General features: G+C 65.9%; 41 protein-coding genes and 1 pseudogene (1 of these 42 cut by a window edge). 26 read left to right on the top strand and 16 right to left on the bottom strand.

Going from position 1 to position 53085, the window contains the following annotated elements; translation table 11 throughout:
• The 8 genes and pseudogenes from AABA86_RS23440 to AABA86_RS23405 form a co-directional block, all read left to right on the top strand.
• Positions 1-311 (top strand): annotated as a pseudogene (locus AABA86_RS23440) (hypothetical protein); the annotation flags it as partial.
• A gap of 350 nt (positions 312-661) precedes the next feature.
• Positions 662-2137, top strand: coding sequence for an efflux transporter outer membrane subunit (locus tag AABA86_RS23435; RefSeq protein WP_445083484.1), 1476 nt, complete (start codon positions 662-664; stop codon positions 2135-2137).
• Positions 2134-3369, top strand: a complete 1236-nt coding sequence (locus tag AABA86_RS23430; protein WP_338308591.1) for an efflux RND transporter periplasmic adaptor subunit — start codon at positions 2134-2136, stop codon at positions 3367-3369. Before AABA86_RS23435 ends, AABA86_RS23430 begins: the two co-directional genes overlap by 4 nt.
• A gap of 13 nt (positions 3370-3382) precedes the next feature.
• Positions 3383-5344 (top strand): MacB family efflux pump subunit, encoded by a 1962-nt coding sequence (locus tag AABA86_RS23425; protein WP_445083483.1) that lies wholly within the window; start codon positions 3383-3385, stop codon positions 5342-5344.
• A 90-nt stretch (positions 5345-5434) separates the two neighbouring features.
• Positions 5435-6145 carry a response regulator gene (locus tag AABA86_RS23420; protein ID WP_338308589.1) on the top strand — a complete coding sequence of 237 codons (711 nt, stop codon included), beginning with the start codon at positions 5435-5437 and terminating at the stop codon, positions 6143-6145.
• Positions 6142-7473, top strand: a complete 1332-nt coding sequence (locus AABA86_RS23415) for an ATP-binding protein (RefSeq protein WP_338308588.1) — start codon at positions 6142-6144, stop codon at positions 7471-7473. Before AABA86_RS23420 ends, AABA86_RS23415 begins: the two co-directional genes overlap by 4 nt.
• A 57-nt stretch (positions 7474-7530) precedes the next feature.
• On the top strand, positions 7531-8685 hold the full coding sequence (locus AABA86_RS23410) for an MFS transporter (protein WP_338308587.1): 1155 nt from the start codon (positions 7531-7533) through the stop codon (positions 8683-8685).
• Between the two features lie 158 nt (positions 8686-8843).
• A complete protein-coding gene (locus AABA86_RS23405) occupies positions 8844-11690 on the top strand; it encodes an ATP-binding protein (RefSeq protein WP_338308586.1) in 2847 nt (948 codons plus the stop codon).
• A gap of 16 nt (positions 11691-11706) precedes the next feature.
• Here AABA86_RS23405 and msrA read toward each other — a convergent pair whose 3' ends face one another.
• The 7 genes from msrA to AABA86_RS23370 form a co-directional block, all read right to left on the bottom strand.
• Positions 11707-12222 carry a peptide-methionine (S)-S-oxide reductase MsrA gene (gene msrA, locus AABA86_RS23400; protein WP_338308585.1) on the bottom strand — a complete coding sequence of 172 codons (516 nt, stop codon included), beginning with the start codon at positions 12220-12222 and terminating at the stop codon, positions 11707-11709.
• Between the two features lie 29 nt (positions 12223-12251).
• Positions 12252-12707, bottom strand: coding sequence for a cupin domain-containing protein (locus tag AABA86_RS23395; protein ID WP_338308584.1), 456 nt, complete (start codon positions 12705-12707; stop codon positions 12252-12254).
• Positions 12708-12728: 21 nt separating this feature from the next.
• Positions 12729-13151 carry an OsmC family protein gene (locus AABA86_RS23390; protein WP_028143735.1) on the bottom strand — a complete coding sequence of 141 codons (423 nt, stop codon included), beginning with the start codon at positions 13149-13151 and terminating at the stop codon, positions 12729-12731.
• Between the two features lie 109 nt (positions 13152-13260).
• Positions 13261-14109 carry an enoyl-CoA hydratase/isomerase family protein gene (locus tag AABA86_RS23385; RefSeq protein WP_338308583.1) on the bottom strand — a complete coding sequence of 283 codons (849 nt, stop codon included), beginning with the start codon at positions 14107-14109 and terminating at the stop codon, positions 13261-13263.
• A 26-nt stretch (positions 14110-14135) separates the two neighbouring features.
• On the bottom strand, positions 14136-15449 hold the full coding sequence (locus AABA86_RS23380) for an epoxide hydrolase family protein (protein ID WP_338308582.1): 1314 nt from the start codon (positions 15447-15449) through the stop codon (positions 14136-14138).
• A 244-nt stretch (positions 15450-15693) separates the two neighbouring features.
• On the bottom strand, positions 15694-16383 hold the full coding sequence (locus AABA86_RS23375; protein ID WP_338308581.1) for a VOC family protein: 690 nt from the start codon (positions 16381-16383) through the stop codon (positions 15694-15696).
• Between the two features lie 146 nt (positions 16384-16529).
• Entirely contained in the window at positions 16530-17201 is a 672-nt protein-coding gene (locus AABA86_RS23370) for a sensor histidine kinase (RefSeq protein ID WP_212253744.1), read from the bottom strand.
• A gap of 334 nt (positions 17202-17535) precedes the next feature.
• Between AABA86_RS23370 and AABA86_RS23365 the strand changes: the two genes are divergently transcribed.
• The 4 genes from AABA86_RS23365 (at position 17536) to AABA86_RS23350 (ending at position 23513) form a co-directional block, all read left to right on the top strand.
• The gene (locus tag AABA86_RS23365) at positions 17536-20424 is read left to right on the top strand and encodes a winged helix-turn-helix domain-containing protein (protein WP_338308580.1); all 2889 of its coding nucleotides are present in this window, start codon (positions 17536-17538) and stop codon (positions 20422-20424) included.
• 118 nt (positions 20425-20542) lie between these two features.
• Positions 20543-21250: a hypothetical protein gene (locus tag AABA86_RS23360; RefSeq protein ID WP_338308594.1), complete on the top strand. Its 708-nt coding sequence runs from the start codon at positions 20543-20545 to the stop codon at positions 21248-21250.
• Between the two features lie 192 nt (positions 21251-21442).
• Complete coding sequence (locus tag AABA86_RS23355) at positions 21443-22399, top strand: alpha/beta fold hydrolase (protein WP_338308579.1); 957 nt, start codon at positions 21443-21445, stop codon at positions 22397-22399.
• Positions 22400-22460: 61 nt separating this feature from the next.
• Positions 22461-23513, top strand: a complete 1053-nt coding sequence (locus tag AABA86_RS23350; protein WP_338308578.1) for an alpha/beta fold hydrolase — start codon at positions 22461-22463, stop codon at positions 23511-23513.
• Positions 23514-23654: 141 nt separating this feature from the next.
• Here the strand turns inward: AABA86_RS23350 and AABA86_RS23345 are convergent, their stop codons facing one another.
• A complete protein-coding gene (locus AABA86_RS23345; protein WP_338308577.1) occupies positions 23655-26537 on the bottom strand; it encodes an ATP-binding protein in 2883 nt (960 codons plus the stop codon).
• Positions 26538-26892: 355 nt separating this feature from the next.
• Here AABA86_RS23345 and AABA86_RS23340 point away from each other — a divergent pair, with 355 nt between their 5' ends.
• Positions 26893-27879 carry a helix-turn-helix domain-containing protein gene (locus AABA86_RS23340; protein ID WP_338308576.1) on the top strand — a complete coding sequence of 329 codons (987 nt, stop codon included), beginning with the start codon at positions 26893-26895 and terminating at the stop codon, positions 27877-27879.
• 195 nt (positions 27880-28074) lie between these two features.
• Here AABA86_RS23340 and AABA86_RS23335 read toward each other — a convergent pair whose 3' ends face one another.
• The 6 genes from AABA86_RS23335 to AABA86_RS23310 all read right to left on the bottom strand — a co-directional run bounded on the left by AABA86_RS23335 (position 28075) and on the right by AABA86_RS23310 (position 36854).
• Positions 28075-30396, bottom strand: a complete 2322-nt coding sequence (locus AABA86_RS23335) for a molybdopterin guanine dinucleotide-containing S/N-oxide reductase (protein WP_338308575.1) — start codon at positions 30394-30396, stop codon at positions 28075-28077.
• Between the two features lie 136 nt (positions 30397-30532).
• The gene (locus AABA86_RS23330; protein ID WP_338308574.1) at positions 30533-33412 is read right to left on the bottom strand and encodes an ATP-binding protein; all 2880 of its coding nucleotides are present in this window, start codon (positions 33410-33412) and stop codon (positions 30533-30535) included.
• Between the two features lie 146 nt (positions 33413-33558).
• Positions 33559-33981 carry a putative quinol monooxygenase gene (locus tag AABA86_RS23325; protein ID WP_338308573.1) on the bottom strand — a complete coding sequence of 141 codons (423 nt, stop codon included), beginning with the start codon at positions 33979-33981 and terminating at the stop codon, positions 33559-33561.
• A 93-nt stretch (positions 33982-34074) separates the two neighbouring features.
• A complete protein-coding gene (locus AABA86_RS23320) occupies positions 34075-34929 on the bottom strand; it encodes a VOC family protein (protein ID WP_338308572.1) in 855 nt (284 codons plus the stop codon).
• A gap of 93 nt (positions 34930-35022) precedes the next feature.
• Positions 35023-36036 carry an aldo/keto reductase gene (locus tag AABA86_RS23315; protein ID WP_338308571.1) on the bottom strand — a complete coding sequence of 338 codons (1014 nt, stop codon included), beginning with the start codon at positions 36034-36036 and terminating at the stop codon, positions 35023-35025.
• Between the two features lie 56 nt (positions 36037-36092).
• Positions 36093-36854, bottom strand: a complete 762-nt coding sequence (locus AABA86_RS23310; RefSeq protein WP_212253732.1) for an alpha/beta fold hydrolase — start codon at positions 36852-36854, stop codon at positions 36093-36095.
• 338 nt (positions 36855-37192) lie between these two features.
• On the opposite strand from AABA86_RS23310, the gene AABA86_RS23305 reads away from it, so the two are divergent.
• The 4 genes from AABA86_RS23305 to AABA86_RS23290 all read left to right on the top strand — a co-directional run bounded on the left by AABA86_RS23305 (position 37193) and on the right by AABA86_RS23290 (position 41560).
• The gene (locus AABA86_RS23305; protein ID WP_338308593.1) at positions 37193-38125 is read left to right on the top strand and encodes a helix-turn-helix domain-containing protein; all 933 of its coding nucleotides are present in this window, start codon (positions 37193-37195) and stop codon (positions 38123-38125) included.
• An 81-nt stretch (positions 38126-38206) separates the two neighbouring features.
• Positions 38207-38671 carry a (2Fe-2S)-binding protein gene (locus tag AABA86_RS23300; protein WP_212253731.1) on the top strand — a complete coding sequence of 155 codons (465 nt, stop codon included), beginning with the start codon at positions 38207-38209 and terminating at the stop codon, positions 38669-38671.
• Between the two features lies 1 nt (position 38672).
• Positions 38673-40919 carry a xanthine dehydrogenase family protein molybdopterin-binding subunit gene (locus AABA86_RS23295; RefSeq protein WP_338308570.1) on the top strand — a complete coding sequence of 749 codons (2247 nt, stop codon included), beginning with the start codon at positions 38673-38675 and terminating at the stop codon, positions 40917-40919.
• Positions 40920-40927: 8 nt separating this feature from the next.
• Positions 40928-41560, top strand: coding sequence for a hypothetical protein (locus AABA86_RS23290; RefSeq protein ID WP_338308569.1), 633 nt, complete (start codon positions 40928-40930; stop codon positions 41558-41560).
• A gap of 79 nt (positions 41561-41639) precedes the next feature.
• On the opposite strand, the gene AABA86_RS23285 is transcribed toward AABA86_RS23290, so the two are convergent.
• A complete protein-coding gene (locus tag AABA86_RS23285; protein WP_338308568.1) occupies positions 41640-41813 on the bottom strand; it encodes a hypothetical protein in 174 nt (57 codons plus the stop codon).
• Between the two features lie 135 nt (positions 41814-41948).
• Entirely contained in the window at positions 41949-42143 is a 195-nt protein-coding gene (locus tag AABA86_RS23280; protein ID WP_338308567.1) for a hypothetical protein, read from the bottom strand.
• Positions 42144-42230: 87 nt separating this feature from the next.
• On the opposite strand from AABA86_RS23280, the gene AABA86_RS23275 reads away from it, so the two are divergent.
• The 9 genes from AABA86_RS23275 to AABA86_RS23235 all read left to right on the top strand — a co-directional run.
• A complete protein-coding gene (locus tag AABA86_RS23275) occupies positions 42231-42746 on the top strand; it encodes a YciE/YciF ferroxidase family protein (RefSeq protein ID WP_338308566.1) in 516 nt (171 codons plus the stop codon).
• A gap of 1145 nt (positions 42747-43891) precedes the next feature.
• Positions 43892-45142 (top strand): ABC transporter substrate-binding protein, encoded by a 1251-nt coding sequence (locus tag AABA86_RS23270; RefSeq protein WP_028143758.1) that lies wholly within the window; start codon positions 43892-43894, stop codon positions 45140-45142.
• 125 nt (positions 45143-45267) lie between these two features.
• Positions 45268-46095, top strand: a complete 828-nt coding sequence (locus AABA86_RS23265; protein ID WP_018318060.1) for a helix-turn-helix transcriptional regulator — start codon at positions 45268-45270, stop codon at positions 46093-46095.
• A 195-nt stretch (positions 46096-46290) separates the two neighbouring features.
• On the top strand, positions 46291-47301 hold the full coding sequence (locus AABA86_RS23260; protein ID WP_212253336.1) for a branched-chain amino acid ABC transporter permease: 1011 nt from the start codon (positions 46291-46293) through the stop codon (positions 47299-47301).
• Between the two features lies 1 nt (position 47302).
• Positions 47303-48385: a branched-chain amino acid ABC transporter permease gene (locus AABA86_RS23255; protein WP_212253338.1), complete on the top strand. Its 1083-nt coding sequence runs from the start codon at positions 47303-47305 to the stop codon at positions 48383-48385.
• The gene (locus AABA86_RS23250) at positions 48378-49160 is read left to right on the top strand and encodes an ABC transporter ATP-binding protein (RefSeq protein ID WP_338308565.1); all 783 of its coding nucleotides are present in this window, start codon (positions 48378-48380) and stop codon (positions 49158-49160) included. Before AABA86_RS23255 ends, AABA86_RS23250 begins: the two co-directional genes overlap by 8 nt.
• Positions 49153-51363, top strand: a complete 2211-nt coding sequence (locus AABA86_RS23245) for an ABC transporter permease (protein ID WP_338308564.1) — start codon at positions 49153-49155, stop codon at positions 51361-51363. Before AABA86_RS23250 ends, AABA86_RS23245 begins: the two co-directional genes overlap by 8 nt.
• Positions 51364-51366: 3 nt before the next feature.
• The gene (locus tag AABA86_RS23240; RefSeq protein WP_104463699.1) at positions 51367-52200 is read left to right on the top strand and encodes a phosphoenolpyruvate hydrolase family protein; all 834 of its coding nucleotides are present in this window, start codon (positions 51367-51369) and stop codon (positions 52198-52200) included.
• A gap of 25 nt (positions 52201-52225) precedes the next feature.
• Positions 52226-53085, top strand: partial view of a flotillin family protein gene (locus AABA86_RS23235; RefSeq protein ID WP_338308563.1) — the 5' end (the start) only. 2056 nt of this gene lie beyond the right edge of the window; 860 of the gene's 2916 nt are visible here — the first part of the coding sequence; its start codon is at positions 52226-52228; the stop codon falls past the right edge of the window.

The following is a 53085-nucleotide window of genomic DNA, read 5'->3' as shown; positions in this document are numbered from 1 at the left end:
GGCTCGCTCGCACCTTCGCAGGACTTGACCGTAGCAACGACGGCCAGGACCACACGGTTTTGCCGTACGCGTTCAGCGTCGCTCGTCCGCACGCGGTTTCGGGCTCACAGGGACTACCCGCCCTGCCCGCGCCTCTCGTGCCGACGCTGCCGCGTCCACCGCAAGCCCGGCTCGCGAAACGTGACGACGCGCGATCGCCCCTCAAGGTCAAGCCGGGATGGGCAACACATACGCCGAAACCGAATTTCGGTAAAGTGGAATATTTTCGCACGCGCGGATTGACAGAGGGCGACACAGGCACGGTCCCGTAGCCCGGATGGAGCGCTAGCGTCATCCGGGACGGTGCAAAATGCCGGGCGAGCAGCCCCGGATGACGCGTTCGCTCCATCCGGGCTACGGGGCTACGGGACATCAGCGCTTCGGTCGCGCCGAGACGTCCTGCAATACCTGTTTACATTCAGTAACATTCCGGCTGCCGAAAGGCCACGATCGGCCGGCTAGTGGCGGCTGCCTCGTCCTGCCCCCTGAGGGCCATGAGCTCCCTCCGAGCCGAGGTCAATGGATTTCAGCCGATTTGATGCCGTCGTACTCGTTCGCCGCAAGTCCCCTGCCGACCGCCAAGGAGACGCATCGTCCGAAGCCCGCCCCGTTGCGCAGCCCCATGTCGCGCGCAGGAGCAGCCTGCGTTGCGCTGATGCTGGGCAGCGCCCTGGCCGGCTGCGCGGTCGGCCCGGATTATGCCGGCCCGCCCAAGCTCGCCTTGCCCTCGCACTGGAGCACCAACACCGCCCCGCATCGGGACGCCGGCAAGCTCGACCGCTGGTGGCTGCGCTTGCGCGATCGCCTGCTCAGCCGGCTGATCGAGGAAGCCGTCGAAGCCAACCCTGATGTCGCGAAGGCAAAAGCGGTCGTGCGCGAGGCGCGCGCCACGCTGCAACAGACGGCGGCAGGCCTGTTTCCGTCCGTGAGCGGCACGGCCTCGGTGACCAGCAACAAGACCAGCGCCGGCTCCTCGTCCGTCCTCGTCGACAGTGCGCCCTACTCACTTCACCAGGCAAGCTTCGATTCGAGCTGGGAGCTCGACCTGTTCGGCGGCACGCAGCGGAGCATCGAGGCCGCGGCGCATGGTGCGCAATCCGCCGAGGAGGATCTGCGCGACAGCCTCGTCACGCTGATCGGCGACGTCGCCGCCTATTACGTCGAGGCGCGCGGCTATCAGGCCCGGATCGCGCTGGCGCAGCGGACCGCGGTCTCGCAGCGCGACACCGAAAAGCTCACCCGCAGCAAATACGAGGCCGGCAGCGGCAACGCCGTCGATCTCGCCAAGGCCACCGCGCAGGCCGCGAGCACGGAAGCCAACGTTCCGACCTATCAGGCGGCGCTTGCGGCCGACATTCACCGACTCGGAATCCTGCTCGGGCGGCCGCCCGGCGGCGTCGCCTCGTTGATGGCGCAGTCCGCGCCCGTGCCGGCACCGCGCATGCCCCTCCCCTCTGGACTGCCCGCCGATCTCCTCATGAGCCGTCCCGATATTGCCAGCGCCGAACGCAAGCTGGCCCAGGCGACCGCCAAGATCGGCGCCGCCGAGGCCGATCGCTATCCGGCGGTGTCGTTGACCGGCTCGGTCGGCACCTCGGCGCTGCGCGCCGGCGATCTCGCCAAATATTCGAGCGTCAGCTGGTCGGTCGGACCTTCGATCACCGTACCGGTGTTCGACGCGGGCAAGCGCCTGGCCACGGTCAGGATTGCGGAGGCGCAACGCGACCAGGCCTTCGCCACGTTCCATTCGACCCTGCTCACCGCGCTCGAGGACGTCGAGAATGCCCTGGTCTCGCTGTCGCGCGAACGCGTGCGCGCCACCAAGCTGACGGAAGCGACCAAAAACTACCGCGAAGCCGCACGGCTGTCGCGATCACTGTTCGAGACCGGCAGCGCCAGCTTCATCGACGTGCTGGACGCCGAACGGTCACTGTACTCGGCCGAGGATTCGCTGATCCAGAGCAAGGTGTCGGCAGCCAAGGATTACATCGCGCTGGCAAAGGCGCTCGGCGGCGGCTGGTCCGATCCGGTCGACGTGTCGACGCCAATCATCATGGACAGCAACACGGGACCTCACTTCCGGGAGGCGCAGAAGTGACCGGGATCATCACCGCCAGGCGCCTGAAGATCGCCTCGGCAATCGTTGCCGTCGTGGCGACCGGCGTGGTCGCGGCCACGCGCTTTCCGGGGACGTCGAGCAAGGCGCAGTCCTACATCACGGCGCCGGTCACTGTCAGCGATTTGCGCGAGGAGGTGCTCGCCAGCGGCACGCTGAAGCCGGCGCGGCTGACCGCGGTCGGCGCGCAGGTGTCAGGCCGGATCACCGCCCTCAACGTCCGCGTCGGCGACACGGTGAAGGCCGGCGACGTCATCGCCCAGATCGATCCCGTCACCAGGCAGAACGATCTGCGCAGCTCCGAGGCGTCGCTGAAGAACTACCGGGCGCAGAAGGTCGAGAAGGAGGCCGCCCTGGTGCTGGCCGAGGCCAATCTCGCGCGCCAGCAGGCGACCCTGGCGCAACGCGCGACGTCGCGCAGCGACTTCGACAGCGCGGATTCGACCGTGCGGCAGACCCGCGCCCAGATCGCCGCCCTCGAAGCCCTGATCGTGGGGGCGGAAGCCAGCGTCGAGACGTCACGCGTGAACCTCGAATACACCCGCATCACCGCTCCGATCGACGGCACGGTCCTCGCCACCGTGGTGCAGGAAGGACAGACGGTCAACGCGGTGCAGTCCGCGCCGACCATCGTCGTGCTCGGTCAGCTCGCGACGATGACGGTGCGGGCGGAGATCTCCGAGGCCGATATCGTCAAGGTCAAGCCGGGGCAATCGCTCTACTTCACCATCCTCGGCGACCAGGACCATCGCTATGAGGCCCGGCTCGAGCAGATCGAGCCGGCGCCCGAATCGATCAAGAACGACGCCAGCTTCTCCTCGACCACCACCAGCTCGACCTCGAGCACGAGCTCGTCGAGCTCGACCAGCACGGCGATCTACTACATCGGCGTCTTCAACGTGCCGAACAAGGAGCTCTCGCTGCGAACCTACATGACCGCGGAGGTGCACATCGTCACCGGCGAGGCCAAGCGCGTGAAGGTGATCCCGGCGCTCGCGGTGATGCGAAAGTCCGACGGCCGCAGCACGGTGCGCACGCTCGCCGCGTCCGGTGACATCAGCGAGCGCGAGGTCAAGACCGGCCTCAACGATCGCACCATTGTCGAGATCAAGTCCGGCCTCGACGAGGGCGAACGTGTCGTGACCGGCGAGGCGAACGAGCAGACCGCATCACGCGGCATGCCCGGCGGCCCGCCGGGAGGGGGAGGTCCCTGACATGATCCCTCATTTGGCCGATCCGATCATCGCGATCGAGAAGGTTCGGCGGGAGTTCACGGCCGGCGACACCAGCGTGGTCGCGCTCGACGATTTCTCGCTGAGCATCCAGCCCGGCGAGATGGTGGCGATCATCGGCTCGTCCGGATCGGGCAAATCGACGCTGCTCAACATCCTCGGCTGTCTCGACCGCCCGACCTCCGGCACCTATCGCGTCGCCGGCAAGAACGTCTCCGAGCTGGATGCCGATGCGCTGGCGGCGCTGCGCCGCGAGCATTTCGGCTTCATCTTCCAGCGCTATCATCTGCTCGCCGACCTCTCGGCCGGCGAGAATGTCGAGATCCCCGCGATCTATGCCGGGATGAAGGCCCGCGAGCGCCGCACGCGCGCAGAGCAGCTTCTCGCAAGGCTCGGCGTCAACGACCGGCGCGGCCATCGCCCCAACCAGCTATCCGGCGGCCAGCAGCAGCGTGTCTCGATCGCACGCGCGCTGATCAACGGCGCCGAGGTCATCCTGGCGGACGAGCCCACCGGCGCGCTCGACCGGCGCAGCGGCGAGGAGGTCCTGAAGATCCTGAAAGAGCTGCACCGCGAGGGGCGGACGATCATCATCGTCACCCACGATGCCGATGTCGCCGCGCGGGCCGAACGCATCATCGAGCTGCGCGACGGCAGGATCGCCTCCGATCTCCGCGCGGAGACGGAACGCGCATCGGAGCCGGCGGTTCCGGTATCGCGGACGTCGTGGAGCAGCGGCACCGGCTGGTCCGGCGCCTTGCGGCGCCTGCGGGAGGCTTCGCGGATGGCGCTGGTTGCGATGGCCGCGCACCGGCTGCGGGCCTTCCTGACCATGCTCGGCATCATCATCGGCATCGCCGCGGTGTCGTCGGTGGTGGCGCTCGGCAACGCGTCCCAGCGCAAGGTGCTGTCCGACATTTCGAGCCTCGGCACCAACACGATCGAGGTGTTTCCGGGCAAGGATTTTGGCGACGCGCGCGCCGGCAAGATCAAGACGCTGGTGCTGGGCGATGCCCGTGCGCTGGACCGGCAGGATTTCATTGCCGGGGTCACGCCGACGGTGTCGACCAGCACGACGGTGCGCTATCGCGGCAACGAGTCCAACGTGCTGGTGAACGGCGTCGGCGAGAGATATTTCCAGGTCAAGGGCGCCAAGCTCGCGAAAGGACGCTTGTTCGATACCGATGCGATCCGCAACATCGAGCGGCAGGCCGTCATCGACGACAATACCCGCAAGACCTTCTTCGCCGACGACCAGACCTCCGGGATCGGCCGAGTGATCTGGCTCGGCAAGGTGCCCTGTCGCATCGTCGGCGTCATCGCCCAGCAGCAGGGCGGGTTCGGCTCGAACCAGAACCTATCGGTCTACCTGCCCTACACCACCGTGCAGGCCCAGTTCACGGGCGATCGCGCGCTGCGCAGCATCCTGTTGCGGATCAGCGACGAAGTTTCGACCGCGCTGGCGCAGGACGCGGTGACCACGCTCTTGACGCAGCGGCACAACACCAGGGATTTCGTCATCCTCAACACCGACGATATCCGCCGCACCATCACCAGCACGACACAGACGCTGGCGTTCCTGGTGGCGGCGATCGCGGTGATCTCGCTGGTCGTCGGCGGCATCGGCGTCATGAACATCATGCTGGTGTCCGTGTCGGAACGGATCAGCGAGATCGGCGTGCGCATGGCGGTCGGCGCCAGGCGCAGCGACATCCTCCAGCAATTCCTGGTGGAAGCGACCTTGATCTCGTCGATCGGCGGCATCGCCGGCATTCTCGTCGCGATGCTGCTCGGCGTCGCCATCAACGTCGCGGTGCCCGGATTCGAGGTCAGCTATTCGACGTTCTCGATCGGCGCGGCATTCCTGACCTCGACCGGGATCGGGGTTGCCTTCGGTTTCTTCCCCGCCCGCCGCGCCGCCTTCCTCGACCCCGTGGTGGCACTGAGCCGCGACTGACCTTAGGATTGCACGATGACCGTAGTTCTTCGGGCGAGACATTCGTCCGCAAATCGACCAACGATCGGCAACCCCGATGCGATTTCAATCATGACCAACGGCCCCCAGAACATCCTGATCGTCGAGGACGACAAGCAGACCCGCGACCTCATCTCGCGTTATCTGCGTGATCACAACTTCTCGGTCGACGCGGTCGCGAACGGCAAGGAGATGGACCGCCATCTCTCCCGCGAACGGGTCGACCTGATCGTGCTCGACCTGATGCTGCCGGGCGAGGACGGCCTCAGCCTCTGCCGCCGGCTGCGGATGGAGTCCACGACGCCGATCATCATCCTCACCGCGAAGGGCGAGGATCTCGACCGGATCCTCGGCCTTGAGATGGGCGCCGACGACTATCTGCCAAAGCCGTTCAACCCGCGCGAGCTCCTCGCCAGGATCAACGCGGTGCTGCGACGGCGATCGAGCAGCCTCGCCGGCCCCACCGCGGCGCGTCTCAAGTTCCAGGGCTGGACCATCGATCTGCGCCTGCGCGAATTGCGCGATCCCGAAGGCGCGCAGGTGCCCCTGACCAGTGCCGAGTTCGATCTGCTGCAGGCCTTCTGCGAGCGGGCCGGCCGCATCCTCACCCGCGACAACCTCCTGAGCATGACGCGCGGACGTGCCGGAGCAAGCTTCGGCCGCAGCATCGACGTGCTGGTCAGCCGGCTGCGGCGCAAGCTCGACCGGGCGGAAGGCGCGTCCGTGATCAAGACCGTCCGCATCGGCGGCTACGTCTTCACCCCGAGGGTGGAGGAAGCATGAGCCGCGCCGCCGACATCGTCGCACTCTTCAGCTTCAGGCGGATCAGCGGCCAGATCGCCGCCTTGATCCTGGGATCGCTGGTCCTGATCCATGTCCTGATCGCCGGATATTTTCTCCTCAACCAGCCGAAGCTGCTGGCGGACACGCCGCTGGAGCAGATCGAGCTGATCGTGCGGATCGTCGCCAACACGCCGAAGGCCGAGCGCGCCATCGTCCTCGACAGCGTCAGCCGGACCTTTCCGCCGCTCAAGCTCCAATTGCGGGACAGCGTATCCGCCGCCGCCGCGCCGCAGTCGATGCGGACCTCGCTGACCATCCCTTCCGCGCTTGGCGTCAGGGCCGAGCTCGTTCGCGGCAGCGGCGCGGACGACGAGCGCGTCTGGTTCTACCTTCCGGGCGACGACGTGCTCGAAGCCACGATCGGATCGCCCAAGATGCCGGCCTTCGTCAGCGGCCTCTGGACCTCGACGCTGCTGTTCCTCGTTGCAAGCCTGACGCTGCTCGGCGTCTGGGCAGGTCGCGCGCTCTCCTCGCCGCTGTCGGCCTTCGCGCGCGCGGCGGAGGATTTCAGCCTGAGCCGGTCTTCCGCGCCGCTGCCGGAAAACGGACCGGAGGAGATCAGATCCGCGGCAAGGGCGCTGAACCGGATGCGCGATCGCATCACCACGCTGATGAACGACAGAACCCGCATGCTCGCGGCCATCAGCCATGATCTGCGCACCCCGATCACGCGTCTGCGGCTGCGTTCGGAATATATCGAGGATCCGGCACAACGCACGCAGACCGTGCGCGATCTCGACCAGATGCAGTCGATGCTGGAATCGGTGCTGTCGCTGCTGCGCAGCGAGAGCCCGGTCAAGCCGACGCTGGTGGACGTCGCGGCGCTGCTTCAGATGGTTTGCGAGCAGTTTTCGGACTCCGGATTCGCCGTGACCTATTCCGGCCCGGACCGGGCCGCCTTCGTCCTGCGGCCCGACGAGATCATCCGCGCGGTCACCAACCTCGTCGAGAACGCAACGCGCTTCGGAACCCAAATCGACGTCGCGCTGGTGACCGCCGAGGACCGGCTCGTCATCGACGTCTGCGACGACGGGCCGGGCATTCCCGACGAAAGCAAGGCCGCGATGCTGGAGCCCTTCGTGCGCGGAGAGGAAGCCCGCACCATGGACGAGACATCAGGATTTGGTCTCGGTCTGTCGATCGCGCAGGCGATCGTGAGCGCGCATGGCGGAACGCTTCAGCTGCTCGACAACGCGCCAAAGGGCCTGCGCGTCCGCTTGCAGCTCGCGCGGGCCGCCCGTGACGATTTGGGAACGCCTCGGACATAAAGCCGCGGCATTTCTCGGGCTTGTCGATCGCCCTGCCTCTGCTTCCCCGGAGTTCCCATGTCTTCCGCCGACCGGCCCTCGACGCGCCTTGCGACCCGGCTTGCCTTCCTCGTCGCGGGCTTCGGCATCGCGTGCTGGGCGCCGCTGGTGCCGTTCGCGAAGACGCGGCTCGGCGTCGATGACGGCGTGCTCGGATTGCTGCTGCTCAGCCTCGGCATCGGCTCGGTCATCGCGATGCTGGTGACCGGAATCGTGAGCGCGCGCTACGGCAGCAGGCCGATCATCATTGCCGGCGGGTTCGGGCTGGCGCTGGTCCTGCCCCTGCTCGCCATTGCGGCTTCGCCCGCAACGCTGGCGCTGGCGCTTTTCGCGTTCGGCGCCGCGCTCGGCTCGATCGATGTCGCCATGAACATCCACGCCGTGGAGGTGGAGCGCGCCGCGCACCGCCCGCTGATGTCCGGCTTCCACGCCCTGTTCAGCATCGGGGGCTTTGCCGGATCCGCGCTGATGACGGCGCTGCTCTCGCTGCAATTCGGAACGCTCGCCTGCACCTTGATCTGCTCCGTCCTGATGCTGATCGCGATGGCCCTGACCTCGCCGCGCCTGCTTCGTTCGGTGCAGCTGCAGGAGGGCCCGCTGTTCGTGCTGCCGCACGGATCGGTGCTGCTGCTCGCGCTGCTCGGCGCCATCACCTTCCTGGTCGAAGGTGCGATGCTGGATTGGGGCGCCTTGCTCGTCATCGGCGCAGGTCTCGTCACCGAGGCGCAAGGCGGCGCCGGCTATATCGTGTTCTCGATCGCGATGACTGCGGGCCGGCTCGGCGGCGACGCCGTCGTCGCGCGGATCGGCGACCGCACGACGTTGCTCTGGGGCAGCCTCATTGCCATCGCCGGTTTCGTGGTCCTGCTGACGGCGCCCATTGCAGCGGTCGCCATCGGCGGATTCCTGCTGATCGGGCTCGGCGCCTCGAACCTCGTGCCGGTGCTGTTCCGCCGGGCGGCGCGGCAAACGGTGATGCCCACGGGGCTTGCGGTCGCGGCGATCACGACTGCGGGCTACGCAGGAATCCTGATCGGCCCCGCCGGCGTCGGCTTCGTCGCACATTTTGGCGGATTGCCCCTGGCGTTCTGGCTGCTGGCTGCGTTGATGGGCCTGGTCACGCTGACGGCGCGCATCGTCACCAAAGACCCGGGTCAGACCGTGGCGACCTAACCCCTTCCTTCTCAAGCATTATTTGGGCGGGCCGAGGCTGACCCAAGCCATCTACGCAGGTCTGCCAGCCATGCTGCTTTCGGCCAGTTTACTGGACGCCTCGTTCTGCTAGACCACAATAAAATACCTTTTGAACCCCGTTGCGGGGGCAATGGCACGTGCCAGCTCACAATAACAACCAAGACTCGGCCATTTCATTCGGGCCATTTCGGCTGTTTCCCAAGTCGCGGCTCCTGGAGAAGGAAGGGGAGCCGCTTCATGTCGGCGGCCGCGCGCTCGATATTCTCATCCTGCTTGCCGAGCGCCCCGGAGAAGTCGTCGACAAGAGAGAGCTGGTCAAGCGCATCTGGGCCGAGGTGAATGTCGACGAGGGCAGCCTGCGCTTCCATGTCGCAGCGCTGCGCAAGGTGCTCGGCGATACCGGCAAATCGGCTCGTTATGTCCTCAACGTACCCGGCCGTGGCTATTGCTTTGTCGCCCCGTTCGCCCAAGCGCCCTCGCAGGTCGCGCCTGCCGCCGCCGAAATCATTCCTCCCCGCTCCCTGCCCGCCCAGCTTGCGAAGATGGTCGGACGCGAGGAGGTCATCGAGAAGATTTCGAACGGCCTGACGCTCTATCGCTTCATGACCCTGGTCGGCCCGGGCGGCATCGGCAAGACCGCGGTCGCCGTCACGGTCGGGCATCGGCGCTCGGCGGATTTCGACGGCCGCGTCTTCTTCGTCGATTTCGGTCCGCTGCGGGACGCCAGCCATGTCCCAACCAGCATCGCCTCCGTCCTCGGACTGACCGTCAGCGCGGAGGATCCGACGCCGGCCATCCTGACATTTCTGAAGACCGGACCGGCCCTGCTGATCTTCGACAGTTGCGAGCATGTGCTGGATCATCTGGCGCCGCTCGTCGAGCGCATCGTTCGCGAAGCGCCGCAGCTTCGCGTTCTCGCCACCAGCCGCGAGTCGTTCCGAAGCGAAGGCGAGCGGATCTTCCGGCTGTTTCCGCTGGATTGTCCGCCCGAGCGCGACGGCCTCGACGTCGCCGAGGTTCTCGCCTACCCCGCGGCCCAGCTCTTTGTCGAGCGCATCGCGCAGAGCTCCGGGCCGTTCCAGCTCAGCGCGGAAGAGGCGCCGCTTGTCGCCAGCATCTGCCGGCGCCTCGACGGCATCGCGCTGGCGATCGAACTCGCGGCGGGCCGTGTCAATGCTTATGGCATCGCCGGCACCGCCTCGCTGCTCGACAGCCGCTTCTCGCTGCAATGGCGCGGACGGCGCACGGCCGTCCCGCGGCACCAGACGCTCGCCGCCGCCCTCGACTGGAGCTACGACCTGCTGCCTCCGGCGGAAAGCGCCACCTTGCGGCGATTGTCGGTGTTCGCAGGACCCTTCGCGCCGGAGGCGGCCGCCGCGGTTGCATCCGGCGATGGCCTCAGCATCTCGGAGACGCTGGAGGCGATCGACAGCCTGGTCACCAAGTCGCTGATCTCGCCATCCGGGTCGCGGACGCTGCGCTATCGCCTGCTCGACACCACGCGCACCTACGCGCTGGGGAAACTGAACGAGCTCGGTGAAGGCAGACAGTTCGCGCGGCGTCATGCGGAGCATTTTCGCGATCTCTTCGAGCGCGCGGGGGCCGACGCGTCGACGCCGCTGCCCGAATGGCTCAGCACCTATGGTGGGGAGCTCGACAATGTGCGCGCGGCGCTGGACTGGGCCTTCGCACCCGACGGCGACACCCGGCTCGGCGTTGCGCTGACGGCGGCCGCGGTCACCCTGTGGGTGCGTCTGTCGCTGTTCGCCGAATGCCGCGAGCGCAGCAGAACGGCGCTGGCGGCGCTCGGAGACGACGGCGACAACGACCGCGTCCGCATGCAGCTCCTGTCGGCACTCGGCTGGTCGCTGATGTATGGCGAGGGCCGCGCGCGCGAGGCGCGCCCGATCCTGGAGACGACGCTCGAGCTGGCCGAGAGCCTCGACGACAAGGACTTCCGGCTGCGGGCGCTCTGGGGCCTGTGCATCGACCAGTTCAACAACGGGCAGTTCGGCAAGGCCCGCGCGCTCGCCGAGCGCTTTGCGAACGCGGCTGCGAATTCGCCTGACAGCACCGATCTGATGCTGGGCGACCGCCTGATGGCCGTCGCGTTGCATTATCTGGGAGATCAGAACGACGCGCGGCAGCGTATCGACCGGGTGAACGCCTCGCTGCATGTGCTGGTGGCGAAGCCGAAAATCTTCCCGCTCGATCTCAGGATATCGACGCAATATTTCCGGGCCCGCATCCTGTGGCTTCAGGGCCTCGCCGATCAGGCCCAGGCGCTCGCCGCCAAGAACATCGAGGAAGGCCGCGCCAACGGCCATGCGCTGACCTTCTGCAGCGTGCTGGGGCAGGCCGCCTGCCCGATCGCGTTCTGGTCCGGCGATTTCGATGCCGCCGAGCGCCACGGGACCGAGCTGCTCGAACACACCGAGCGCCACGGCATCCGGCTGTGGGGCCTATGGGCACGCGCCTTCAACGCCGCGGTCATTGCCAGGCGCGGCGACATCGCCACCGGCCTGCCGCTCCTGCGCGAAGAGCTCAACCGCGCCGGCGATGCGCGCTTCCTGCCGCGCTTTCTTCCGCTGCTCGGCGAGCTCGCCGCGTGTTCGCTGGAGGCCGACCAGGTTGACCGTGGCCTCGACGTGATCGAGGACGCCCTGACCCGCTGCAACGACCGGCAGGAACTCTGGTATCTGCCGGAGCTGCTCCGCATCAAGGGAGAATTGATGCTCAGAAGCGCGCGGCATGCGGAGCAGGCCGAGGCGCACTTTCGCGAGGCCATCGACATTGCCGTCGAGCAGGGCGCGCACTTCTGGGAGCTCCGCTGCACGACCAGCCTCGCGCGGCATATGATCGGCGCAGGCCAAAGCGCGGACGCTCTGGCCGTGCTGAACAATGTCACGGGATCGTTTGCCGAGGGATCCGATATCTCCGACATGCGCACCGCCCGCGAGCTGATGGCGCAATTGCGCGCCTGACAGCCCGCGACCTGATCTAGCCTCCGACAGCCGCCGCGCGGCGCGGCAGCTTCCAGCCCGGCCGGATGAAGTGGCAGGTGTAGCCGTCAGGATAACGTTCGAGATAGTCCTGATGCTCGGGCTCGGCCTGCCAGAATTCGCCTGCGGGCGCGACCTCGGTCACCACCTTGCCGGGCCACAGGCCGGACGCCTCGACGTCGGCGATGGTGTCTTCGGCGATCTTCTTCTGCTCGTCGCTCGTATAGAAGATCGCGGAGCGATAGCTGGTGCCCCTATCATTGCCCTGGCGATCGAGCGTGGTGGGATCGTGGATCTGGAAGAAGAACTCCAGCATGGTCCGGTAGCTGGTCTTGGCGGGATCGAACATGATTTCGATCGCCTCGGCGTGGCCTTCGTGATTGCGGTAGGTCGCGTTCTTCACCGCACCGCCGGTGTAGCCGACGCGGGTGGAGATCACGCCTGGCTGCTTGCGGATCAGATCCTGCATGCCCCAGAAGCAGCCTCCGGCCAAAACTGCGCGCTCCGTCGTCATTTGATGCTCCATTGGTCTGGTCGAGATATTCAGCGCCGGTCCGCAGCCACATGCAAGCGCGGATCATCGTGGTCATCGTGATATTCGAGGCCGAGCGGGCCGATCGCCGAGACCTGTGTGACGTATTCACCGGACTTCGCCCAATGAAAATGCCAGGTCTCGCCGGGCAGCACGATAACACTGCCCGGCGGATAGGCTCTGACTCTATCGCCGTCGAAACTCTCGCCGAGCCCGATGTAGAACACGCCCGACATGACCGTGTAGATGCGGTCCTCCGGATGCTTGTGCGGCATCAGCCGGGTGCCGCCGGGCACCTTGACTCGGACCACGTAAGGTCCGGGCTCGGCGGGATGGCCGACCATAACGGCGAGGCGCGCGCCCGGCGGGAAAGCGGGGAACGGCTGCCATGCGATATCCTCGGGCAGGATCGCCCGGAACCTGTCTTCATCCGGTTGATGTTGGCGAGGCGGATCTTGACGCGACATGGCAGCGTTTCCTCTGATCGCTCAGCCCAGCTTGGCGTCGAGCGTGATCGCGGCGTTGAGCACCTTCGATACCGGACAATTCTTCTCGGCCTCGCCGGCGATTTTCGCAAAGCCTGCATCGTCGAGGTTCGGCACCTTGGCGCGCAGGGTGAGCGCCGACTTGCTGATCTTGAAGCCCTTGCCTTCGGGCTCGAGCGTGACGGCGGCTTCGGTCGAGAGCTCGTCCGGCGTGAAACCGGCCATCTGAAGGCCAAAGGCCAGCGCCATCGTAAAACAGCCGGCATGGGCCGCCGCGATCAACTCCTCGGGATTGGTGCCCTTCTCGTTCTCGAAGCGGGTCTTGAACGAATAGGGTGTTTGCGCGAGCACGCCGGATTCGCTCGTCAGATGACCGGTCCCATCGCGACCGGTGCCTTTCCAGACTGCCGTTGCCTTGCGGATCATCTCAATTCTCCTTGTTTGATTTCAGCACCGCTACTCCGTACCGGTGGAAGGCGACTTCGGCGTGACCGCCCGTCACCGTTCCAACCGGCCGCGCGCCGCAGCGGTTCCGTTAGCTGCCGATCTGTCCGACGTGGAAGCCGAGCCGGTTCTCGACGTCCCCGGAGCGGTGGAAGCCGCGCGCCATCAGCGCCTTGATTCTGGTCTGGCTCGCGGGACGGCCGAGCGAGGCCAGGAACGCGTCCCACTCCGGCTTGATATCGGCGTCCGGCGGCAGGCTTGCGACATCGACAAGACGCTTGGTCTCGGCGATCGCCTCCTTGTCGAACGACGCGATGCGCATGGCGAGTGCCTCGACGAAACCATCGAGCTCGGCGTCCGGCAACGACCGGTTCACATAGCCATAGCGTTCGGCGAGATCGCCATGGATGTCGTCGGCGCCGAGCAGCACTTCGAGCGCACGGCCGCGGCCCATCAGGCGCGGCAATCGCGCCATCGGCCCGCCGCCGGGCACGAGGCCCGCGCCGACCTCCCATTGCGACAGGATCGCCTTCTCGCGGCTGGCAAAGCGCATGTCGCTTGCGAGCGCGAGCTCGCTGCCGACACCGGTCGCGCGGCCCCGGATCGCGGCGATGGAGACAACAGGCGCGCGGCTGAGGCGCACCAACGTGTCAGGCAGCGACTGCAGGCCCGTCGGCCCGGGCGGAACGGCAAGCGAATCCTCCAGTGGCGCGAGGAAGTCGTAATGCGTGATGAAGAAGCCTTCGACGGCGCTGTCGAACACCACCACCTTCACCTCTGGATCGGCCTCGATCGCGGCCACGATGTCGCTGAGCAGCGGAAGATGCCTGGGGCCGAAGATGTTGACCGGCGGCATGTCGAAGGTGACACGCCAGTAGGTCGGCAGGCGGCGCTCGAGGCGGATCTCGCCGGTCGTGAAAGTACGTTCGGGGCGGTTCATGGTCTCACTCCTGATGTGGGCTGATTTCAGATCGATTGCCGCAGCGGGCGGAACGCGGTCCGCACCTCCGCAGAGAACAGCGCCGGCTGCTCCCAGGCCGCGAAGTGTCCGCCCTTGTCGAGGCGGTTGTAGTGGATCAGCTTGGGATAGGCCTTCTCGGCCCAGCTCCGCGGCGCGGCGTAGATCTCGTCCGGAAAGACGCTGACGGCGACCGGGACTGTCACGTGCTTGGGTGCGAAGAACACCAGCTTGTTCTCCCAATACAGCCGGGCCGAGGAGACCGCGGTGTTGGTGAGCCAATAGAGCGTGATATTGTCGACCACATCGTCGCGCGACAGCCCTTCCGTCCGACCGTCGAACACGCGCGCGATCATCGCGGCGCTGCGCGCATCGTGATCGAGCATCCACGATGCGAGGCCCGCGGGCGAATCCACGAGACCATTGAGCGTCTGCGGCCGGTTCGACATCTCGATCGCATAGCCGAGACCGTGCTTGTAGAAATCATCGAGCTGGTCGTAGGCAACGCGCTCGTCGGCCGAAAGGTTCGCCGGGCGCGTTCCACCGGGTTGAAGCGCCTTGGCGATGTCGTCGGGAACGGTCGCGGGCATGTTGGTGTGGATGCCGAGCAGTTCCGGCGGCGCGATCAGCGCCATCTGCTCCGTCACGGCATTGCCCCAATCGCCGCCTTGCGCGACATAGCGGCTGTAGCCGAGCCGCTTCATCAGCACGACCCAGGCCCGCGCGATGCGCTGGGGATCCCAGCCGAGCACCTTGGGCTTGCCCGAGAAGCCGTGGCCGGGGAGCGAGGGAATCACGAGGTCGAACGCGTCCGCGGCCTTGGCACCGTGTGCGGTCGGATCGGTGAGCGGACCGACGATCTTCATCTGCTCGATGATCGAGCCGGGCCAGCCATGCGTGACGATCATCGGCAGTGCATTCTCGTGCCGCGAGCGGACGTGAATGAAGTGAATGTCGACGCCGTCGATTTCGGTGACGAATTGCGGCAAGGCGTTCAATCGCGCTTCCACCTTGCGCCAGTCGTAGTCGCTCTGCCAGTAGCGCACGAGCTGTTGCACCGTCGTCAGCTGCACGCCCTGCGACTGATCGGCGACGATCTCGCGGTCCGGCCAGCGCGTGGCAGCCAGGCGCCGGCGCAGGTCGAGCAGATCCTGCTCGGGCACGTTGATCTGGAAGGGACGGATGGCGCCGCCTGCGGCGGCCCTGGCCGGATGCAGCGGCAACAGGCTCGACACGCTGGCGGCCACCGCGGTCATCGCGGCCTGGCTCAGCAATTGACGGCGATCGGGATTGAGGCTCTCGGTTCGTGATTGCGCGGTCATGTTGGATCTCCCTTGCTTTGGTCGGTGACGCTGACCGAGTTCGAAATCAACGCGTCGGTTGGTGTGCAGAGAGATTGGCGCGGGCCCCGGCAATTTGCTCGTTATGGATTGTTAGCCTGCGTTAGCCGTTGCGAGTCCGCGCACTGCAAGAGGACGATGACATGCGCGCGATGCGACACGGCGCGCGATGACCATGTCATCGCGCGCCGTGTCGGCCAAAATCGGAGATGCCTTTCGCGGCAGCTCAAGTCGGCAACGGCTGGCCGGCCTGCTCGCGGACGATGTGGTCGGCGTACCAGTCCGCCCAGTTCTCGTCGTGCCCGCCGGTTCGCGTCTCATGCTCGCCATGCGCCAGCGCCGCGCGACGCAGCGCTGCGGCCAGATCGGTTGCTGAAGCGAATGTCGTGCCGTCGCCTGCGATGCGTCCGGGCAATCGTGTCGTGACTTCCTGGAACAGCCAGCCATTGCCGTCGGGATCGCCGAACGCGGCGAATGAGGCATAGCTGCCTTGCTTCGGGTCAGCACCACTGACTCGAACGCTGCCGAACAGATACGGCTCGTCGGGCCCGGCATGAACGTCGCCGGCACCGTGGAATGGCGCGCTGACCTCGACGCCGCGGTCGAGCAGATCCTGTCGTGCCGCTTCGAGATCGGAGACGACCAGATACAGGCCGCGCGCCGAGCCGGGTGCTGCCGCCGTGACGTTCCTGCCGAAAATCACCGAGCAGGCCGAGCCCGGCGGCGTGAACTGGATCACGCGCCAGTCGTCGCCCGACGTGAAATCGGCATCCAGTCGCCAGCCGAGTCGTGCATAGAACGCCTTGGCGCGGTCGACATCGGACACCGGGATCACGAGGACCTCGAGCTTCATATCGACGCCGCGAGATGTCGAGGGCTTGGTTTGAGCTTCGCGATTGATCTCGATCACAGCCATGTCCAACTCCTTGTTTCAAGCCGCGGGTTCGGGATCGACACCCGCTCTGAACGTCAAGACTGTCGCGCAAACGAGAGACAGGCGCCCGTTATGGAGTGTTAGGGTCCGCTAGCCGTTGTGAGGGAGGGGGAAAGCTTCCCCCGCCGTCACACCGCAGCGATCGGCATCACGATGGTGACCCGCGTGCCGCCCTCCCCCGCCTCGCCCTGGAGCCGTGCGTGGATGCTGCGTGCGAGCCCTTCGAGAATCCGGCTGCCGGTGCCCTGGAGCGGACCGGTCGCACCGATGCCGTTGTCGGCCACCGTGCAGAGCCAGGCGCCATCGCGCCTGGCCAGGCCGATGCGGATCAGCGCACCATTCTTGTTCGAGAAGGCATGCTTTGCCGCATTCGTGACCAGCTCCGTCAGCATCAGTGCGAGCCGATGACGCTGCGCAGCCGACAACGTGCCGCTTTCGATCGCAGCCTCGCAGCGGATGCCTGCCGGTTCCAGCACAGCCTCGGAGATCGCTTCGCACAGGCTTTCGAAGAAGGCCGCTGTGGAGACGACCGGCAGATCGTCATGATCAGACAACAGTTGATAGAGCCTGCCGAAGGCGACGATGCGCCGCTCGAGCCGATCCACCGCCAGCGCTACGTCCCCCCTGCCCGCGCGCGTGAAATCGCGACGGACTGACGCACCCAGCAGCGTCAGCGTGTTCTTCATGCGATGGTGGGATTCCCGCAGCACGAGCTCCCAATCGCGCGACTGATCATCGAGACCAGGTACAAATTGAGATCGAACGACATGGTCGTTTGGCCGAGCACCGATCGCGGACATCATAGCCTCCCGTTGAAATTTGCATCCAACTCGAAGGCCATACTGGATGCTGTTGGCGTGCTATGCTCGTTAGACGTTGCAAGATTCTGTTATGATCAGCGTCGCAGCGCCCGAGATCCAAATCCGCCATCGCGGTCCGACACATTGCTGGATTGTCCCGATCGCGCGCTAAACCACTCGCGTTTAAGCTAGATTTGCGACGGATCATCATCGCGTGATCGGGCGAATGCGATGATCGCCACGCGATTTCGCCACTTTCGGCCAGTTTACTGGACGCCTCGTTCTGTTAGACCAAAACTACAGACTTCAGCCCTTTCCCTGGAAATATTGGCCCGTGCCGGACACTAACGAGCAAGATTCGGTGATTGCCTTCGGGCCATTCCGGCTGTTCGCGAAGTCGCGGCTGCTCGAGAAGGACGGTGTCCCGCTTCACCTCGGCGGCCGTGCGCTCGACATCCTCATTTTTCTCGCCGAGCGTGCCGGCGAGGTCGTGGGCAAGCGGGAGCTGATCAAGCGCATCTGGGCCGATGTGAATGTCGACGAAGGCAGCCTGCGTTTCCACATCACGACGTTGCGCAAAGCCCTGAACGATAAGACCGTGAGCGACAAGGCCTTGGACGACAAGCCCTTGGGCAATGCCGGCGAGGGCTCCCGCTACGTGATCAACGTCCCCGGACGCGGCTATTGCTTCGCGGCCCCGCTGCTCCGGGCTGCGCCTTCGGAGAGCCGGACCAGCGTTCCCGCCGCTTCGCCCCGCTCGCTGCCCGCGCAGCTTGCGAAGATGATCGGGCGGGACGATGCGGTCGAGAGGATTTCCGCCGAGCTTGCCCAGCATCGCTTCGTCACCATCGTCGGCCCGGGCGGAATCGGCAAGACGTCGGTCGCGCTTGCGGTCGCGCATCGCGAGCTCGCAGGCTTCGATGACCAGGTGTGTTTCGTGGATTTCGGCGCGTTGACGGATGTCCGGCTGGTTCCCGGCACGATTGCGGCCGCACTGGGCCTGACCGTCAACGCCGACGATCCCGTGCCGAGCCTGCTGACGGTCCTGCGCAGCCGGCGCATGCTGCTGGTGTTCGACAGTTGCGAGCATATCCTCGACGAGCTCGCCCCTTTGGCCGAGCGCATGGTCCGCGAGGCGCCGAAGCTGCATATTCTGGCCACCAGCCGCGAATCCTTTCGCACCGAAGGTGAGCGCGTCCACCGGCTGTTTCCGCTGGATTGCCCGCCGCAGCGCGAAGGCCTCGGCATCGCCGACATCCTTGCCTATCCCGCAAGCCAGCTCTTCGTGGAACGCATTGCCGAGAGCCTGAGCGAATTCGAGCTCACCGAGGAGGATGCGCCGCTCGTCGCCGAGATCTGCCGACGGCTTGACGGCATAGCGCTGGCGATCGAGCTCGCGGCCGGACGCGTCAACGCCTATGGCATTGCCGGGACCGCATCACTGCTGGACAGCCGCTTCTCGCTGCTGTGGCGGGGACGGCGCACCGCGATTCCGCGGCACCAGACCCTGAGCGCAGCGCTTGCCTGGAGCTACGATCTGCTGCCGCCGGCCGAAAGCGCGACACTGCGCGGATTGTCGGTGTTCGTCGGGCCGTTCACGCTGGAAGCCGCGCTTGCGGTCGCATCCTGCCAGGGCATCAGCGAGGGCGAAGGTGTGGAGGCCATTTCGAACCTGCTCTCCAAATCCCTGATCGCGACCTCGCCGGCGGAGCGGCGGCTGCGCTATCGCCTGCTCGACACCACCCGCGCCTTCATGGCGGACAAGCTCGTCGAGAATGGCGAAGCGGACCGCGTCGCGCGCGCCCACGCCGAATATTTCCGCGATTTCCTGCGCGACATTGCCGTCAAATCCTCGGGCATGCAGAGCGCGGGCGGCTTCCTTCCCTATGCCGACCATTTGCCCAATGTCAGGGCCGCGCTGACCTTCAGCTTTTCGGACGGCGGCGACCGGACGATGGGGGTGGATCTGGCGGCCTCGGCGGCGCAGTTCTTCCTCGAACTGACATTGCTGACGGAATGCTACCGATGGACCCAGCAGGCGCTGGCGTCCCTCGACACGCGTGCCGTGGACAGCCGTCAGGAGATGACCCTGCAGGCCGCGCTCGGCGTCTCCGTGATGTTCACGCAAGGCAATACGGAAGCGGTCCGGTCGGCCTTCACCCGCAGTCTCGAGCTTGCCCGGCAGCTCGATGACCTGCACTGGCAGCTCTGGCTGCTGCGCGGATTGCACATCTACCTGACCAGGGTCGGAGATTTCCACGGTGCGCTCGGGACCGGCGAGCAGGGCGAGGCCGTTGCGCGCAAACTGAACGATTCCGCCGCCACGCTGAACGTGGATTGGATGCTCGGTGTCGCGCATCATCTGATCGGCAACCAGGACAAGGCGGTTCGATTCTGCGAGAGCGCGATGGTGCACAATCCCGGCTCGCAACGGCTGAATATCGGGCATCTCGGCTATGACGATCGCATCGTGGCGCTGGTTGCGCTGGCGCGCGGGCTCTGGCTCACGGGCCGGCCCGAGCGAGCGGTCGAGGTGGCCAGATGCACCGTTCGCGAGGCCGAGCTGCTCGAGCAGCCGCTCACCCTCGGCATCTCCCTGATCTGGACGATCTATGTGTTCCTCTGGGTCGGCGACTGGGCCAGTGCCGAAACCTTGATCGAGCGGCTGATCGATCATTCCGCACGGCACTTCCTCGGCCCCTATCACGCGGTCGGGATCGGCCAAAAGGGCGAGCTGCTGCTGCGCCGCGGCGACGTCGCAGCGGGCATCGAGCACCTTCGCCGCAGTCAGGCCACGTTGTACGCCACACGACACCGCATCATGACGACGGTGTTCGCGACGGCGCTCGCGGAGGGTCTCGCCTCCCAGAACCAGCCCGACGAGGCCTTGCAGACGATCAACGAGGCGATCGCCCAGATTCCCGATCATGGCGAATCCTTCGACATGCCCGAGATGCTCAGGATCAAGGGTGATATCCTCGCCGGGTCGGGCAACGCCGCGGAGGCGGAGAGCACCTTGCGCAAATCGCTCGATCTGTCCCGGCGTCAATCCGCGGTCGGCTGGGAGCTTCGCGGGGCGATCAGCCTCGGCCGCATCTGGGAGCAGGCCGGCAAGGCCGCTGACGCCCGCGCTTTGCTCACCCCCCTCGTTACGCGCTACCAGGAGGGCCTCCAGACCCGCGATCTGATCGCTGCCAGGGAGCTGCTGGGCACCCTGAATTGAGAGTATCTTCAACGAGATACTGCCATGCTGCCCGCTCGCAACTCCTAACAACTTCTAACACGCCAAGCCGCATGCGCCCCGCCATGGTGGAGACACTGCACGGTGGATGTGGCGGGACATGGCGCTTCTTGACGATGTAATCGATGCCAGCGGCGGAATGGCCCGCTGGAACAGCTTGAACCGGTTCACGCTCCACCTTTCCGTTGGCGGGACGCTGTTCTCCAGCGCGGGCCATGCCCGGGAATTCAAGGATGTGACCGCGGAAGGCTCGACCCGGACGCAATCGGTGCGGTTCACCGGCATCACCGGAGGGGAGCACTCCGGCGCCTTTCAACCGGACGCAATCACGATCGAGAGCCTGGATGGTGAGGTCCTGCGGTCCTGGCGCAACCCCAGCCTCGCATTTCCCGAGGTCGATCCGCCGGCGCTTGCCGATGAGCTGCATCTCGTCTTCTTCTGCGGCGTCGCGATCTGGAGTTATCTGACCATTCCATTCCTGCTTGCCCACCCCGATGTCGTGATCGAGGAGCTGTCGCCCTGGCAGGAGAATGCCGAAACCTGGCGGCGGCTGCGCGCACGCTTCCCGGCTCACCTGATGACGCTCGCGCCCGAGCAGATCTTCTATTTCGACGAGAGCGCCCTGCAGCGGCGCGCGGATCACGATCTCTTCGGGATGAAGGTCGCCCACGCCTCCTGGGCGCATGACAGCTTCGGCGGCATCGTGGTGCCGACACTTCGGCGCGCGCAGACAGTGCGGCCGGACGGAACTGTGATTGCCAAGCCTGTGCTGATGGACGTCGAGATCTTCGACGCCGTTTTCGAATAGCGGCGACACGCCTGGTATCGCCGCTCTCTCAACGTCTAACAATACATAACGAGCCAACAGCCCGCGTTGAGCGCAGATTGGGTTTGCGAGCAACGGACGACGTGCTCGAACGAGACCCAGGCGACGCAGCCACGCGTGGAATGCGCCGCAGCACTTTCCGCAAATCCTCACGCTATGCGCAAGAGCAATGACATGAGCATAACCGCCGCAATCGCCCTCTCCGCCGCAATGGCCTGCGCCGTCGTACAGGCCTCGGCGCAGGAATTGCGATCGAGCCGGCGCTCGATCAGCTATCACAGCGTCGATATTCGTGACCTCAAGATATTTTACCGCGAAGCTGGGCCCCCCGACGCGCCGACCGTGCTGCTGCTGCATGGCTTTCCGTCCTCGTCGCGGATGTGGGAGCCCTTGCTGCCGCGGCTCGCCGACAAATATCACGTGATCGCACCGGACTATCCCGGCTTCGGCCACAGCAGCGCGCCGCCGCCGTCCGATTTCACCTATACGTTCGACAACATCGCCGACGTGATCGGCGAGCTCACGACGAAGCTCGGTCTCGGCAACTACGTCCTGTTCATGCAGGACTATGGCGGCCCGGTCGGTTTCCGCATGGCGCTGGCGCATCCCGAACGCGTCCGCGGGATCATCATCCAGAACGCCGTGTCGCACGAGCAGGGCTTGAGCCCGCTCTGGGAGGCGCGTCGCAGATATTGGGCCGATCCGGCACACGAGCTCGAGGCGCTCAAGGCCAATTTCACCTCGCTGGCGGCGACGCGGCAGCGGCATCTCGGCTCCAGCCCGCACCCCGAACGTTACGACCCCGATGGCTGGACCGACGAATACGCGTTCCTGACCCGTCCGGGCCAGGCCGAGATCCAGACCACACTGTTCCTGGATTACCGGACCAACGTCGCCTCCTATCCGAAATGGCAGGAGTGGTTGCGCAAGACCCGGCCGCCGACACTGGTGGTCTGGGGCAAATACGATCCGTCCTTCACGGTTGCCGGCGCGTCGGCCTATCGCGACGACGTTCCGGATGCGGAGGTTCACATCCTGGACGCGGGCCATTTCGCGCTGGATGAAGCTACCGACGACATCGCCGCGCGCGTTCGCGATTTCCTTGGACGACTGGACGGACACAAGGGCTGAACAGCAACCCGCGTGGCGGATCGCTGCGCCTCACACCATGCAACGACGACAGGAGCAACACATGTCCGACAACATCAACCATGAACGCCGCCGCTTTTTCGGAAGCGCGGCCATGACGTTCGCAGCGGCCCAGCTTTCGCTGAGCGCGACCGCCTCGGCGGAGACGGCCAGGCCGGCGAAGTCCGCCGTCCCCATCAAGCCGGGAGCCAACACGACGTTCGCGTCCCTGAAGCAGATCGAGGCGGGCCTCCTCAACGTCGGCTATGCCGAAGCGGGACCCGCGGACGGTCCGCCCGTGATCCTGCTGCACGGCTGGCCCTACGACATCTACAGCTTCGTCGACGTCGCACCGCTGCTCGCTGCGGCCGGCCATCGCGTGATCATCCCCTATCTGCGCGGCTATGGCAGCACGCGCCTGCTCTCCGACGCGACGATGCGGAACGGTCAGCCGGCGGCGATCGCAACCGACGTCATCGCGCTGATGGACGCGCTCAGGATCGAGAAGGCCACGCTCGCCGGCTTCGATTGGGGCGCGCGCACCGCCAACATCGTCGCGGCCCTCTGGCCGGAGCGCGTCAAGGCGATGGTCTCGGTGAGCGGCTATCTGATCGGCAGCCAGCAGGCCGGCAAGATGCCGCTGCCGCCGAAGGCGGAGCTGCAATGGTGGTACCAGTTCTATTTCGCGACCGAGCGCGGCCGCGAAGGCTATGACAAGTACCGGCGGGATTTCTCGCGGCTGATCTGGCAGCTCGCCTCGCCGCAATGGCATTTCGACGATGCCACCTTCGAGCGCAGTGCCGCGGCCTTCGACAATCCGGACCACGTCGCGATCGTGATCCACAATTATCGCTGGCGCCTCGGCCTCGCCGAGGGCGAAGCGAAATACGACGACGACGAGGCGCGGCTGGCGCGAGCCCCCGTGATCACCGTGCCCACCATCACCATGGAAGGTGACGCCAACGGCGCGCCGCATCCGGAGCCGTCCGCCTACGCCGCAAAATTCTCGGGGCGCTATTCGCACCGGACCATCAAGGGCGGCATCGGGCACAATCTGCCGCAGGAGGCGCCAAAGGCCTTTGCCGACGCGATCCTGGACGTGGCCGCCGCGAGCTAGCATCACAATGGCGAAACCCGCACCAAGGGAGCGACCAGGGATGCACCGGCTGCTTGCGACCCTCGCCTTGCTCGTCGTCGTCCTGCTCGTGCTGATCCAGTTCGGTCCGGCATGGCTGTCCGGATAAGCTCCTCGGCTGGGTCAGCCGGAGGGCGGATTCAGCATGAGCCGTGCGGCCTTGAGATCGGCGGTCTCGAACCCCTCGGTGAACCGCGCATAGGTCCTGGCGAGCTGTTCGCGCGGATCTTGCGCACCCTGTCGCTCGCGCAGCCGCGCCAGCGACATCCCGGTGCGCAGCCGCCAGGACAACGCGCCCTGTTGCTCGGCGAGCTCTGCCGATGCGACAAGGCTTGCCTCGGCCGCGTCGAGGTTTCCGCTCTGCGCCTCGAGCTCTCCGCGCAGACGGAGCAGCTCCGGCATGTCGAAGGCGCCCCCTTCCTGATCGACGCGGTCGATGGTTTCGTGCAGGACCTGAGCGCCTTCCGCCAAACGCCCCAACGAGACCAGCCCGGAAGACAGATCCGCGGCGAACGCCGACATATAGAGCTCATAGCGATCGGCGTGCAGACGCGGAAGCGCGCTGCGCAACAGGTCGATGCCGCCAATCGTCTCGCCGTGGGCGATCATGGTCTGCGCCCGAAAGCCGGTCGCAACGGCTTCGTAGGGGACGAGCCCGTGCATGCCCGCATGCGCGGCCAGACGAGCGCTCATGGTCTCGACGGCGGACCAGTCGCCGACCCAGCCGAACACCGAGGCGGACCAGCACAGCGCGATACAATGCATGACCACGTCGCGCGGCGCCGACGCGCCGACGAGCGGCAGGACGCATTCGAGCGCGCGATCGGGATAGCCGCGCAGCCACAACACGCGCGCAAGCGGAATCTGCGGCGTACGCGAATAGGCGAAATGTCCGGGTTGCGTGCCCCGCAGTGCGGCGTCATCGCGCATGCCCTCGTCGAGATGAGCTTGCGCCTCGGCCTGGTCGCCGGCGAGGTGATAGGACACGCCGAGAAGCGCCTTGCTGCCGGCAATGCCCGCGGTATCGCCGATCAGGCGCGCGATCCGCTCGGCGTGACGCGCTGTCGGCACCAGATGCCGGTAGCCGCCGGTCCGGCGGTAGAACATGTTCAACCGCGACAGCAGCCTGAACGTGTTGGCGTGATCGCCGAGCGCCTGCGCGATCTCCAGCCCGCGCCTGAGCGCCGCTTCCGCCTGCTCGCTGTTGCGCTCGGTGAACATGAAGGCGTGGCCGAGCGTCGACTGGAGCTCGAGCTCCCATCGGCCGCCACGATCGGCGTCGTCGAGCATCGCGAGCGCGCGATCGGACCAGATGCGCGCCTCGTTCAGCAAATTGAGCTCGACGAACAGACCCGTGCAACTGCCGGCAAGCGGCACGCGCAAATCGGCGCCTTCGTCATGGGCGTAGCTCCATGCCAGCGCCGCGCGGGCATCGGCAAGCAGGCCCACCCGTTCCTGCGAGCGGGACAGCTGGCCGCTGCCGCCCTGCGCCGCCAGGCCGGCTTCGAGGGTGCGTTGAACATAGCAAGCGTGACGGCGCGCGATGACGTTCGCCTCACCGCCATCCGCCAGCTTCTGCATGGCATAGGCACGCGTGGCATCCAGCAGGCGATAGCGCCGCGATGCGCCGTCCGGCTGCGAGGACACCAGCGACTTGGCCACGAGCTGCTCCAGCGCCTCGATGACACGATCTTCCGGCGTCGCCTGCTCGGTCGCCACCGCTATCGCGCCCCTCAGGGTGAAGTGACCCGCGAAGACGGCGAGCCGCTGGAACACGATGCGCTCTTTCTCGCCGATCAGGCCGAAACTCCAGTCGAGCGTGGCACCGAGCGTCTGCTGCCGCGGCGGTGCCGTTCGCCGCCCGCGCCATTCGAGCTGCAGGCGGCTGTCGAGCAGCGCCGCCATCTCGCGCAGCCCGTAGAGACCGACGCGCGCGGCGGCAAGTTCGATCGCGAGCGCGATGCCATCGAGCTTGCCGCAGATCTGCACCAGGACTTCGGCATCCTCGTCCGTGAGGTCGTCGCGATGCCCCGCCGCACTGGCGCGATCGACGAACAGACGCGCGGCGGGATAACCCAGCACCTCGCCGGCGCTGAGGCGCGTGCCTTGCGGCGGGCCGGGCAGCGGAGCAAGCTCGAAAATCTGCTCGCCCGCCACCGACAGCTGCTCGCGGCTGGTGGCGAGGATGGCAACGCCGGGCGCCTCGCGATGGATGTCTTCTGCGAGACGCGCGACCGCGTCGATGACGTGCTCGCAGCTGTCTAGAACGAGAAGCAGCCGCCGCCCGCGCAGGAAATTGACGATGCTGCTACTCGGATCCTTGTGATGCACGACGAGGCCCAGCGCGGCGGCAACCGTGCTCGCCACCAGCGCGGCATCCTTCAGCGGACCGAATTCGAGGAAATGGACGTTGCCGTCGAACCTGTCGTGCAGGTCATGCGCGAGCGCGACCGCAATGGTGGTCTTGCCGATGCCGCCTGGCCCTCGCAGCGTGACGAAGCGGTCGCGGAGCAGGCGCGGCGCCAACTCGGCCACGAGTTCGTCCCGCCCGACCATCCGGTCCAGGCGATGCGGCAGAGACGGTGACGGCGTCACCTTTTCGGCCGGCCGCGACGTGAATGCAGGCGGCTCTGCGCGTGTGCCACGCTGCACCGGCGCGACGAAGCAATAGCCCCGGCTCGGGATGTTGGTGATGTAGCGGGCACCGTCCTTGCCGTCGCCAAGCGCCTTGCGCAGCTCCGCGACATGAACCCGCAAGGAGATCTCCTCGACCGAGAGGCCGGACCACGCGTAGTTGAGAATCTCGCTCTTTGGCACCACCTCGCCGGCTCGGCTGACGAGCAGGCGCAAAATATCCGTCGCGCGGCTACCGAGCTTGACCGGCACGCCGTCCTTCTCCAGCAGCCGCGACCGCAGCGAGAACGGCCCGAACGTGACGGCATCGAAATCTAGGATCGTTCCGGCGCCGCCGCTGCGGGGGCCATGTCCTGCCGAGAGGTCGGTCACATCTTGCTCATCTTGACGGCGGCTTCCTCGAAACGCGCAGGGACTATACCCGGCACCGACGCGAGGTCCAGCGAAGGCCCTGTGTGGATCTCACACCGGCACGTCGATCGCCACGCGATGCTCCTTGAGGTCCCCTCAAACAGAGGCAGCTCGGCAAATCTCCGACAAATTGGACTTAATCAAACGTCTGCGGCGGGCTGTCGCACCCGATGCACACGCACAGAATCTAACAGATCCTAATCACCACTAACGGGCGTCCTGGCCAGCTCACGCCTATCCTCCGAGCATGGAAAGCATTGGGTTTGCGCGTTTGCCGATCGTTGCAAACAGCGGCAAAGCCAGGAGAGGACGAGCGATGTCGAACAATTTGCACGCGGCGCATGCCTGGATCGATTTTCCGGCCGGCTCGCGGGATCACGAGGTTCTTCGCCCGACGCAGGTGATCGCCCGGGAGAGCCAATGGCGTCAGATCGATCGCACTCCGGACGGCGCGACCGAGGACATCACGATCTCGCGATGGGAGGACTCGCGGAGCAGCTCGTCGCACGAAACGACGACGCCGGACGATCGCTATTTCATCGGCATCGCCCTGAAGACCACGCGCGCGAAGCTGACACGGGACCGCCAGGTCATTTTCGACGGCACCATGCCTGCAGGGACGCTCTATGTCACCGCTCCGTCGAAATCTCTCGGCGCGCAGTTCCAGTCGCCATGCGCCTTCCTGCACGTCCACATCTCCACGGATCATCTTCCGGCCCATGTCGTTGCGGCTGACGGGCTCAATGACCTCGTGCTGCTCCGCGATCCGCTCGCCGCCGAGCTTGCCAAGGCGCTGATCGAGCAGAATGATGCCAGAGACCGGCATTTCACGCAGTGCATCGGCCAGACCCTGGCGATGCATCTCACCCGGATGGAGCTGCCGCGCGTCAGGGTCAATGCCTTGCCGAAATGGCGGCTGCGGCGTGTCGAGCAATATATCGCCGATCATTTCCACCGCTGCATCAGCCTGTCCGAGCTCGCCAATGTCGCCGGCCTGTCCCGGATGCATTTCGCGGCACAATTCCGCGCCGCGACCGGTTACCGTCCGCGCGAATATCTGCTCAATCACCGGACCGAGCAGGCGAAGACGCTGCTTGCAACCACCGAGCGGCCATTGGCGGAGATCGCGCTTGCCGTGGGCTTCAGCACACAGGCGCATTTCTCGACCGTGTTCAAGCGCATCAGCGGCGAATCACCGGCACGCTGGCGTCTCGCCAGCAGGGGCGAGCGGCTCGAGGTCGAAGCGCCGCCGCGGCGGCGTCTTTCCCCGCAGATCGGCTGGATCGCCAGCGCCGCGGCGTAACCACACGGCCGGCTCGCGCCCTCGTCCTCCCGGGCCAGCGAGCCTCTCGGGGCCGCCCTGATCCCACACAGGAGCGGCCCCTTTTTCTGTCGTGAGCGCATGCTACTCGCATATGGATGCGGACTCTCATGTCCCGGACAAGCTGCAGCGCGGAAGCGCTGCGTGCGGGGCACGAGAGCGCAATACTGCCGCTCGCTACACCGGATCGAATGCGCGGATCGGCGGCAGATTGCCGGTGAACTTCTCCACCTCGACCACCGTCAGCTGCCCCGTGCAGCCTTGCGCGAACGACGAGGTCCCGATGTCGCGGGTGAGCACGTTCGGATTGCCGTGAACGCAGAGCGGCGCCTCGTCTTCGGGGTCCATCGGATCGTACCAGGCGCCGGTCGGAAGCTGCACCACGCCGGGCGCGATGCCGTCAGTGACGTGGACCGCGGCGAGGCACGCACCGCGATCGTTGAACAGGCGGATGATGTCGCCGTCCTTGATGCCGCGCGCATCGGCATCGCGCGGGTTCATCCGCGCGACCTCACGCCCGCGATGCTTTGCGGCAAGCGAGTGTCCGCCGAAATCGAGCTGGCTGTGCAGGCGCGTCACCGGCTGGTTGGCGACGAGGAAGCACGGCGCCCCCGGCTTGGGCATGTCAGTCTTGTCGAGCCAGACCGGATGTCCCGGACAATCCGCATCGTTGTGCCCGGCGATCTTGGCCGAAAATATCTCGATGCGCCCGCTCGGCGTCGGCAGCGCGTGATTGACGGGATCCTCACGAAAGCGGCGCAGCCGGCCGCCGTCATCGGGCTGCTGCGGCACGACCAGGCTGCCGCGCGCCCAGAACTCGTCGAAGTAAGGGGCTTCCAGGCCACGCTTGGCGAGCGAGGCGCGGGTCGGCTCGTAGAGATGCTCCAGCCATTGCCGCGACGTGCGTCCCTCGGTGAAGGGTTCGCGGGCCCCCAAACGGTCGGCGAGATCGGCGAAGATATCGTAATCGTCACGCGCAAGGCCGAACGGCTCGGCGATCTGGTGCATGGCGACCATCAAGGGATCGTTGGTGGAATAGCCGATGTCCTCGCGCTCGAGCGTCATCGTCGACGGCAGCACGATGTCGGCATGCCGGGCGGTGGCGGTCCAGGCGAGCTCGTGCACGACGAACGTATCGAGCTGCGCAAAGGCCTTGCGCAGGCGGTTGATGTCCTGGTGATGATGGAAGGGATTGCCGCCGGCCCAGTAGACCATGCGGATGTCCGGATAGGTCCGCGTCTCGCCATTGTAGCGATAGGTGCTGCCCGGCTTGAGCAGCATGTCGGCGATGCGCGCCACCGGAATGAAATCGGCGACGCCGTTGCGGCCCTGCCCCAGCGTCGGCCCCGGCACATCGTTGACGCGGCGACCGTAATAGCCGATGGCCCCGAGCGAATAGGCATAGCCGCCGCCGGGAAGGCCGATCTGGCCGAGGGCTGCCGCCAGCACCATGCCCATCCACACCGGCTGCTCGCCATGCTCGGCGCGCTGCAGCGAATGAGAGACGGTGATCAGCGCGCGCTTTCCGGCGAGCCGGCGCGCCAGCTTGCGGATCGTCTCCGCCTCGACGCCTGAGATCGCGGCGGCCCATTCGGCATGCTTGGCCTGCCCGTCGCTCTCGCCAGTGAGATAGCGCAGGAAGACCGGCCATCCCTCGGTGTAGCGGTCGAGGAAGGCCTGGTCATGCAGACCTTCGCTGACCAGCGTGTGGACGATACCGAGCATCAGCGCGGTATCGGTACCGGGCACGCAGCTCATCCATTCGGCACCGGCTTCGACCGGCAGATCGTCACGCAGCGGGCTGACCAGGATGAATTCGCAGCCACGCCGGCTTGCAGCAGCCATCGCGCCGCGCTCGACGTGCTTGCTGATGGAGCCGCCGGCCACCATGGAGTTCTTCAGCGCCATGCCGCCGAAGGCCAGCACGATGTCGGTGGTCTCGGCGATCTGCTCCCAGGTGACGTTGCGCTTGGTGATGTCTTCGTAACCCGCCAGAATCTGCGGCAGCAGCACCGAGGACGCGCCGGAGGAATAGGTGTTGACCGAGCGCACATAGCCGCCCATCGCGATGTTGAGGAAGCGATGCACCTGGCTCTGGGCGTGATGAAAGCGGCCGGCGCTCGACCAGCCATAGGAACCACCGAACACCGCGCCCGGCCCGCGCGTATCGCGGATGCGCGACAGCTCGTCGCCGAGGAGGTCAAGCGCCTTCTCCCAGCTCACGGAGACGAATTCGTCACGGCCGCGACGATCGTCGGGGCCCGGCCCGCGCTCGAGCCAGCCGCGGCGGATCGCCGGCTGCGAAATGCGCGCCTGATGGCGGAGCGCACCGGGGAAATTGTCGATGATGCCGTTCGGATCGGGGTCGCCCGCATAGGCCCTGACCTCCAGCCCGGCCGCGCCCTGACGCGCGGAAAACACGCCCCAATGCGATGTGTGCGGCTTGAAGCCATCCGACAGGTCGAGACCGGGATCGGGGAAGCCAATCGTATCGTCCATCATCTGATCCTTGTTCCGGCGTCGGCCTGCAATCGGGGTGGTACTATACCGATCCAATCCGGACGTCGTCGAGATCAGCGTTGACGGAAACGCTGGGCTGCCCCGCGGTGCTGGCTCTTGGCGTCAACCGCGACGGCTAGGCGCTGGCCCGCACGCGCTGCAGCAGGCGCGAGGCGGCCATCAGATCCTGCGTTTCAAAGCCCTCGGTGAATTCGCCGTAAAGGGGAGCGAGCAATCGGACGGCTTTCGGCCTGCGGCCCGTCGCGATCCAGTGCGCGGCAAGATCGGTGGCGATCCGCAACGCGAAGGTCACCGCCCCGATGGCGCGCGCTTCGGCGAGCGCCTGCTGCAGCCGCTTTTCGGCGCGCAGCGGCTCCCCTTCGTGCAGAAGAATCGATGCCTCGACCCGCTGAAGTTCCGAGCGGCACCAGCGCTCGCCCTGACATTCCTGATGGTCGATCGCCCGCGTGATGGCCGCGCGCGCCTCCGCGATTCGCCCCTGCCGCAGATGGGCGCGCGCCAGGACCGCCAAATAACTGCCGATCCGCATCAGAAAGCGGCATTCGATCAACTCGTCGATCGCGCCTCGAATATCCTCCACCGCCTGCTGATCGCCGTGCAGATCGCGAAGGCAGGCGGAGAAATAGCGCTCGACCGGAACCCAGCGCGAGATGCGCTCCCGTTCCAGATTGCGCCGCAGCCGCTCCGTATAGGTCTCGAGCGCGGTCAGGTTTCCGGTCTCGAGCGAGACAGGGAGCGCGGCGAGCCCGAGCGCATTCGACTGGGATACCCAATGACCGCTGCGATCCGCTGCGTCGACGGCGTCGCGGGCGAGCCGCGCCGCGTAGTCGGGCTGCCCTTGCATCCACGCAACGAAGGGCAAATTGAAGCGGACAGTGATGAACCGATAGACCTCGTTCGCATCCTTGCGCGAACGTCCGGCGGCGAGCGAATAGGTCGCCGCGAGGCGATCGAGAACCGGGCGGCTCTTGCTCAATTCGCCGGCAAACGCGCGGGCCCAGGCCAATGCCCGGTCGGCTTCGGACGTTGCCGTCAGGTCGCGGTCCCGCTCGGCGAGCCCCGTGGCCTCCTCGAGATGGGTGATGGCGCGCGGGACCTGGCCAATCTGCAGCAGGTAAAAGGCAAACCCCACCAGCGCGCGTTGCTGATACTCGACGTTGCCCGAGCGCCTTGCAAAGGCGATCGCATCGAGCCAGGCCACCTCGTTCTCGTTCGACATCTTGCGTGCGTAAAACAGGCTCCATCCGAGGGCGCAGGCGAGCTTCGCCTTCGACAGATCGTCGCATTCGACGATCTTGGCCAATGCGAGCGCCTGCTCCAACCGCGCTTGCGCTTCCGACAGGATGGAGGTTTCCGACCACAGGGTGATCGCCGCGACCGTGAGCCTCAGCCCGAGAACAGGGTCTCCCGCCTCGCCGAACGCCCATGACAGAGCAGCCCTCAAATCCGCGATACGGCCAAGGTAGCGCTGCGTCCAATCGGCCGGCTCGCGCCAATTCCATTCCTCCTCGGACTGTTCGAACAGCGCGAGGACGCGCAGCGCGTGACGGTGCAGGGCATGGCCGCAGGCGGGATCGGCCTGCCGCCGCTCGGCCGCGTAGCGCCGTGTGCTGTCGAGCAGTCGATAGCGAAGGCCCGGTCCCCTCGTCTGCGCGCTTACAAGCGATTTGGCGACGAGACTGCCGAGGCCGGTGACGACGTCGACCGGAGTGAGCCCGGCGGCCTCCGCCACGAAAGCCGCGTCCTCGACCTCGAACGCGTCGCTGAACACCGACAGCAAGCCGAACAGCACGGCTTCCTTTTGCGACAACAGCCTGAAGCTCCAATCGATCGTCGCCATGAGGGTTTCGTGACGTGGCGGTGCGCCCTCGGTGCCGGAGGCGCGAAAACCCAGATTCTGATCAAGCAGCGTCACCAATTCGCGAGGATTGAATGCGCCGATCTGGGCCGCCGCCAATTCGATCGCCAGCGGAAGACCGTCGAGCGAATGGCAGATCGAGGCGACAGCCTCGCAATCGCCATCGATGAACTGGTAGTCCGACCATTCGGCGGCACGGCGGACGAACAGCTGGACCGCCGGAAACCTGACAGCGTGATCGACCGTCAAGTCGAGACCGGACCTCGGTGAGGGCAGCGAACCAAGCCGCACGACGTGTTCGGTAGCCGTCCCAAGCGGTTCGCGGCTCGTGGCCAGCAGCCTGGACGGCGAGGTGTCCGCCAGGAACCTGCCGGCAAAGATCGTGGCAGCCGGCAGCACGTGCTCGCAATTGTCGAGAATGAGCAGCATCTGCCGCGGTCGCAGATAGTCGAGGACCGCGGCCAGGCTGTTGTCCGGATTGCCCCTGATGCCCAGTGCTGTGACCAGCGCCGCGCCGAACAGCGTCGGGTCGGAGATCGTGGCGAGATCGACGAAGCAGGCGCCGTCCCGGCATTGTGGCGCGAAGAGCCGTGCTGCCGCAGCGGCGACCGTGGTCTTGCCGACCCCGCCCGGGCCGGCCAGCGTGACGTGCCTCGTATTGGTCAACACATCGGCGATGTCGGCGATGTCGGCTTCGCGACCGACGATCCCCCGCAACAGAGGCGGCCCGGAAAAGGTGACCGGCCGCGCGAGTGCCGGATCGTCCTCGATCTCGCCAATGCTGGTTTGCACCTGCGCAATGAACTTGTAGCCACGCCGCGCAACGGTCGCGATGTAGACCGGCTCGATCTGGGTATCACCCAGCGAGCGACGCAAGCTCCACATGTTGACCTTGAGATTGCTGTCGTGGAGGAAGGTGCCCGGCCAGGCGGCCGCCATCAGCTCATCCTTGCTGACGAGTTCGCCGCCACGCTGCACCAGCAGCTGCAGGAGCTCGAAAGCGCGCCCGCCCAGTTTGACGGGGCGCCCGTCGAGCAGGAGCAGCTGGCGGCGGGGAATCAGCCGAAATGGCCCGAACGAGAATGTGAGTTCCTGTCGGCCTGCGCCTCGCTGCAGTGTCTCGGTGACAGCCCGCATTGACCATTGCCAGTCGATCGAAGAGATCGCCTGCAATTATCATGCACTGCGAAAGTGTTGAATAGCGCCCTTTTGAATTAGCACGATTGCGGCGGGCATTTCGCCGCAGGATGTTTCGCGAGGACACCGCGTCCGCGGAACTCCGATCATTTCCTGGGCACGTCGAGGATCACCATCCGCATCACCTCGACGCCGCCCTCGGCAAGATCCGGAAGCTTGGCGAACCATTCCTGGACGTAAGCAGTGGCGTTATGCGCGTCGAAATCCGCCTGGCTCGCGAAGACCTCGTAGAAGATGAAGTGGCCGGGCCTGGCGCGATCCTCCTGGAGAAAATAGACCAGGTTCTTGGGATCGCTGCGGACCTTGGCAATCAGCGGCAGGGTGGCTGCGCGCAGCGCATCTTCCTTCCCGGGCCTTGCTCGCACCTGCGCCACAACCGAATAGGCGCCTTCCGGAATCTCCTGGTAGTGCACGCGCGGCACTTCCTGAGCGACGGCCGAGGATGCCGCCATGGATAGCGAGACCGCGAGAAGCAGGACAGCCGGCGACTGACGGACGAGGATTGGCATGATGAATTCCTTCCCATTGTGGTCGTGAACGCTTCACTGGACGAGCAGGCTGTCGGCACAGATCCCGCGGCCCGTCGCCCGGGGACTTGCGGATCAGCGTGTGACTGTCTGCTGCCGTTTCGCCAGGGCCTCGCTGAAACGCTTCTTGACGGGGCCGAGTGCCTTGACGAACTCGAGCTGCTCGCCTTCGGGACCCTTGCAATAGATCAGCTCCCAGCCGTTCGAGGGCTCCTCGGTCACTCGGTTGGTGTTGGCGCTCTGAGGCGCGGCTTTGCGTGCAGCCTCGGTCATGACCCGGACCGTGCGGTTCGCCCTCACCTGCGTCATGCCGCGGCGCGCGGATTCGGCTTCGAGATCGGCGATGAACTTGTTGAAGTCGACGTCGTCGCGAACGTAGAAGCAGATGTGCATCATGCGCGGAAAGGCGGGGCTCATGTGCTCCACCGGTTCGGCAAAGCTCTTCGAGCTGCCCATGGGCTGGTCGGCCTCGCGATACTGCAGCAGCTCGAGCACCATGTTGTCGAACTGGATGAAGCGGACGTCGAGCCTCTGAGCTCCGCTGCGCAAGTCCGGGACGCCGATCGTCCGTGGATTGACCCCGCGCGCATTCGCCTCGATTTCCTGGTCGGCCAGCAGCGTGTTCTGCACCCCGTCGCCCTGGAAGTCGCCATGACGGAAAACCTCTGTGCCGCCCAGCACGCCCGTGTAGAACTCGTAGGCCCGCTCCATGTTCTGGACCGTCAGCCCGAAGTGCTGGACGCCCTGGAGCCGCGCGCCAAGCGGCGCTTCGTTGCGCTCGGCTGAGGACATGCTGTCGGCGCCTCCTGTCGCTGCAGCCGCATCCGTCGCCGTACCGCCGACCACGAGGCCCGTGACGACGGCTGCTCCGGCAGTCCGAAGCATGGTGCGGCGGCCCATGCCGGCGGCGTTGTGTGCTTGATCTGTCATGTCTTTCTCCTTGGTCGCTGGTTGACTTGGCGTGTGTCATCCTTCGGTCGAGGCCTCGCTCGACCCGATGAACCTGCCGCGCCCGCAAGCGGCTCAATCGGCCGCCGGAAGCGGAGCTGCGGGGTTGACGAGCCCCGCCGAGCGGAGCTCGCGCCAGAAATCGGCGGGGATGGCCTCCTCGACGGCGGCGCGATCTTCAGCGATGCGGCTCGGACGGCTCGCACCTGGAATGACGGCAGCGACGACTGGATTTGCCAGCGCGAACTGCAAGCCGGCCGCCTTCATGCTGATCCCGTAGCGATCGGCGATTGCCTTGATCCGCGCGACCTTTCCGAGAATCTGTGGAGGCGCCGGCGCATATTCGAAATTCGGCCCGCCGACGAGCGCGCCCGAACTGTAGGGGCCGCCGACGATGATCGCGAGTTCATGTTCCGCAACCGTCGGCATCACCCGCTGCAGCGCGCGGGCATGGTCGAGAAGCGTGTAGCGGCCCGCGAGCAGGAAGCCGTCGGGGCGTGGATCTTCCAGCGCGAGCAGCAGCTCGATCGGTTCGACCCGGTTGACGCCGAGCCCCCAGGCCTTGATCACGCCCTCGTCGCGCAACCGGTCAAGCGTCCTGAACGCACCCTTGCGCGCGCTTTCGAACACCGCCAGCCATTCGTCGCCGTAGAAATCCTGCGCGACGTCATGCACGAAGACGATATCGACATGGTCGGTGCCCAGCCGCTTCAAGCTGTCCTCGATCGAGCGCAGCGTGGCATCGCCGGAATAGTCGTTCACGATTCTGTTCGGGCGTCCATGTTTGAAGACGCCGGCCTTTTCGCCGAGAGCGCGGGCACCGGCGTCCTCGGTTTCGTCGAGGATCAGGCGGCCGACCTTGGTGCTGATCGCATAGTCGCCACGCGGCCGAGCGGCGAGCGCGGCACCCATCCGGATCTCGGCGAGGCCTGCGCCATAGAACGGCGCAGTGTCGAAATAGCGGATGCCGTCGTCCCAGGCCGCGTTCACCGTCGCGAGCGCTTCCTGCTCCGGGATATCGCGGAACATGTTGCCGAGCGGCGCCGCGCCGAAGCCGAGCTTGCCCGGCAGAACATCCCTGAGGGCCATTGCGCATATCCTTTGTGAGTGGCGGGAGAAGCCATTCGTGCGCGGCGCGACAAATCTCAGTCGGCCGCGGACGGGTCCGCGCTTCTTATGAAGGCCGCGACCTCGCGCGGATGCGACAACATCACGGCGTGGCTGCTCTTCAGCTCCGCCATTTTCGCGCCTGCCCGCCGGGCCATGGTGCGCTGTGCCGTCGGTGGGATCATGTGATCCTCGCTCGTCACCATGTAATGGGTCGGCTTCGTCTTCCAGGCCACACGATCGACCCTGGTCTGCACCGCCTGCAATCCCCAAGGGAGCTGCGCAGCCCCCATGAAGCGCGTCGTGGCCACGTCGACGTCGGCGGCGAACGAGGTGGGGAATTTATCGCGGTCCACGAGAAGGTAATTGCCGTCGGTGACCAGCGGCGCTTTGTGCTCACCGGCCGGCGCCGGCGCTTCCGCCAGCGTGCTGACCGACTCTCCGGCGTCGGGAGCGAATGCCGCAAGATAGACGAGGCTGCGAACCCTGGGATTGTCGCCGGCCTCGGTGATGACCATTCCGCCGTAGGAATGCCCGACGAGGATCACCGGGTGCCGCGCCTTGGCGATCACGCGCTCGGTCTCGGCGACGTCATCGCGGAGCGTGATGGTCGGCTGCTGGACGACGAGCACCTCATAGCCCGCATCCGAGAGGATGTTGTAGGTGTCCTTCCAGCCCGAACCATCGACGAAGGCTCCGTGGACAAGGACGATGGAGACGGGCCTCTCCGCCGCGACCGCCGTGGCGGCCTGCGCAGTCACGATCGACATTGCGACAAGTGCCGAGACACATGACTTCATATCAGGCTCCGATCCTCGATACGGCGAGATTGCGTTCGATGAGCCATCATGAGATCGCGCCGGCATTGCGGTATTTCCGTTTCCTGCGCGATGACGGACGCATCTTGCTCATCCGTCCGCAAGATCCGTTTTCGAAGCCTGTCGGGCACATGACCAAGTCTTTGCGCTACTTGCCTTTTACCTCTTTTAACCGGGCTGCCTCTGGACTTCGCTCACGTCGCTTGTGAAAAATTCCCATCGGCGTGGCAGCGACCGGGGCTGCAACTCTACACCGGATGGAATGATCGCTCGCTCGCGATACGGGGCCGGAATTCGCCGCAGCAGAAGCGGAGGTCATGATGGCGCTCGTCACGCATGGAGATCAGAAATACCAGAACAGCGAGAAGCTCGCGGAGACCAGCAACTGGTCCGCACTGAGCATCGAACATCGGAAATTCGAGGCGGGACGGCAGCAAACGCCCGTTCCCGTTTGCACCGAGCTCGTCATGCTCGTGTCAGGCGGCGGCATGGTGTGCCGGGCCGGCAATGGCGAAGTCCAGAAGAGCCTCGCCCGGCCGGGCATGAGCTACCTCGTGCCCGTCGGAACGCAGGAGAGCCATCTCGAGCTTTCGGACCGGATGGAGTGTCTGCATCTCTATCTGCCGCCGGCGCTGCTGGACCAGAGTGCCCTCGCCGACTTCGACATCGATCCGGCAAAGGTCGAAATCGCCTATGCTCACGGTCTGGCAGACCAGGTGCTCTTCCACATCTGCTCGCCGCTGCGTGACCTGCTCCATCGTCCCCGCCAGCGGACCGATGCGCTGTTCGTGGAAGGAATTCAGGTCGCGCTCGCGGCTCATCTTCTCGGACATTATACGATCGACCGCTGGCGTCCGCCGGAAAAATCGCCCTCGCTCGACCCACGACGGCTGCAGCGCGTGCTGGACTATATCGAGGCCTCACTTGGCCTCGACATCAGGCTCGAGGAGCTGGCGGCGCAGGCCTGCCTCAGCCCCTATCATTTTTCCCGGCTGTTTCGCGAGGCGACCGGACTGTCCCCGCACCGCTACGTCACCGATCGCCGCGTGCAGGCCGCCCGGCAGGAGCTCGCACGCAACCGTTTGGCCCTGGTCGAGATTGCGCTGGAATTCGGCTTCGGATCGCAGGCCAATTTCACGCGCGTGTTCCGCAAGGCCGCGAGTCTGACGCCGGGACAATATCGCGAATTGTGCTGCGGCCAGCCCGACATGAAAGCCGATCGCGCCGATACACTCCGCAGGGATTGCGCATGATCCCGCAGGATTCGGAAATACTGCTCCTCGCCGTGAGGCGATGCTGCCGAGCCGACCAGATCCGCCAAGGGACATACCGACATGATCGAGCTCACAGTGAACGGGATCAAGCGCCAGGTTGACGTCGTTCCCGAGATGCCTCTGCTCTGGGTGTTGCGCGACGAGCTCGGCATCACGAGTCCCAAATTTGGCTGCGGGGTCGCGCAATGCGGTGCCTGTACCGTCCACATCGACGGAAAGGCCGTCAGGTCCTGCCAGTCGCATATCGGCGAGATCGCCGGCAAGTCGGTCGTCACGCTCGAAGGGTTGGGCAACAAGGACCAGCACCCGGTCCTGCAGGCCTGGATCGAACATCAGGTCCCGCAATGCGGCTACTGCCAGACCGGGCAGATCATGCAGGCGATCTCGCTGCTCTCGAAGATCCCCAAACCGACGGACGAGCAGATCAACCAGGTGATGTCCGGCAATCTCTGCCGCTGCGGAACCTATCCACGCATTCGCGCCGCGATCCACGCGGCTGCCGCGCACAAGATGGCGGAGAAGTGAGATGGGCGAGCTACAGGGCATTTCTCGTCGGACCTTCGTGCTCGGCTCCGCCGCCGTCGCCGGTGGCATCGCTTTCGGCTCCTACGGGCATCCGGCCGCGGCTGCCGACGGCAATCCGTTGGCTGCCGGCCTCGGCCCGAACTCCGTGACCTTCAATCCCTGGGTCGAGATCAGTCCGGACAAGATTACGCTCATCGCCCAGCACGCCGACATCGGTCAGGGTGTCGGCTCGGTGCAGCCGATCATGATTGCCGAGGAGATGGACCTCGATCCCGGCCAGTTCGAAGTTCGCTTCGCTGGTCCTAGTCCCGCCTATTTCAACACAGGATTCAAGGAGGAGCTTGCGCCGTTTCTCGCCTCGGATCAGAGCCCCGCGGCCGAAGCGGGTCGCGCCGCGGCGCTCGAAGGCCTTCGAAAGTCCGGCATGCAGATGACGGGCGGCTCGAGCACGATCCCTGATACCTATGAGAAGCTGCGCACGGCCGGGGCCGTGGCGCGTGAGACGTTGAAGGCCGCGGCCGCCAAACGTTCGGGCGTCGCGGTGGCCGACATCCGCACCCAATCCGGGCACGTGATCCTCCCCAACGGCGAGAAGATTCCCTATGTCGAGCTCGCCGCGGACGCCGCCAAGATTGCCCCGGTGCTCGATGCGCAGACGCGCGATCCCTCCACCTGGCGCATGATTGGCAAGCCGATGATGCGCCTTGATGTGCGCGCCAAGGTTCTGGGCGAGCTGAAGTTCGGCATCGACATGAAGATGGAGGGCATGCTGTACGCCGCCGTCAAGCTGAACCCCAACAAGGGGCAGCCGCTGAAATCCTTTGATGCGGGCAAGGCGCAATCGATGCCGGGGGTCAAGAAGATCCTCGAAATCAACAACGGCGTTGCGGTGATTGCCACGAACAGCTGGTACGCGATGAAGGCAGTCGATGCCATCGCGTGCGAGTGGGCGCCATCGGCCTATCCCGCCGAGCAGGCCGACCATTGGAAGGTTCTGGAATCCTCGTTCAAGCCGGAGTTCCTGGGCAAGGAATGGCGCAAGATCGGCGATGTCGAAGCTGGCTTGCGGACGGGAACGCGCATCGAGGCCGAGTATCGCGCGCCCTATGTCGCGCATCAGCCGCTCGAGCCGCTCAACGGGATCGGCCTCGTCACCGACAAGGGGATGGAGATTTGGGTCGGCCACCAGAGCCCTCAATTCGCGCAGTATGTCGCGGCGACCGCGATCGGCCTGAAGCCGGAACAGGTCACCTTCCACAATCAGTGGACCGGTGGAAGCTTTGGCCACCGCCTCGAATACGAGAACGTCCGTGTGCTTGCCGAGATCGCGAACCAGATGCGCGGCACGCCGATCAAGCTGGTGTTCTCGCGCGAGGAGGATTTCCTTCAGGACATTCCGCGGCAGATTGCGATCGCCCGGCACAGAGGGAGCATCGACAAGGGCAAGATCGTCGCGGCCGATCTGCAATTGGCCTCGACGGCGCCGCTCAAGGGGCTGCTCGAACGTTCGGGCGCCCCCTCGAAGGATCCCGATGCTCAATTGGCGGCCGGCCTCTGGAACGTCTATTACGACATCCCCAATTTCCGGGCCACGACTTACGAGGCGCAAGGACTGTCGCCGAGCACCACGTGGCGGTCGGTGGGAGCCTCCACCGCCGGCTTCTTCACCGAGAGCTTCATCGACGAACTGATCCATGCGGCCGGCCTCGATCCCATGAAGGCGCGCATCGCGATGTGCGCCGTGCCGACCTACCGCAAGGTGCTGGAGGCGGTCGCCGAGATGTCGGATTGGAAGGGACCGCTCGGCAAGGGCCGAGGCCGGGGTGTCGCGTTCGTCGAGTCCTTTGGGACGCCGGCGGCCGAAGTCGTCGAGGTGACGGCGACGGACCGAGGCATCAGGATCGACAAGGTCTGGGTCGCGGTCGACGTCGGCAAGGTGATCGATCCCGTCAATTTCGAGAACCAGGTGCAAGGCGGCGTGGTCTGGGGGCTCGGCCATGCCATCAATTGCGAGCTCACTTACGCCAAGGGCGCGGTGCAGCAGACCAATTACAATCACCACGAAGCCATGCGGATCTACCAATGTCCCGTCATCGAGGTCCGCGGGCTCGAGAACGATCCCAAGGTGAGAGGCGTCGGAGAGCCACCCGTTCCACCCGCCGCCCCCGCGCTCGCCAATGCGATCTTCGCAGCGACCGGAAAGCGCATCCGCGAAATGCCGTTCAACAAGTTCATCGATTTCGTGTGAGGCAAGCCATGAACAGGTCTCTGATCGCCGTCGTCCTCGCGGCCTCATCAATTGCCGCCCTCACCGGCATCGTCGCGGCCAAGGACGAGGCCGCCAGGGATGCGTTGCCGACGGGCAGCTTCAGCCGCGCCGAGGGACTGGCGGCGTGGAAGCGGATCGAAGCCGTGGTGACTCATCCGCGCTGCGCCAACTGCCACGTCGATGCCAAGGCGATCCCGATATGGACGCCGGCGGGCGAAACCAAGCCGCGCGTGCACGGCATGAACATCCACGGCGGAGCGAGCCGCATCGGAACGGAGGCGATCCCGTGCTCGACCTGTCACATGACCTCCACCCAGGCGAACGAGCCGGCCCCGGCGCCGCCGCGCGCCGGCATCGACTGGCAGCTTGCTCCCGTGGCCTTCATCTGGTTCGGCAAGAGTGGCGCGGAGATTTGCGCACAAATGAAGGATCCCAAGCGCAATGGCGGTCGCGACGCCGCCGGCCTCGTCGACCATTTGCGGCACGACGCCTCGTTGAATGGCTTCATTCCTCGTGGCTGGGCACCGGGAGCCGGCCGCTCGACGCCGCCCGGCACCTTCGAGGACCACGTCAAGGACATGGCCATGTGGGGAGCGGCGGGGCAACCTTGTCCGAATTGATCGCTTCGTTGCTGCCGCATTGATGACGCGAGCACGCTGGAGGACGCGTCATAAGGAGCGCCAACCTCCGGAGGCGACATCACTCACCTGCGCAGCAATCCACCAACAGCTGCCAGATCCGCTGCGCCTCGCCTCTCTCGTGGCCTTCCGGCACCTTCTCGGCGCCGGACCGACCATATCCGGCGATGGTGCGGGCTTCACGCGGCACGATCCACCGTTCCGAGATCGGGTCGTACCATTTTCTGATGTTCATCTCAGTCACGGCGATCGACTCACAAATTTCCCAACGGTCGAGCGATGCGCCTCTTTGCGGCCTCATGCGAACCATCCGGCGGCGCGTCGCTCAGTTTACCAATCAGCGGCGCGTATGATGGTTCCAGTCGCTGCATCAGCCCGGCCGGGCCGGATGAAGCGTACGCGGGTGCCGCTCGTGCAGCAGCCGCGCGAGCTCCTCACGCTCGGTTGCCCGTCCCTTCATGGCGGTCTCGAACAGCGCCTCCTGGATGTCGCGAGGCATATCGCCCCACACGTCCATGGCCGCACGCCCGAGCAGGCCCGCAAGGTGATCTACTCCATCGCTCATTCGGCTCTCCTGGTCTGCACACGGGAATGGAACAGCGGCGGCCGTGCAGCGTTCCACTGCCATCATTGTGAAAAGGAGGCGTCTTTTATGGGATTCTTCACCAAGGACATCAAAACGATGGAAGACCTGCTGCTGCACGGGCTGCAGGACATCTATTACGCGGAGCAGCAGATCCTAAAGGCGTTGCCGAAGATGATCGACAAGGCGACCAACAAGGATCTCGTCACCGGACTGAAAGCCCATCTGGACGAGACCAACAAGCAGGTCGAACGGCTCGGCAAGGTGTTCGCGAAGCTCGGCAAGGAGCCCAGCTGCACTCAATGTCCCGCGATCGACGGCATCATCAAGGAGGCCGACGAGACCGCCGGAGAGATCGAGGACAAGGCCGTGCTCGACGCCGCGATCGTCGCCAACGCGCAGGCCGTGGAGCACTACGAGATGTGCCGCTACGGCACGCTGATCGCCTGGGCGGAAGAACTCGGCCACGACGACATCGTGCGCTTCCTCACGACCAATTTGAACGAAGAGAAGGCTGCCAATACCAAGCTGAACACGGTGGCTCTCCGCAAGGGCGTCAACGCCAAGGCTTCCAACGCCGCCTGATCGAGATGCGCCGATTGCGACCTGGCGGCCCGGCTTCCGGCGCCGCCAGGGTTCTTGCGCTGCCCTCATCGCTGCGCTCGCAATGACGGAGTGTGAGGTGATGGCTCGTTCTCCAATTGACGCTGTCATTCCCCGCCTTGTGCGCAATTGCGCACTGGGGCGGGGAATCCAGTACGCCGCGGCGTCTCGATTCATCAACGACGTCTCGGCGTACTGGATCGCCCGGTCAAGCCGGGCGATGACAGTGAGTATGTTGTGGCAGACATGGCTTTGCGGCCTCGCGGCGGATTTCGCCCGAGCTTTGCTTGGTCTCGCTACCCTCCAATCCAAGAGGGCGCAGGGAAGGCCGGGTGCTGGCTCGCACCCGCGGTCCGCTGCGCGAAAAGCACACGCAGAAAGAACCGCACAGCAGCATACAGGTGGTGCCGATCACTCGGCCTTCCCTGCGCAGTGGCTGGACGGCTTATGCCGTGATCTCCCGGGAGCCGACCATTCCTTCTGGCCTCCCTCGCCCCGCGAATTGGATGATGCAGTCTGCCCGGTTGGGCTCGCTCGCACCTTCGCAGGACTTGACCGTAGCAACGACGGCCAGGACCACACGGTTTTGCCGTACGCACGGCCCGCCATTTCGCCGCAGTTTTTCCGGGCCCTGTCGACGAAGCCGGAAACTTACAGACGAGACGAAGCCTAGCAGCGCCGTCGTCTGCACGAAGCCTCGGGCTCACAGGGACTACCCGCCCTGCCCGCGCCTCTCGTGCCGACGCTGCCGCGTCCACCGCAAGCCCGGCTCGCGATGCGTGACGACACATGATCGCCCCTCTTGGTGAGCCGGGATGAACGACACATACGCCGAAACCGAATTTCGGTAAAGTGGAATATTTTTGTGCTGGTGGATTGACAGCGGGCGACACAGGCAAGGCTCTGCCGGGGCCATGGCGCCTTTCTCGACCGAGCAGCGCCCCTGCGGCACCCCTGTTGCACCGCGGAACCATTTGCGCCGCACCATTCAAAAATGAGACTGCCCGTCAAACCAAAGGAGGCGCCAACGCATGCACCGCACCGGACTTCGGTTAGCTTTCCCATCAAAGCCGCGGGCCTTGCGAGAGCCACGCGGCGACAAGAGACGACACACAGGGAGGAGCACGATGTCGAAATGCAGTGTGGGACTGCTCGCGCTGAGCAGCCTGTTTCTTTCAAGCGCAGCGATCGCTCAGGAAAAGATCAAGGTGGGCGTGACCGCGACCCTCGAGGGCACCTACACGGTGCTCGGCGAGGACGGCATGCGCGGCCACCAGACGGCACTCAACGTCCTCGGCAAGAAGGTCGGCGACAAGGAGCTCGAATTCATCGTCGCCTCGACCGACGCAACGCCGGACAGCGCGGTGCGAGCCGTGCGCAAGCTGATCGAGCAGGACAAGGTGCAGATCCTGCTGTCGCCGCTCTCCGGCGACGAAGGCATCGCGGTGAAGAACTTCGCAAAGACCCATCCGGAGCTGACCTTCATCAACGCGGCCTCCGGCGCGCAGGAAACCACTTATGTCGATCCTGCCCCGAACTTCTTCCGCTACAACATGGACGGCGCGCAGTGGCAGGTCGGCCTCGGCAAATACGCCTTTGAGGACAAGAAGTATCGCAAGATCGCAACGGTCGGCGAGGACTATTCCTTCATCTACACCCAGGTGTTCGGCCTCGTGCTCGAGTTCTGCGGCGCCGGCGGACAGGTCACCAACCGGCAATGGGTGCCGCTCGGCACCAAGGACTTCGCCTCGGTCATCGCCGCGCTGCCCGACGATGTCGATGCGATCTATCTCGGGCTCGGCGGTGCCGACGCCGTCAACTTCCTCAACCAGTATCAGCAGGCCGGCGGCAAGGCGCATCTGATGGGCGGCTCCATCATGATCGACCAGACCATCCTGTCGTCGAAGGGCAACGCCAAGAACGCCCTGGTCGGCACCATCGCGGCGAGCGGCCAGGCCGATACCTGGGAGGATCCGGGCTGGCAGAAATTCGTGAAGGCCTATCAGGACGCCTTCCCGCCGAACAAGCGCTTCCCGAGCCCGTCGCTGCTCGCCACCAACTATTACGGCTCGACCATGGCGCTGATCCTGGCGCTGCGTGAGGTCAATGGCGATCTCTCCAACAACCAGGCCAAGTACAAGGAAGCCCTCGCCAAAATCGAGATCGATGCGCCGAACGGCAAGATCAAGCTCGACTCCAACCGGCAGGCGATCGGCACCAACTTCGTCACCGAAGTCGTCGATGACGGCAAAGGCGCGCTGTTCAGCAAGGTGGTGAAGGTGATCCCGAACGTGAACCAGACGCTCGGCTACGATCCGGCCGTCTTCTCCAAGATCGGGCTGCCGAGCCGTACCGTGCCGGAATGTAAGAAATACTGACGCATCACCTCCGCGATGCACGACCCGGGGAGCGACTTGCTGACGCGGTCGCTCTCCGCTCTTGCAATCTCGTCGGCGTTGTTGAACGCTGAGCGAAAAGACAAGAACATTCGGGAGGGGAAGGCATGAGCCGTGCGCTCGCCGTCTTCCACGGCCGGTTCGGCCGGGCGACGGTTTATCAGTTGAACCGCCCTTTCAATATCCACGCCCATCGTGAAGGTCATCTGATCTTCCATGTTGGCGGCATGCCGGCATGCATCGACGTCTCCGACGGACACCACGATCTCAACGAGACGTCCGTCGTCGCGGTCAATCCCTGGGAGCCGCACAATTTCCTGCCCGCCGATCTCGACGGCGGCGCGATCTTCTTCGTGCTTTACGTCAACGCCGAATGGTTTGCGCCCGATGCATCCGGCACCCACCGGATGCGTTTCGGCCGCACCCAGTTCCGGCGCACGCCGGCCCTCGACAAGCACATCAGGCGTACCGCCGCGCTCGTGTGCGGCGCACCATCGCTCTCCAGCCTCGATTCCGAGCTGCGGCGGCTGATCGACATCTGCTACGACGAAAGCTGGCAGCAGGCCGAGATCGCGCGCGATCCACGCGCAAACGGCTCCGTCACCGATTTCCGCGTGCGCAAATGCATCAAGATGATGTCGGAGAGCCCCGGCGCCGAGATCGAGCTCGATACGATCGCGCGGGAATCCGGCCTGTCGCGGCCGCATTTCTACCGGCTGTTCCGCGTCCAGACCGGCGTGACGCCGAACCTCTATCTCAACACGCTGATCATGGAACATGCGCTCGAAGCGCTGGTGGCGAGCGAAACGCCGATCGCCGACATCGGCTTCGATCTCGGCTTCTCCTCGCAGAGCGGTTTCACCCGCTTCTTCGCCGCCAATGTGGGGATGGCCCCGACCGATTATCGTCGCGCGGCCAAGATTTTGCGCGCCTGAGCGCGGGCCACGAAAAGATACTCACGATCAAACGTCGCCCTCGCAGCCCCGCTAGGATGCGGGCAACGCGATCCCGAAAGAGGGTCGCGACCGACGGGAGCGCGCGTTCATGGTGAGGCTAGCAGCCGCTGCAAGCCTGTCTGACCTGCATTCGGTGGACCTCCGGCGCGGGGCCTGGACTGGCGGGCTGCGCACATGAGCCGCTTTGTCGAACGCCATCCGGCCTGGGCGCTGATCTCGATCATCGCCATTGCCGTCGCGCTGTGGCTGGTCTTCGCGGTCTGGCCGCCGGGCCTCGAAGAAGCCGTCGGCCGCAAGCGCGTCTTCCTCAACGCGGTCTTCAACGGCATCACGCTCGGCGGACTCTACTTCCTCGTCGCCAGCGGCTTCACGCTGATCTTCGGCCTGATGCGCAACGTCAACCTCGCGCACGGCTCGCTCTATCTGTTCGGCGGCTATGTCGGCTACGCCATCAGCACGGCGACCGGCTCCTGGCTGCTCAGCTTCATCGTCGCCTTCATCCTCACCGCGCTGGTCGGCGTCCTGCTCCAGTTGATCGTGTTCCGCCGGATGGAGGGACAGGACCTCAGGCAGACCATGGTGACGATCGGGCTTTCGATCGTGTTCGCCGATCTCATGCTGTGGGCCTGCGGCGGCGACTTCTACCAGATCCAGACGCCGAACTGGCTGATCGGCCCCATCGAGCTGCCGCTGGTCACGGCGATCAAATCCTCCGGCGAGCCGGTCTATCTCCGATATCCGCTGGTGCGGCTGGTGATCTTCGCCGCCTCCGTCGTGATCGGCGTGGCGATGTGGCTCGCGCTCAATCGCACCCGCGCCGGCATGATCATCCGCGCCGGCGTCGACGACCGCGATATCCTCGCTGCGACCGGCGTGCGCATCCAGCTCGTCTTCGTGGCGGTGTTCGCGTTCGGCGCGGGACTTGCGGGCATCGCCGGCGTCGTCGGCGGCACCTTCCAGTCATTATCCCCGGGCGAGGACATCCGCTTCCTGCTCGCCTCCCTCGTCGTCGTGATCGTGGGCGGCATGGGCTCGATCCCCGGCGCCGCGCTCGGCGCGCTGATCATCGGCCTCGCCGAGCAGCTCGGCTCGGTCTACATCCCGACCTATGCCATCGTCGTGACCTTCCTGATCATGGTGCTGGTGCTGGCGATCCGGCCGCAAGGCCTGTTGGCGAGGCGCTGACATGTCGCTCGCCCACGATGCCCGCGTTGCCGTTCGTCCCGCCGATGTTGCGCAGCGGCCCACGCGGACATGGCCGGAGATCAACAATCCCGCCGCCTGGATCGTCGCGGCCATCCTCCTGATCATGCCGCTGATCGCGAGCGGCTTCTTCCTGATCGAGATCTTCGCGACCACGCTGATCCTCGGCATCATGGCGCTCAGCCTAATGTTCCTTGCCGGCTATGGCGGCATGGTCAGCCTGATGCAGCTCACCATCGCCGGTTTCTCCGCCTACATGGTCGCCGTGTTCGGCGTCAGCGGCAACGCCAATATCAGCCTGGGCTGGCCGTGGTGGCTCGCGGTCCCGATGGCGCTGGCGCTGGCGACCGCGTTCGGCACGCTCGGCGGTGCGCTCGCGGTGCGCACCGAAGGCATCTACACCATCATGATCACGCTCGCGATTGGAGCTGCCTTCTACTATTTCACCAACCAGAACTGGGCGATCTTCAACGGCCATACCGGCATCAACACCGTGGCGACGCCGCACTTCTGGGGCGTGAACTGGCGCGCCGACATTCCCTTCTATTATATCGTGCTCGCGGTTGCCGCGCTGTGCTATTTCGCCGTCGAATATCTCTCGCGCGCTCCGTTCGGGCTCGCGCTTCAGGGCGTGCGCGACAATCCACGCCGGATGGCGGCGCTCGGCTTCAACGTCAATGCGCACCGCGTCGCCGCCTATGCCTTCGCCTCCTTCGTGGCCGCGCTCGCCGGCGTCCTCCAGGTCTGGAACTACCGCCAGATCTCGCCGGGCTCGGTCAGCGTCGGCGCCTGCATCGACGTGCTGATCATCGCCGTCGTCGGCGGCATCACGCGTCCGATCGGTCCGTTCATCGGCGCGCTGATCTTCGTGCTGCTGCGCACCTTCGCGCTCGACTTCCTGGTCAGGCTCGGCCTCGACGGCAACCGCTTCCGCCTGCTGATCGGGCTCGGATTCCTCGCCATCGTGTTCTGGTCCTCGGACGGCGTCATCGGGCTGTGGCAGCGCTGGCGCCAGAGCCGGCGTCCGGCTGCAAATCGACCGGGCGGAGGACGCGGCCATGGATAGCGTCGCTCAACGCCTCTCGGCCGTCGGCGCCGGCGCCGCGCTGGAGCTGCGCGGCGTGACGCGGTTGTTCGGCGCGCTCGCGGCGCTGACCGACGTCACCATCACAGTGCGCCCCGGCGAACGCCGCGCCGTGCTCGGCTCCAACGGCGCCGGCAAGACCACGCTGTTCAACTGCATCACCGGCGACTTCGCGCCCTCCTCCGGCACGATCCGCTTCTTTGGCGAGGACGTCACGCATTTCCCGCCCTATGAACGCATCCGCCGCGGGCTGCGCCGGACCTACCAGATCTCGGCGCTGTTCCCCGGCCTCACCGTGCAGGACAATGTCTATCTCGCCTGCCGCGGCGTTTCGCGCGGGCGGTTCTCGCTGCTGCGCCCGGGGCAGAACGATGCCCTGATGCATGCGGCCGACAACCTCGTCCAGGCCGTGCATCTTTCCGCCGTGAAGGACCAGCGCGTGGCGGAGCTCGCACACGGCCAGCAGCGCCAGCTCGAGATCGCGCTCGCGCTCGCCGGCGCGCCGCGCTTCGTCCTGTTCGACGAGCCGGCCGCGGGCCTGTCGCCGACCGAGCGCGCGGAGCTGATCGAGATCCTGACCTCGCTGCCGGCGCATATCGGCTACATCATCATCGAGCACGACATGGACGTTGCCTTGCGCGTCGTCGAGAGCGTCACGATGATGCACAACGGCCGCATCTTCAAGGAGGGCCTGCCGGAAGAGATCCAGTCCGATCCCGAGGTGCAGGAGCTTTATCTCGGAGGCGGCCATGACTGAGGCCCGCCGCTCCGCCGCCGCGCTCGAGGTCCGCGGGCTCGACGTCTATTACGGGCACTCGCACGCCCTGCAAGGCGTCGACCTCACGCTGGAGAGCGGCGTGTTCTCCGTCGTCGGCCGCAACGGCATGGGCAAGACCACGCTGTGCAAGGCGATCATGGGGCTGGTCGGCGTCAGCGGCGGATCGATCCGTGTCCGCGGCGCGGACATCACGAGGCGGCCGCCCGCCCAGATCGCCCGGCTCGGCGTCGGCTACGTGCCGCAGGGACGCCGCCTGTGGCGCTCGCTCAGCGTCGACGAGCATCTGCGGCTGGCCGGCGGCATGCGCTCGGGCGCCTGGACGGTCGAGCGCATCTACGACACCTTCCCGCGGCTCGCCGAGCGAAGGGATCACGGCGGCGGCCAGCTCTCCGGCGGCGAGCAGCAGATGCTGGCGATCTCGCGCGCGCTGCTCACCAATCCGCATCTGTTGATCATGGACGAGCCGACCGAGGGACTTGCGCCCGTCATCGTTTCGCAGGTCGAGGAGATGCTGCTGCGGCTCGGCGAGGACGAGGACATGTCCGTTCTGGTGATCGAGCAGAATATCGGCGTTGCCACCGCGGTCTCGCGCAACGTCGCCATCATGGTCAACGGCCGCATCAATCGCATCATCGATTCGGCGCGGCTCGCCGCCGACCGCGAGCTCCAGCAGCGCCTGCTAGGCGTCGGGCTTCACGCCGAGCTCGAGCCCGATCTCGACATCCCAGCGTTCGGCGCTGAGGCGAAGCCGGCACCGGCGCCGCGCCGCGACGGGCCGATCCGCATCTACGTCTCCAATCCGACACTGCCGACGCGGTGGTCGCAACCGGTGCCGATCGCCCGCATCGAGGCCGCAGCGCGCACGCTCTCGACGCAAGTCGCGCGGCTCGACGAGACGGCGCGGCGCAAGCGCGAGCCGATGGCGGCGCAGACCGCGGGCCCGCCTGTCGTCCTGGTCGTCGGCACGCTCGACACCAAGGGCCTCGAGCTGCGCTTCATCCGCGACATCATCGCCGAAACCGGCCTGCGCACGCGGCTGGTCGACGTCTCGACCAGCGGCAGGCATTCCAGCTGCGATGTCTCCGCGCAGGAGATTGCCCTCAACCACGGCCGCGGCGGCTCAGCCGTGTTCGGCCCCGACCGCGGCGCGGCCGTAACCGCGATGGCCGATGCGTTCGCCAGCTGGCTGCGGCGCCAGGGCAATGTCGCCGGCGTGATCTCGGCCGGCGGCTCGGGCGCGGCGTCGCTGGTGGCCCCCGGCATGCGCGCGCTACCCGTCGGGGTGCCGAAGCTGATCATCTCCTCCGTCGCCTCCGGCGATGTCGGGCCCTATGTCGGCCCCGCCGATATCACCATGATGCACTCGGTCACCGACGTGCAGGGGCTCAACTCGATCTCGCGCGCGGTGCTGGCCAACGGCGCCCATGCGCTCGCCGGCATGGTCAAGGCGCGGCTGGACGCGCGCGCTACGACGGCGCGGGAGGCCGGCGGCCTGCCGTCGGTCGGCATCACCATGTTCGGCGTGACGACGCCGGCGGTGCGGAAGATCGCCGCCGAGCTGCGCGAGGATTTCGAGTGCCTGGTCTTCCATGCCACCGGCGTCGGCGGCCGCTCCATGGAGAAACTCGTCGAATCCGGCCAGCTCGCCGGCGTCATCGACCTCACCACCACCGAGATCTGCGATCTCCTGATGGGCGGCGTGTTTCCAGCGACGGAGGACCGCCTCGGTGCGATCATCCGCACGCGCGTTCCCTATGTCGGCTCGGTCGGCGCCCTCGACATGGTCAATTTCGGCGCGCCCGACACCATTCCCGAGCGCTACCGCGGGCGCAAATTCCACGTCCACAACCCGCAGGTGACGTTGATGCGGACGACCGTGGAAGAGAACGAGCGCATCGGCCGCTGGATCGGCGAGCGACTCAACCAGATGGACGGCCCGGTGCGCTTCTTCCTGCCCGAGGGCGGCGTCTCCGCGCTCGACGCGCGGGGCCAACCGTTCTGGGATCCGGACGCCGATGCCGCGCTGTTCCGCACGCTGGAGCGCATCGTGCGGCAGACCGGCAACCGCCAGCTCATCCGCACGCCCAAGAACATCAACGATCCCGACTTCGCCGCCGCCATCGTCGGTGCATTCCGAACCCTGTTCGGCCGCACCGGCGCGCGGCGGAGACTAACGAGGTGAGCGATGCCAAGGTTTGAACGCGCAGCACTCCTGAGGCGGTTCCGCGAGATGGCGAAGCGCGGCGAGCCGATCGTCGGCGGCGGCGCCGGCACCGGGCTGTCAGCCAAATGCGAGGAGGCCGGCGGCGTCGATCTCATCGTGATCTACAATTCTGGACGCTACCGCATGGCCGGACGCGGCTCGCTCGCAGGCCTGATGGCTTACGGCGATGCCAACGCCATCGTGCTGGAGATGGCCGGCGAGGTGCTGCCCGTGGTCACCAGGACGCCGGTGCTCGCGGGCGTCAACGGCACCGATCCGTTCCGCGACATGGACGCGTTTCTCGACCAGCTGAAGGCGCTCGGCTTTGCCGGCGTGCAGAACTTTCCGACCGTCGGCCTGATCGACGGCACCTTCCGCGCCAATCTCGAAGAGACCGGGATGTCCTACGCGCTCGAGATCGACATGATCGCCAAGGCGCACGACAAAGACATGCTGACGACGCCCTACGTGTTCAGTGAAAAGGAAGCCGCCGCGATGGCGATCGCCGGCGCCGACATCGTCGTCTGCCACATGGGCTTGACGACCGGCGGCTCGATCGGCGCGCAGACCGCATTGAGGCTGAAGGATTGTCCGGCGCAGATCGACACCTGGGCCTCCGCCGCGCTCAGCGTCAACCCCGACATCCTGGTGCTCGCGCATGGCGGCCCGATCGCGGATCCCGCCGACGCCGATTTCATCATGAAGAACACCCGCCATTGCCACGGCTTCTACGGGGCGTCCTCGATGGAGCGGCTGCCCGTGGAGCGGGCGCTGACGGAGCAGGTGCGTCAATTCAAGGCGATCGGCGCGCGCTAACGCCGAAGGTACGAGGGAGGGAAAGATGTCGGGCAATCTGGTCGGTGAATTGATCCTCTGGCTGATCGTCGCGATCGTCGTGATCGTGGTCGGCGTCTACATCGTGAACTGGCTCTACCATCGCTCCTCCAAGGAGACCTCGTTCGTCCGGACCGGTTTCCTCGGCGAGCGCGTGGTGATCAATGGCGGCGCGTTCGTGCTGCCGTTCATCCACGATTACACGCCCGTCAACATGAACGTGCTGCCGATGGGCATCGTCCGCTCCCGGCAGGATGCCGTCATCACCCGCGACCGCATGCGCGTCGACATCGAGGCCGATTTCTACGTCCGCGTCCAGGCGACCCGCGAAGCCGTGTCGATCGCGGCCGCCACGCTCGGCCGCCGCACCATGGAGCCGGGGCAGCTGCATGCCCTCCTCGCCGGCAAGTTCATCTCGGCGATCCGTTCAATCGCCTCCGAAATGACCCTCGAGCAGATGCACGAGCAGCGCGGCGAGTATGTCGCCCGCGTCAAGGCCAACGCGGCGGAGGCCCTCGCCCAGAACGGCCTCGAGCTGGAGTCGGTCGCCATCACCGATCTCGACCAGACCGACCTCGAATTCTTCAACCCCTCGAACCGGTTCGACGCCGAAGGCCTGACCCAGCTGATGCAGGACATCGAGGCCAAGCGGAAGCTGCGCAACGACATCGAGCAGGACTCGATGATCAAGATCCGCGCCCGCAACCTGGAGGCCGAGCGGCAGGCGCTGGAGATCGAGCGCGAGAGCGAGACCGCGCGGCTGGAGCAGGAACGCGACATTGAGATGCGCCGCGCGCTCCAGCGCACGGAAGTGGCCCGCGAGCGCGCATTGCGCGAAACCGAGGCCGAGCAGGCGCAGATCTCCGC

Source organism: Bradyrhizobium sp. TM233 (assembly GCF_036247965.1).
Lineage (GTDB): Bacteria > Pseudomonadota > Alphaproteobacteria > Rhizobiales > Xanthobacteraceae > Bradyrhizobium > Bradyrhizobium ottawaense.
Note: the sequence above shows the minus strand (reverse complement) of the source record. Positions and strands in the feature narration are given on the sequence as shown.

Bases quoted from the DNA above. Each gene is read 5' to 3' on its own strand.
- AABA86_RS23325 (WP_338308573.1), bottom strand. From the start codon at position 33,981: ATGCCAATCCTCGTCCGTCAGTCGCCGGCTGTCCTGCTTCTCGCGGTC.
- AABA86_RS23335 (WP_338308575.1), bottom strand. From the start codon at position 30,396: ATGGACGATACGATTGGCTTCCCCGATCCCGGTCTCGACCTGTCGGAT.
- AABA86_RS23285 (WP_338308568.1), bottom strand. From the start codon at position 41,813: ATGAACATCAGAAAATGGTACGACCCGATCTCGGAACGGTGGATCGTG.
- AABA86_RS23375 (WP_338308581.1), bottom strand. From the start codon at position 16,383: ATGGCTGTGATCGAGATCAATCGCGAAGCTCAAACCAAGCCCTCGACA.
- AABA86_RS23270 (WP_028143758.1), top strand. From the start codon at position 43,892: ATGTCGAAATGCAGTGTGGGACTGCTCGCGCTGAGCAGCCTGTTTCTT.
- AABA86_RS23420 (WP_338308589.1), top strand. From the start codon at position 5,435: ATGACCAACGGCCCCCAGAACATCCTGATCGTCGAGGACGACAAGCAG.
- AABA86_RS23320 (WP_338308572.1), bottom strand. From the start codon at position 34,929: ATGACAGATCAAGCACACAACGCCGCCGGCATGGGCCGCCGCACCATG.
- AABA86_RS23295 (WP_338308570.1), top strand. From the start codon at position 38,673: ATGGGCGAGCTACAGGGCATTTCTCGTCGGACCTTCGTGCTCGGCTCC.
- AABA86_RS23305 (WP_338308593.1), top strand. From the start codon at position 37,193: ATGGCGCTCGTCACGCATGGAGATCAGAAATACCAGAACAGCGAGAAG.
- AABA86_RS23370 (WP_212253744.1), bottom strand. From the start codon at position 17,201: ATGTCCGCGATCGGTGCTCGGCCAAACGACCATGTCGTTCGATCTCAA.
- AABA86_RS23310 (WP_212253732.1), bottom strand. From the start codon at position 36,854: ATGAAGTCATGTGTCTCGGCACTTGTCGCAATGTCGATCGTGACTGCG.
- AABA86_RS23410 (WP_338308587.1), top strand. From the start codon at position 7,531: ATGTCTTCCGCCGACCGGCCCTCGACGCGCCTTGCGACCCGGCTTGCC.
- AABA86_RS23250 (WP_338308565.1), top strand. From the start codon at position 48,378: ATGGATAGCGTCGCTCAACGCCTCTCGGCCGTCGGCGCCGGCGCCGCG.
- AABA86_RS23360 (WP_338308594.1), top strand. From the start codon at position 20,543: ATGGCGCTTCTTGACGATGTAATCGATGCCAGCGGCGGAATGGCCCGC.
- AABA86_RS23290 (WP_338308569.1), top strand. From the start codon at position 40,928: ATGAACAGGTCTCTGATCGCCGTCGTCCTCGCGGCCTCATCAATTGCC.
- AABA86_RS23390 (WP_028143735.1), bottom strand. From the start codon at position 13,151: ATGATCCGCAAGGCAACGGCAGTCTGGAAAGGCACCGGTCGCGATGGG.
- AABA86_RS23380 (WP_338308582.1), bottom strand. From the start codon at position 15,449: ATGACCGCGCAATCACGAACCGAGAGCCTCAATCCCGATCGCCGTCAA.
- AABA86_RS23435 (WP_445083484.1), top strand. From the start codon at position 662: ATGTCGCGCGCAGGAGCAGCCTGCGTTGCGCTGATGCTGGGCAGCGCC.
- AABA86_RS23245 (WP_338308564.1), top strand. From the start codon at position 49,153: ATGACTGAGGCCCGCCGCTCCGCCGCCGCGCTCGAGGTCCGCGGGCTC.
- AABA86_RS23275 (WP_338308566.1), top strand. From the start codon at position 42,231: ATGGGATTCTTCACCAAGGACATCAAAACGATGGAAGACCTGCTGCTG.
- msrA (WP_338308585.1), bottom strand. From the start codon at position 12,222: ATGACGACGGAGCGCGCAGTTTTGGCCGGAGGCTGCTTCTGGGGCATG.
- AABA86_RS23260 (WP_212253336.1), top strand. From the start codon at position 46,291: ATGAGCCGCTTTGTCGAACGCCATCCGGCCTGGGCGCTGATCTCGATC.
- AABA86_RS23315 (WP_338308571.1), bottom strand. From the start codon at position 36,036: ATGGCCCTCAGGGATGTTCTGCCGGGCAAGCTCGGCTTCGGCGCGGCG.
- AABA86_RS23355 (WP_338308579.1), top strand. From the start codon at position 21,443: ATGAGCATAACCGCCGCAATCGCCCTCTCCGCCGCAATGGCCTGCGCC.
- AABA86_RS23415 (WP_338308588.1), top strand. From the start codon at position 6,142: ATGAGCCGCGCCGCCGACATCGTCGCACTCTTCAGCTTCAGGCGGATC.
- AABA86_RS23350 (WP_338308578.1), top strand. From the start codon at position 22,461: ATGTCCGACAACATCAACCATGAACGCCGCCGCTTTTTCGGAAGCGCG.
- AABA86_RS23385 (WP_338308583.1), bottom strand. From the start codon at position 14,109: ATGAACCGCCCCGAACGTACTTTCACGACCGGCGAGATCCGCCTCGAG.
- AABA86_RS23265 (WP_018318060.1), top strand. From the start codon at position 45,268: ATGAGCCGTGCGCTCGCCGTCTTCCACGGCCGGTTCGGCCGGGCGACG.
- AABA86_RS23330 (WP_338308574.1), bottom strand. From the start codon at position 33,412: ATGCGGGCTGTCACCGAGACACTGCAGCGAGGCGCAGGCCGACAGGAA.
- AABA86_RS23395 (WP_338308584.1), bottom strand. From the start codon at position 12,707: ATGTCGCGTCAAGATCCGCCTCGCCAACATCAACCGGATGAAGACAGG.
- AABA86_RS23240 (WP_104463699.1), top strand. From the start codon at position 51,367: ATGCCAAGGTTTGAACGCGCAGCACTCCTGAGGCGGTTCCGCGAGATG.
- AABA86_RS23255 (WP_212253338.1), top strand. From the start codon at position 47,303: ATGTCGCTCGCCCACGATGCCCGCGTTGCCGTTCGTCCCGCCGATGTT.
- AABA86_RS23280 (WP_338308567.1), bottom strand. From the start codon at position 42,143: ATGAGCGATGGAGTAGATCACCTTGCGGGCCTGCTCGGGCGTGCGGCC.
- AABA86_RS23340 (WP_338308576.1), top strand. From the start codon at position 26,893: ATGTCGAACAATTTGCACGCGGCGCATGCCTGGATCGATTTTCCGGCC.
- AABA86_RS23300 (WP_212253731.1), top strand. From the start codon at position 38,207: ATGATCGAGCTCACAGTGAACGGGATCAAGCGCCAGGTTGACGTCGTT.